66 protein-coding genes (2 of these 66 running past the window's edge) are annotated in these 54418 nt (G+C 56.6%); 22 read left to right on the forward strand and 44 right to left on the reverse strand.

Annotated features, from left to right (window positions below; genetic code table 11):
• From GNG26_RS21760 to GNG26_RS21790, 7 genes are all read right to left on the reverse strand, one after another.
• Positions 1–512, reverse strand: partial view of a phage tail sheath protein gene (locus GNG26_RS21760; protein WP_156240048.1) — the beginning only. 682 nt of this gene lie to the left of the window's left edge; 512 of the gene's 1194 nt are visible here — the first part of the coding sequence; it begins with the start codon at positions 510–512; the stop codon falls past the left edge of the window.
• Positions 513–741: 229 nt separating this feature from the next.
• Positions 742–1341, reverse strand: a complete 600-nt coding sequence (locus GNG26_RS21765; protein ID WP_156240227.1) for a tail fiber assembly protein — start codon at positions 1339–1341, stop codon at positions 742–744.
• Entirely contained in the window at positions 1341–2351 is a 1011-nt protein-coding gene (locus GNG26_RS21770; RefSeq protein ID WP_156240049.1) for a phage tail protein, read from the reverse strand. The genes GNG26_RS21765 and GNG26_RS21770 overlap by 1 nt, the downstream gene beginning before the upstream one ends.
• Positions 2348–2956, reverse strand: a complete 609-nt coding sequence (locus GNG26_RS21775; protein ID WP_156240050.1) for a phage tail protein I — start codon at positions 2954–2956, stop codon at positions 2348–2350. Before GNG26_RS21775 ends, GNG26_RS21770 begins: the two co-directional genes overlap by 4 nt.
• Complete coding sequence (locus GNG26_RS21780) at positions 2949–3857, reverse strand: baseplate assembly protein (RefSeq protein ID WP_156240051.1); 909 nt, start codon at positions 3855–3857, stop codon at positions 2949–2951. The genes GNG26_RS21775 and GNG26_RS21780 overlap by 8 nt, the downstream gene beginning before the upstream one ends.
• Before the next feature lie 6 nt (positions 3858–3863).
• A complete protein-coding gene (locus GNG26_RS21785; protein WP_156240052.1) occupies positions 3864–4214 on the reverse strand; it encodes a GPW/gp25 family protein in 351 nt (116 codons plus the stop codon).
• Positions 4211–4852 (reverse strand): phage baseplate assembly protein V, encoded by a 642-nt coding sequence (locus GNG26_RS21790; protein WP_156240053.1) that lies wholly within the window; start codon positions 4850–4852, stop codon positions 4211–4213. The genes GNG26_RS21785 and GNG26_RS21790 overlap by 4 nt, the downstream gene beginning before the upstream one ends.
• A gap of 175 nt (positions 4853–5027) precedes the next feature.
• Between GNG26_RS21790 and GNG26_RS21795 the strand changes: the two genes are divergently transcribed.
• Positions 5028–5588: a peptidase M14 gene (locus GNG26_RS21795; RefSeq protein WP_231604179.1), complete on the forward strand. Its 561-nt coding sequence runs from the start codon at positions 5028–5030 to the stop codon at positions 5586–5588.
• 47 nt (positions 5589–5635) lie between these two features.
• On the opposite strand, the gene GNG26_RS21800 is transcribed toward GNG26_RS21795, so the two are convergent.
• The 11 genes from GNG26_RS21800 to GNG26_RS21850 form a co-directional block, all read right to left on the reverse strand.
• Positions 5636–6082: a phage virion morphogenesis protein gene (locus GNG26_RS21800; RefSeq protein WP_156240054.1), complete on the reverse strand. Its 447-nt coding sequence runs from the start codon at positions 6080–6082 to the stop codon at positions 5636–5638.
• Complete coding sequence (locus GNG26_RS21805; RefSeq protein WP_156240055.1) at positions 6075–6542, reverse strand: phage tail protein; 468 nt, start codon at positions 6540–6542, stop codon at positions 6075–6077. Before GNG26_RS21805 ends, GNG26_RS21800 begins: the two co-directional genes overlap by 8 nt.
• Entirely contained in the window at positions 6505–6750 is a 246-nt protein-coding gene (lysC, locus tag GNG26_RS22730) for an Rz1-like lysis system protein LysC (RefSeq protein WP_156240228.1), read from the reverse strand. The genes GNG26_RS21805 and lysC overlap by 38 nt, the downstream gene beginning before the upstream one ends.
• Complete coding sequence (lysB, locus tag GNG26_RS21815; protein ID WP_156240056.1) at positions 6638–7063, reverse strand: Rz-like lysis system protein LysB; 426 nt, start codon at positions 7061–7063, stop codon at positions 6638–6640. The genes lysC and lysB overlap by 113 nt, the downstream gene beginning before the upstream one ends.
• Positions 7060–7569, reverse strand: coding sequence for a lysozyme (locus GNG26_RS21820; protein WP_156240057.1), 510 nt, complete (start codon positions 7567–7569; stop codon positions 7060–7062). Before GNG26_RS21820 ends, lysB begins: the two co-directional genes overlap by 4 nt.
• Entirely contained in the window at positions 7553–7774 is a 222-nt protein-coding gene (locus tag GNG26_RS21825; protein ID WP_156240058.1) for a primosomal protein, read from the reverse strand. The genes GNG26_RS21820 and GNG26_RS21825 overlap by 17 nt, the downstream gene beginning before the upstream one ends.
• On the reverse strand, positions 7765–7968 hold the full coding sequence (locus GNG26_RS21830; protein WP_156240059.1) for a tail protein X: 204 nt from the start codon (positions 7966–7968) through the stop codon (positions 7765–7767). Before GNG26_RS21830 ends, GNG26_RS21825 begins: the two co-directional genes overlap by 10 nt.
• Positions 7968–8474, reverse strand: coding sequence for a head completion/stabilization protein (locus tag GNG26_RS21835; RefSeq protein WP_156240060.1), 507 nt, complete (start codon positions 8472–8474; stop codon positions 7968–7970). Before GNG26_RS21835 ends, GNG26_RS21830 begins: the two co-directional genes overlap by 1 nt.
• A 100-nt stretch (positions 8475–8574) precedes the next feature.
• On the reverse strand, positions 8575–9324 hold the full coding sequence (locus tag GNG26_RS21840) for a terminase endonuclease subunit (RefSeq protein WP_156240061.1): 750 nt from the start codon (positions 9322–9324) through the stop codon (positions 8575–8577).
• Between the two features lie 3 nt (positions 9325–9327).
• Entirely contained in the window at positions 9328–10395 is a 1068-nt protein-coding gene (locus tag GNG26_RS21845; RefSeq protein ID WP_156240062.1) for a phage major capsid protein, P2 family, read from the reverse strand.
• 55 nt (positions 10396–10450) lie between these two features.
• Positions 10451–11305, reverse strand: a complete 855-nt coding sequence (locus tag GNG26_RS21850; protein WP_156240063.1) for a GPO family capsid scaffolding protein — start codon at positions 11303–11305, stop codon at positions 10451–10453.
• Between the two features lie 165 nt (positions 11306–11470).
• Here GNG26_RS21850 and GNG26_RS21855 point away from each other — a divergent pair, with 165 nt between their 5' ends.
• Positions 11471–13240: a terminase ATPase subunit family protein gene (locus tag GNG26_RS21855; RefSeq protein WP_156240064.1), complete on the forward strand. Its 1770-nt coding sequence runs from the start codon at positions 11471–11473 to the stop codon at positions 13238–13240.
• Between the two features lies 1 nt (position 13241).
• A complete protein-coding gene (locus GNG26_RS21860; RefSeq protein WP_156240065.1) occupies positions 13242–14270 on the forward strand; it encodes a phage portal protein in 1029 nt (342 codons plus the stop codon).
• Positions 14271–14664: 394 nt separating this feature from the next.
• Here GNG26_RS21860 and GNG26_RS22570 read toward each other — a convergent pair whose 3' ends face one another.
• From GNG26_RS22570 to GNG26_RS21900, 10 genes are all read right to left on the reverse strand, one after another.
• Positions 14665–15288, reverse strand: a complete 624-nt coding sequence (locus GNG26_RS22570) for a hypothetical protein (protein WP_231604182.1) — start codon at positions 15286–15288, stop codon at positions 14665–14667.
• Positions 15289–15357: 69 nt separating this feature from the next.
• Positions 15358–15843, reverse strand: coding sequence for an ImmA/IrrE family metallo-endopeptidase (locus tag GNG26_RS21870; RefSeq protein ID WP_156240066.1), 486 nt, complete (start codon positions 15841–15843; stop codon positions 15358–15360).
• A gap of 345 nt (positions 15844–16188) precedes the next feature.
• Complete coding sequence (locus GNG26_RS22735; RefSeq protein WP_231604356.1) at positions 16189–16395, reverse strand: hypothetical protein; 207 nt, start codon at positions 16393–16395, stop codon at positions 16189–16191.
• An 11-nt stretch (positions 16396–16406) separates the two neighbouring features.
• The gene (locus tag GNG26_RS21875; protein WP_156240067.1) at positions 16407–16592 is read right to left on the reverse strand and encodes a hypothetical protein; all 186 of its coding nucleotides are present in this window, start codon (positions 16590–16592) and stop codon (positions 16407–16409) included.
• 34 nt (positions 16593–16626) lie between these two features.
• Positions 16627–18921 (reverse strand): replication endonuclease, encoded by a 2295-nt coding sequence (locus GNG26_RS21880; protein ID WP_156240068.1) that lies wholly within the window; start codon positions 18919–18921, stop codon positions 16627–16629.
• Positions 18911–19186: a DUF5405 family protein gene (locus tag GNG26_RS21885; RefSeq protein WP_156240069.1), complete on the reverse strand. Its 276-nt coding sequence runs from the start codon at positions 19184–19186 to the stop codon at positions 18911–18913. Before GNG26_RS21885 ends, GNG26_RS21880 begins: the two co-directional genes overlap by 11 nt.
• 16 nt (positions 19187–19202) lie before the next feature.
• Positions 19203–19418: a DUF2732 family protein gene (locus GNG26_RS21890; RefSeq protein WP_156240070.1), complete on the reverse strand. Its 216-nt coding sequence runs from the start codon at positions 19416–19418 to the stop codon at positions 19203–19205.
• A gap of 65 nt (positions 19419–19483) precedes the next feature.
• Positions 19484–19984 (reverse strand): replication protein B, encoded by a 501-nt coding sequence (locus GNG26_RS21895; RefSeq protein ID WP_156240071.1) that lies wholly within the window; start codon positions 19982–19984, stop codon positions 19484–19486.
• The gene (locus tag GNG26_RS22575) at positions 19975–20151 is read right to left on the reverse strand and encodes a hypothetical protein (RefSeq protein ID WP_197080121.1); all 177 of its coding nucleotides are present in this window, start codon (positions 20149–20151) and stop codon (positions 19975–19977) included. Before GNG26_RS22575 ends, GNG26_RS21895 begins: the two co-directional genes overlap by 10 nt.
• Positions 20152–20153: 2 nt before the next feature.
• Positions 20154–20426 (reverse strand): Cox family DNA-binding protein, encoded by a 273-nt coding sequence (locus GNG26_RS21900; RefSeq protein ID WP_156240072.1) that lies wholly within the window; start codon positions 20424–20426, stop codon positions 20154–20156.
• 148 nt (positions 20427–20574) lie between these two features.
• Between GNG26_RS21900 and GNG26_RS21905 the strand changes: the two genes are divergently transcribed.
• The gene (locus tag GNG26_RS21905; protein ID WP_156240073.1) at positions 20575–20868 is read left to right on the forward strand and encodes a DNA-binding transcriptional regulator; all 294 of its coding nucleotides are present in this window, start codon (positions 20575–20577) and stop codon (positions 20866–20868) included.
• A gap of 112 nt (positions 20869–20980) precedes the next feature.
• On the forward strand, positions 20981–21961 hold the full coding sequence (locus GNG26_RS21910) for a tyrosine-type recombinase/integrase (protein WP_156240074.1): 981 nt from the start codon (positions 20981–20983) through the stop codon (positions 21959–21961).
• A gap of 182 nt (positions 21962–22143) precedes the next feature.
• Here the strand turns inward: GNG26_RS21910 and cpxP are convergent, their stop codons facing one another.
• Positions 22144–22644, reverse strand: coding sequence for a cell-envelope stress modulator CpxP (cpxP, locus tag GNG26_RS21915; RefSeq protein WP_156240075.1), 501 nt, complete (start codon positions 22642–22644; stop codon positions 22144–22146).
• A 150-nt stretch (positions 22645–22794) separates the two neighbouring features.
• On the opposite strand from cpxP, the gene cpxR reads away from it, so the two are divergent.
• Together cpxR and cpxA are read left to right on the forward strand one after the other, a co-directional pair.
• The gene (gene cpxR, locus GNG26_RS21920; protein ID WP_039032144.1) at positions 22795–23493 is read left to right on the forward strand and encodes an envelope stress response regulator transcription factor CpxR; all 699 of its coding nucleotides are present in this window, start codon (positions 22795–22797) and stop codon (positions 23491–23493) included.
• Entirely contained in the window at positions 23490–24863 is a 1374-nt protein-coding gene (gene cpxA / locus GNG26_RS21925; RefSeq protein ID WP_103177523.1) for an envelope stress sensor histidine kinase CpxA, read from the forward strand. The genes cpxR and cpxA overlap by 4 nt, the downstream gene beginning before the upstream one ends.
• Positions 24864–24889: 26 nt before the next feature.
• Here the strand turns inward: cpxA and yiiM are convergent, their stop codons facing one another.
• The 4 genes from yiiM to rhaS (GNG26_RS21945) all read right to left on the reverse strand — a co-directional run bounded on the left by yiiM (position 24890) and on the right by rhaS (GNG26_RS21945) (position 28204).
• Positions 24890–25573 carry a 6-hydroxyaminopurine reductase gene (yiiM, locus tag GNG26_RS21930; protein ID WP_156240076.1) on the reverse strand — a complete coding sequence of 228 codons (684 nt, stop codon included), beginning with the start codon at positions 25571–25573 and terminating at the stop codon, positions 24890–24892.
• A gap of 66 nt (positions 25574–25639) precedes the next feature.
• Positions 25640–26260, reverse strand: a complete 621-nt coding sequence (gene sodA / locus GNG26_RS21935) for a superoxide dismutase [Mn] (protein ID WP_103177525.1) — start codon at positions 26258–26260, stop codon at positions 25640–25642.
• Positions 26261–26445: 185 nt separating this feature from the next.
• Entirely contained in the window at positions 26446–27294 is an 849-nt protein-coding gene (gene rhaR, locus GNG26_RS21940; RefSeq protein WP_156240077.1) for an HTH-type transcriptional activator RhaR, read from the reverse strand.
• Positions 27295–27367: 73 nt separating this feature from the next.
• Entirely contained in the window at positions 27368–28204 is an 837-nt protein-coding gene (gene rhaS, locus GNG26_RS21945) for an HTH-type transcriptional activator RhaS (protein ID WP_156240078.1), read from the reverse strand.
• Between the two features lie 300 nt (positions 28205–28504).
• On the opposite strand from rhaS (GNG26_RS21945), the gene rhaB reads away from it, so the two are divergent.
• The 9 genes from rhaB (at position 28505) to rhaM (ending at position 38331) form a co-directional block, all read left to right on the forward strand.
• Entirely contained in the window at positions 28505–29974 is a 1470-nt protein-coding gene (gene rhaB / locus GNG26_RS21950; protein ID WP_156240079.1) for a rhamnulokinase, read from the forward strand.
• Positions 29971–31230: an L-rhamnose isomerase gene (gene rhaA / locus GNG26_RS21955; protein WP_156240080.1), complete on the forward strand. Its 1260-nt coding sequence runs from the start codon at positions 29971–29973 to the stop codon at positions 31228–31230. The genes rhaB and rhaA overlap by 4 nt, the downstream gene beginning before the upstream one ends.
• 96 nt (positions 31231–31326) lie before the next feature.
• Positions 31327–32157, forward strand: a complete 831-nt coding sequence (gene rhaD, locus GNG26_RS21960; RefSeq protein ID WP_103177530.1) for a rhamnulose-1-phosphate aldolase — start codon at positions 31327–31329, stop codon at positions 32155–32157.
• An 81-nt stretch (positions 32158–32238) separates the two neighbouring features.
• Positions 32239–33225 (forward strand): rhamnose ABC transporter substrate-binding protein, encoded by a 987-nt coding sequence (rhaS, locus tag GNG26_RS21965; protein ID WP_103177531.1) that lies wholly within the window; start codon positions 32239–32241, stop codon positions 33223–33225.
• Between the two features lie 68 nt (positions 33226–33293).
• Positions 33294–34796 carry a sugar ABC transporter ATP-binding protein gene (locus tag GNG26_RS21970; RefSeq protein ID WP_156240081.1) on the forward strand — a complete coding sequence of 501 codons (1503 nt, stop codon included), beginning with the start codon at positions 33294–33296 and terminating at the stop codon, positions 34794–34796.
• The gene (locus GNG26_RS21975; RefSeq protein WP_156240082.1) at positions 34796–35800 is read left to right on the forward strand and encodes an ABC transporter permease; all 1005 of its coding nucleotides are present in this window, start codon (positions 34796–34798) and stop codon (positions 35798–35800) included. The genes GNG26_RS21970 and GNG26_RS21975 overlap by 1 nt, the downstream gene beginning before the upstream one ends.
• The gene (locus GNG26_RS21980) at positions 35797–36801 is read left to right on the forward strand and encodes an ABC transporter permease (RefSeq protein ID WP_156240083.1); all 1005 of its coding nucleotides are present in this window, start codon (positions 35797–35799) and stop codon (positions 36799–36801) included. The genes GNG26_RS21975 and GNG26_RS21980 overlap by 4 nt, the downstream gene beginning before the upstream one ends.
• A gap of 70 nt (positions 36802–36871) precedes the next feature.
• Entirely contained in the window at positions 36872–38020 is a 1149-nt protein-coding gene (gene fucO / locus GNG26_RS21985; RefSeq protein ID WP_156240084.1) for a lactaldehyde reductase, read from the forward strand.
• A complete protein-coding gene (gene rhaM / locus GNG26_RS21990; RefSeq protein ID WP_156240085.1) occupies positions 38017–38331 on the forward strand; it encodes an L-rhamnose mutarotase in 315 nt (104 codons plus the stop codon). The genes fucO and rhaM overlap by 4 nt, the downstream gene beginning before the upstream one ends.
• Here the strand turns inward: rhaM and GNG26_RS21995 are convergent.
• The 4 genes from GNG26_RS21995 to GNG26_RS22010 all read right to left on the reverse strand — a co-directional run bounded on the left by GNG26_RS21995 (position 38319) and on the right by GNG26_RS22010 (position 43429).
• Positions 38319–39593 (reverse strand): MFS transporter, encoded by a 1275-nt coding sequence (locus GNG26_RS21995; RefSeq protein WP_156240086.1) that lies wholly within the window; start codon positions 39591–39593, stop codon positions 38319–38321. The two genes, rhaM and GNG26_RS21995, sit on opposite strands and share 13 nt — an antisense overlap.
• A gap of 44 nt (positions 39594–39637) precedes the next feature.
• Positions 39638–41761, reverse strand: coding sequence for an alpha-galactosidase (locus tag GNG26_RS22000; RefSeq protein ID WP_156240087.1), 2124 nt, complete (start codon positions 41759–41761; stop codon positions 39638–39640).
• A 104-nt stretch (positions 41762–41865) separates the two neighbouring features.
• Positions 41866–42861: a LacI family DNA-binding transcriptional regulator gene (locus GNG26_RS22005; RefSeq protein ID WP_156240088.1), complete on the reverse strand. Its 996-nt coding sequence runs from the start codon at positions 42859–42861 to the stop codon at positions 41866–41868.
• 19 nt (positions 42862–42880) lie between these two features.
• Positions 42881–43429 carry a helix-turn-helix domain-containing protein gene (locus GNG26_RS22010; RefSeq protein ID WP_114316362.1) on the reverse strand — a complete coding sequence of 183 codons (549 nt, stop codon included), beginning with the start codon at positions 43427–43429 and terminating at the stop codon, positions 42881–42883.
• Between the two features lie 103 nt (positions 43430–43532).
• On the opposite strand from GNG26_RS22010, the gene GNG26_RS22015 reads away from it, so the two are divergent.
• Positions 43533–44192, forward strand: coding sequence for an AzlC family ABC transporter permease (locus GNG26_RS22015; RefSeq protein ID WP_156240089.1), 660 nt, complete (start codon positions 43533–43535; stop codon positions 44190–44192).
• Positions 44192–44515 (forward strand): AzlD domain-containing protein, encoded by a 324-nt coding sequence (locus tag GNG26_RS22020; protein WP_156240090.1) that lies wholly within the window; start codon positions 44192–44194, stop codon positions 44513–44515. The genes GNG26_RS22015 and GNG26_RS22020 overlap by 1 nt, the downstream gene beginning before the upstream one ends.
• A 41-nt stretch (positions 44516–44556) precedes the next feature.
• On the opposite strand, the gene GNG26_RS22025 is transcribed toward GNG26_RS22020, so the two are convergent.
• Both GNG26_RS22025 and fdhD read right to left on the reverse strand, forming a co-directional pair.
• Positions 44557–44769: a DUF1471 domain-containing protein gene (locus GNG26_RS22025; RefSeq protein ID WP_103177552.1), complete on the reverse strand. Its 213-nt coding sequence runs from the start codon at positions 44767–44769 to the stop codon at positions 44557–44559.
• A gap of 114 nt (positions 44770–44883) precedes the next feature.
• Positions 44884–45714: a formate dehydrogenase accessory sulfurtransferase FdhD gene (gene fdhD / locus GNG26_RS22030; protein ID WP_156240091.1), complete on the reverse strand. Its 831-nt coding sequence runs from the start codon at positions 45712–45714 to the stop codon at positions 44884–44886.
• A gap of 441 nt (positions 45715–46155) precedes the next feature.
• Here fdhD and fdnG point away from each other — a divergent pair, with 441 nt between their 5' ends.
• From fdnG to fdhE, 4 genes are read left to right on the forward strand one after another with little or no spacing between them, the layout of a single operon-like run.
• Positions 46156–49206, forward strand: a complete 3051-nt coding sequence (gene fdnG / locus GNG26_RS22035) for a formate dehydrogenase-N subunit alpha (RefSeq protein WP_156240092.1) — start codon at positions 46156–46158, stop codon at positions 49204–49206.
• 12 nt (positions 49207–49218) lie between these two features.
• Positions 49219–50121 (forward strand): formate dehydrogenase subunit beta, encoded by a 903-nt coding sequence (gene fdxH / locus GNG26_RS22040; RefSeq protein WP_103825279.1) that lies wholly within the window; start codon positions 49219–49221, stop codon positions 50119–50121.
• Positions 50118–50753 carry a formate dehydrogenase cytochrome b556 subunit gene (fdoI, locus tag GNG26_RS22045; RefSeq protein ID WP_103825280.1) on the forward strand — a complete coding sequence of 212 codons (636 nt, stop codon included), beginning with the start codon at positions 50118–50120 and terminating at the stop codon, positions 50751–50753. Before fdxH ends, fdoI begins: the two co-directional genes overlap by 4 nt.
• Positions 50750–51679 (forward strand): formate dehydrogenase accessory protein FdhE, encoded by a 930-nt coding sequence (fdhE, locus tag GNG26_RS22050; protein WP_103825281.1) that lies wholly within the window; start codon positions 50750–50752, stop codon positions 51677–51679. The genes fdoI and fdhE overlap by 4 nt, the downstream gene beginning before the upstream one ends.
• Before the next feature lie 39 nt (positions 51680–51718).
• Here the strand turns inward: fdhE and GNG26_RS22055 are convergent, their stop codons facing one another.
• The 5 genes from GNG26_RS22055 to GNG26_RS22075 form a co-directional block, all read right to left on the reverse strand.
• Positions 51719–52090 (reverse strand): type II toxin-antitoxin system VapC family toxin, encoded by a 372-nt coding sequence (locus tag GNG26_RS22055; protein WP_103825282.1) that lies wholly within the window; start codon positions 52088–52090, stop codon positions 51719–51721.
• Between the two features lie 2 nt (positions 52091–52092).
• A complete protein-coding gene (locus GNG26_RS22060; RefSeq protein WP_023618112.1) occupies positions 52093–52335 on the reverse strand; it encodes a ribbon-helix-helix protein, CopG family in 243 nt (80 codons plus the stop codon).
• A 122-nt stretch (positions 52336–52457) separates the two neighbouring features.
• Positions 52458–53399 (reverse strand): fatty acid biosynthesis protein FabY, encoded by a 942-nt coding sequence (gene fabY / locus GNG26_RS22065; RefSeq protein ID WP_032615389.1) that lies wholly within the window; start codon positions 53397–53399, stop codon positions 52458–52460.
• 44 nt (positions 53400–53443) lie between these two features.
• Complete coding sequence (gene dtd, locus GNG26_RS22070; RefSeq protein ID WP_103177564.1) at positions 53444–53881, reverse strand: D-aminoacyl-tRNA deacylase; 438 nt, start codon at positions 53879–53881, stop codon at positions 53444–53446.
• On the reverse strand, positions 53878–54418 hold the 3' portion of the coding sequence (locus GNG26_RS22075) for a virulence factor BrkB family protein (protein WP_114316354.1). 341 nt of this gene lie beyond the right edge of the window; only the last 541 of its 882 coding nucleotides appear in the window; its start codon lies off the right edge, out of view — the gene reads right to left on this strand; it ends in the stop codon at positions 53878–53880. Before GNG26_RS22075 ends, dtd begins: the two co-directional genes overlap by 4 nt.

Raw genomic sequence — 54418 nt, forward strand, 5'->3', positions numbered from 1 at the left:
GTTTTGCACCCCCACGCGCTGACATAGCCAAACGCGCGCAGGCTCTGGCAGGTCGACGCCAGCGCGGTCGCCACTTCCTGAGAATCCAGCCCCGGCACGCCAAGGATACGCGGCTTGACGCCGGTGACAGTTTTCGCCGTCAGCAGCGCTTTCAGCCCGGTGTATTTGCCGTTTTCATCGGTCGTGCCGATGATGTTCGAGATAGTTTCGTTCTGCGCCGCCTCTTCGTCGTCAGGGTCTGCGACACCTTCGGCAACACGAACAACTACAATGACCGGTTTGCACTGGTCTGCGATGGCCTGCAGGGAAGCTGACAGCGTTCCAAGCTTACCGGCTTTACCGATAGCGCTCTGCACGCTGGTAATCAGCACCGGCTCATTTAGGGGGAATGTCTTTTCGTCAGCATCGCTGGCCGTGCAGACCATACCGATGATTGCCGTCGAGACGGTGGAAATGGTGCGCGTGCCATCGTTAATCTCGATGACCTCAACGCCGTGATGAAAGTCACTCATCCGTTTAACTCCGTAGTAAGGGGTGAGTGTCATTTTCCTGATAGTGTCAAAGACGGTCTAACCGTGAAGGCTCGGTGATAGCTGGCACAACGACGAGTCGGTATTTATGGCGAGGGATTTTCTTAAGACGGGGAAAAGCGCGTTTTGATGTGAGGGTCACGTTGATACGGGGATGTATCCGGGCGCGGTGAATGCATGGACACATCCGCCGTCCCGGAGAATGAACGACCTACACCGCCGGAGAAACCGGCCAGTTAATACCCGGTGCCGTATCGGTATCAACAGCCTGCAGCTCTTTGATATAAGCCATCCAGCTAATCAGGCTGGTTTTGTCATCATCAGAGATGCTGCCGAGCTGGAGCTCGGTTTGCCACAGGCTGATAGTGCTTTGGGCTTCGGCCAGCAATAAGCCTTTTTTCTGTTGAGCTGCCGCAACCTGACCCGTTTTTTGAGCATCCGTGTCGGTGACCCATTCGCTACCGTTCCAGCGGTCATAAGGCGTCAGCGGCTTAACAGTGGTCACACTGGCAGGATAATCACCCAGCGCAGTAATCTCGACAGGCTGGCCGGTTGCCGTGTCATAAACCGTCTCGCTCCGGTGATCGGTAACATACTCCCACCCATCACAGCTGGCCGTGCGGCAAATGGCAAAACCGGCTTTATTATCGGGCGGCGCATCAGTGCAGGAATTAGCAGGAATCCCCACGCCCACCGCCAGAAACTCGACGGATGACGCCAGAAATTCGCGGGTTTCACCATCGTAGTTATACACCGTCATATCACCGGCTTTCGTGGCAATGCCGTTTTTATTCAATGTTGCTTTCGCCATCATGCCGCCCTCACGATGTAGTTAAATGCAATGTTGCGCGGTCGGGTTTCGGTAGCCGAGCGAACAACACGGGAAGAATCAAAGTTGTGATCGGTTACTGCATTACCTTGTGGGTTTTCATCCAGAGAGACACTATTCCCCGTATCACCAGTATCAAACACGCCGGTACCCTGATTGTTAGAAAAATGCACTACCCCCTTGATTGCGCCAGTCATCTTCTGCACTGCATCAGTCTGGCTCGATAGAATGGCACGGCCAGAATCCACACCGCGCCCGTCATCCCACCCGCGCATAAACTCACCGCGCATATCAGGCAGGGTACCGGACGGATAAACGACGGCCAGCTTTGGATATTTCGTCTTGTCAAAAGTCGCGCCGTTGCATTTAAGCCAGCCAGCCGGCGGCGTTACCTGCGGCCACGGCAGCGGAAACCCGACCGGAATGTATTTATCAATATCCGCTGTTTTGAGGTACTGCGCGTGCGGGTCAGCAGCGGCAAGGTGTGCGGTCAGCAGACTATCGGCATAGGCTTTCACCTCGATAACCCCATCGTCGACATACTGGCGCGTTGCCAGCACGACCGACGGGTCAATTTTCAGGGTAATGGCCGACGTGCTCGACACAATCAGGATCATGCGAATGGTCTGCGTGCGACCGCTTCCCTCCTGCAGCTGCGGCTTATAGGTTTCCGGGCAGTTCGCCACGGCAATCAAAATGCCGTCTTCGTCATAGATACCAATCTCGCGTATCCAGAAGCCCCCCTCATTCTCGGGGATAATCTGCTCCGCGATAATCTGGCTTTCATTTGCCGGGTCAATGCTCAGCATGTTCAGCGGCGCAATACGCTTCTGATTGATGAGCTTCGTTTGCGCGGGGTCAGGGGTCGGCAGCGTACCGTTTGCATCACCGACGCCCATCTGCGTCAGGTTAAGTCTGGTACCGAGTGCCGCCGCGTTCGCCAGCCGCGCCGCGCCCTGATTGGTCAGAATGGCTAAATATTTTGCGGTCATACGTTCACTCTCAGGTTGTCAATCAAATGGATGGCCGAGGCCGGATAATATTCACCGCCGACGATAATTTCCTCGGGGGTGTAGGGGTAAACCGTCAGCGCGTCGCCGTGGTAGCATCCTGCGCCGACATACAGCTCGCCGGTCGCACTGAGGCTGATAGCCAGCCCGGTCAGGTGGCGGCTTGCCGGTCTGGCATCGTCAATCAGGCGCTCAAGCTCCTGATACATTTCATCCGTGATGCCACTGTCGAGCACGCCGACAACGAGGCGGAATGTGCCGGGCTCCTCGTCGAGCTGCCACCACTCGCGTACCTCAATCAGATAGCCGAGCGGTTCAACGACCCGACGTAATGCGCTGATAGTGCCTTTGTGCTGATGGACGAAAAACGAGGACGCACACACGCTGCGCTTTGTCGCCTCCGGCCACCCCTCATCCCACCTGTCAACCGACAGCGCCCACGCCAGATAGGGCAGCAGGTTTAACGGGCAGTCGCGCCAGTTCCACAGGGTGCGCAGCGGTACCGGCACGCACTTAATCTCAGCGAGCGCGGCAGCGGCGGCGACTTCAAGCTGTGATGAGCCAACGGGTAAAAGCCGGTCACTCATCCGAGCCCCCGATAGTTATCTGGTACTCGGTGCAGTTCGACGCCTGCGACTTAGTCAGCACAATATCGGCCTGCGGTGATGCCAGCTCAACACGCTGCACACCTTCAACATGCAGCGCCGCATAAATGGCCGACAGGCGGATATCACGCCCGAGACGGTGCTGCGCGCTGATGTAGCTCTGCAGCTTCTGCTCTGATGCCTGCCTGATGGGCTCAGATTCGGGGCCGGGGTAAACGTAGAGCGTTGCGTCAATCTGATACGGCACAATTTCGGCTGACTGGACGGTCACCCGGTCGGCTACCGGGCGCACATCTTCGGCATTGAGCGCCTTATCAACAATCGCCAGTAACTCAGGGCTGGCGGTGCCGTCATCCTCGCGGGATAACACGGTGATCGTCACGCAGGCTGGCGACGGGCTTTCGACCGAGACGTCAGCGACCCGCCCGTCTGCGCTGCGGCCGTGATACTCATACGCCCCGACCGGCCCCGCCACGCTCAACCCCTCAAACGCCTGTTGTGCGCGCAGGCGCAGGTCGGTGTCGGACTCCATAACCGCAGGCGTCGGCGGAATGGTTGTAGTGTCCTCCGGGGTGATGGTCAGGCGCTCGGTATTGTTGTTCCCGACCACGACGTCGAGGTCATTACCGGCGGAATACGCCAGCGTCACCGCCAGTGCTGCCTCGTTCACACGCTGACGCCAGATAACCTCACGGTAGGCGTTTTCCTGCAGCAGCTTAACAATCGGCTCTGACTCAAGCGCGAGCGTCCGGGTAATGGCCTCCTGCTGGTCTTCGGGATAAAGCGAAATCAGCGTCGCTTTGCGTTCTGCAAGGATGGTTTCATAGTCCAGTACCTCAACCACATCGGGAACGGGTAACTGACTCAGGTCAACAGTTGCCATAGTGATTTAACTCAGTGGAATGGTGATGGAAATTGGCTGGCCTGATGTCGAGCGCGTGCCGGTGATATCGACATACAGCCCGCCGTCAGTGTCTGACCGCTCAAAAGCAATTGATGTCAGGGTGACGCGCGGCTCCCACTTCTGGATCGCGGAATAGCACGCGGCCATAATCTGCAGGCGCAGCGCCGGTGTCTGCGGCTGGTCAATCAGTGCCGACAGGAGAGAGCCGTATTCACGGCGCATGACGCGCGAGCCAATCGGCGTGACCAGAATGTCGCGCACGCTTTGCCTGATATGCTCGACCTCAGAAATACTGAGCCCGGTCTGGCTGCTCATGCCCAGATAACGCACCGTCATTGGATGCCCTCCGTCCAGCTCCCGCCTTTTTCAACACCGCCGTGGTTGTGGTCATCCACCTGCACGCCGTTAGAGGTGAATTTCCCGCCGGTGTGCGTGATATTCCCTTTCATCGTTCCGCCTTTCTGCACTTCGAGGGAGCCGGTGATCAGCTTGTTGGTACACACCACCTCGGGAGTGTCGAGCGTGATGCGGGTCGAGGCTTTGACCAGCACTACCGGCACGGTGGCGGTAACGGAATCCGACGCGGTGACGTCGGCGGTTTTGATGCCGGATACGGTGAGCGACCCGCTTTCGGGTTCGTACTCGATAACCGCCCCGTCAGGAAAGGACACATGAAGCGCATCAGGCGAGGCTGACGGCGCGGGATTGTCATCCGAGAAAATGCCCGGCAGCACAAAGGCCGTATCGAGTTCCCCGCCGATAGCCAGCAAAAGCACCTGCTCACCGACCGAGGGAGCCCACCACACCCGCGAGCGACCGGCGCGACAGGTGAGCCAGTTCAGCCAGGTAGTTTGCATTCCGCCGGTCTGGACACGACACAGCCCCTCGACGAGGTCGATGTCGGTTACGATGCCAGTGCGGATGAGGTTGCGGATCGCGCGTGCGATCTCCTGCAGAGAATTTAAATTATTCATGGGGAAAGGATGCCGCCGAGCAAGGACCGCGGCAATGAAACGGGGTTCAATGGTGTCTCAAACAACAAGCCATTGTTAAACATGTTCTGAGTTGATGACTCAATCTTTTTTTATTTTTTTACAATAAGAGTTCGGCTTACAATCACGCTAATTCGGACATAAAAAGGATATGAACATGGCTTTGACTTGGATAGATGTCACTGATAATGCCGTTAAAATTGGCCTAGGGTCATTGATAGCACTGGCTAGCAGCTGGCTCACTCTAAAACTCTCTCAGAATCATGAAAATAAAAAGCTCGTTCTTGCTCAAATCAATAAAGACATTGAAGAAAAAACCAAAAAGTACGTTGACTTCTTAACAACCTCTCAATCGTTAATGCAGAAATATCTTTTTTCACAATGCGATGGTAGCAGCGATGACTATCTTAATTATTTAAGACTGCATAACGAAATCAGTATCACATCTGATGATTTAATACGTAATCATGCTTTCAAAGTACAACATGCCGTTTCATCCTTTATTACTTATAACAAAAATGGTGATATTGAATTAATCACTAAACTTCGAGACAACGGTCGAAATGAGGCTTCGAAGTTTCAATACCTTGCCTTTGTTGAATTAGAACAGCTAAAAACGAAAACTCGAGAAAAGAAAGTTATATCGCAAATTGTCTTTGGTTGGTTTAAACGACGCTTTACGCTCTGGAAAATCAAGAAAATTGGTGGGAATTCATAATTGGTTATAGCAATGGCGATGACGCAAAGGCCATCATCGCCAGTAATTCAATCTAGATGTGTTATTATTAGTGTCTCGACAAGCTGTTTATCTGCCTGGCTAAATCCGAGTAGCTGGCGCTCTGCATACTGCACGTCCTGTGCGTGCACGTTTGGCCGGTCTTTAAGTCCGTACTGATGAACGCGCGCGATACGCTGCACTTTCCCGGTAAATTCCACCACAGCACTGTTTTCACGCCCACCGGCTTTCATGTAACGGCTCGTGCGCAGCTTCTGAAACATCGCCCTTTTGATTCGCCCGGTCTTTGCCCTGAGCGGCTGACGCCTACGCGCCTGATAGGGTGAACCGTCCGGGGCTTTTTGCTGTTTAATCCGTTGCTGCTGTGCCGTTCTGAGCTGTTTCGCAATCTCACCGGAAAGCTGTCGACGGCCTGCAGGTGACAGGGCAGCAAGCAGCCCGGCGAGCTTATCGTTAAAGGGCTTTAAGTCACTCATCCCATTTACTCACCAGTTCGCCGTTGATATAGAGCGCTTTCGGACGGGTGACAGGCTCAGGCAGTGGCGGCTCGGGGGCATAGCTCACATGCAGTACGCCGTTTTCCTCCCTGATGATGGTGCGCTCGGTCAGCTGCAGGCTGATACTGATGTCGACATTATCCCCGTCGTTTAAATCCATCTGGAAACGGTAGCCCTTTTTGCGTCCCTCATCGAGCGTGCAGATATCCGGCTGGTTTTCCCTGAGCCACGCGGCCACCGGCACGAAAATCAAATCAGGGTCGCCCACAAAATCACACACGATCACATTGAGGGTGTATTTTTTTTCATGGGACAGTGAGGCCGCGAGACGCGCATCGATATTCCCCTCATCGGCAAAGATGCGCATCATTTCGGGATTGGTTTTAAGCTGCGGGACGGCGTCAGTTAACGCTTTGCGCAGGCTGATGGCTTTCTTCATCGAGTTTATCCTGACAGTCTTTGACGGTTTCAACCTGCAGCGCGCAGGCGGCGAGCGCGTGCTCAAGCCTGCGAATATCTGCACTCAGGTCGCCATTAGTGACCGGATTGCTTTCCGGCATCGGGCAATAGCTCACCTTCGGGCACGCGCTGTAAACAATGACCGGCGGAGGCACAACCGGCGCGGGTGTGCAGCCTGCGCACAACATCAGGCAGCTTGTCGCCATACCAGCGGCGTAATGTTTCATTCTCATTTAACAGCCTCGTAATGGTCTCTTCACGCCGCACTGCCATCGCACCGGCGGCAATCAGTTCACCGCGTAAACTGACCTGCGCGGTTTCGTTTGCCCTGGCAATTCCCTGCGAAACGGAAAGCTGATTTTTCAGCATGCCGATCACGTTTTTTTGTTCACCGGCGACCCTGTTCGCCCGTTCAAAAGAGCGCGTGAGGTTGCCGTTTTCGTGGCGCTGCCAGAGCACAACCGCAACCAGTGCAGCCAGTAAAAACAACATCATTTTCATGGCACCCCCTTGATGCAGTAAGCACGCTCACGCGCGCGGCGGTTTTCCAGCCCGGTGCTGACTTCGCCTTTCACAAAAACCCAGCGGGTGAGCTGGTCGCACGCCTGCCACCACTGCTGGCGTTTGATATACGAGACCAGCGTCGACCGGCAGGCCGCGCCGGTTCCCACGTTGAATGAGAAGCTGACCAGCGCGTCGTAAATGCGCTGCGGCATTTTCACCGGTACGCAGACCGCGAGACGCTTCTCGACGTTCAGCACATCCGCGACAAGGTTCGCCGCCGCCTGTCGCTCGGTGATATCCCTTTTCGGGACGACGCCTGCAGTGTGGCCGATGCCAGACGTCCACACTCCCGCGCTGCACTGGTAAGGCGTCAGGCGACATCCTTCGAGGTCGGCAATCAGCGCCAGCCCCCCGGGCGAGGTGTTAAGCAGACGAAAGTCAGGCATCAGCGCCGCCAGCGCCAGCACTGCGGCCACACTGCAACGTTTAATGATTGAGCTCACGGATCGCCCCCTTATCGAGTCCGAGTGACGTCAGGTAGCGGTACGTTTTGCGCTTAAACCAGTAGTTCGTCAGCGCGGTAAAAATGGCGCACCCGCCACCCACATAAAGCGCCACCTTTTCGGGCGACATCGCCCCGAGATAGGCCAGCGCGACGGCCAGCCAGTAGGCGATAAACGTGGTGATTTTTTCCATACTCAGTCCCATAGATTCACCGTTTCGGTTTTGGCCGCGCTGTCGGTATCGGGCAGCTCGATAGCCGTTCCGTGCGGCAGAATGACGCCGAGCTCAGACAGACCGGGATTAGCCTTTAACACGGTTTCGACGACTCCCCCGGTGCGCCCGTAATACCGCGCGCAAATCGCGTCGAGGGTGTCGCCCTGCAGCGCATACGCTTTCATCAGATTTGCCCCACAATGCAGCGCGCTTTGTCCTGAATACGCGCCACTGACCAGCGCATATCCCGCCACATTTCATCGATAGTGCTGTCGATGCTGTCGGCCTTTTTGTCCCCTTTGGCGGTCGCATCCACGCCGCGAAAACGCTCATAAAGCGTGGCCGTCGTCATCGAACACACGGCGTTGAAGTAGTGGAAAACCCGCACACTCTCGCCGTCGAGCTCGTCGGTCGGGACATCAGCCAGCGTGGCGTAACCGGCATCGAGCTGACGCTCGCGCCATTCGCCCAGCTCCGCGTTAGTCTCCGCGATGGCGGTCTTAATCGCCCGGCGCAGGCGCACCGGGGAAACGGTCTGTTCAAGGCGCATTTCTTCCCGCACGCGCTTCGGATCAACATCAGGGTAAAACGGGGTGTTTTTGATTACCGGCTCGCTCACGCCCGGCGGCGGTATCACCACGCCCGGCACGTCCTGCGGCTCTTTGTTTTGCTCAATAATCAGCGTCGTCATGACAACCTCGGGTAATAGGTTGGGCGGTGGACGCCGGTCGCAGTCAGGGCAATTGATACCCGCATTGACCGCCGTGCCGCCCGGCTCGGGGAGCGCTCGGTTAACCTGCGGCTTTTACCGCCTTTGGTGGACGTCCACGCCGTGCCGCCGGTTTTTCGGCGGGTTTGCGCACACGCGGTTTAATCGTTTTGGTTTTCGGCTCGGGTTTTGGCCTGAGCTGGCGCTCTAACTGCTCGATGTCTTTACGCACACCGATAGCGCCCTCTAACTGGATCGCACGCTGCAGGTGCGCCAGCGCCTCGGGCAATTGCTCCGCATCACGCAGCACGTAGCCGGTGATTTTGTGCAGTTTGGCGCGCACGATGTCCGGCATATCAGCACGCTCAGTCAGCGCGAGGGTGTCGAGCAGGTTCGCCAGTTCGACCGGCTGTTTAGCGCTGCGCAGGCGCTGCGCGGCAAGTGCCACCTCTTCGGCCAGCAGGTAAGGCGTCGGACGGCGCCCGGTCGGCATGGTCAGGCCATAGGTCATGGCATAACGGGCAATTTCCAGCGCCCCGGCGATATCGTCAGCATCGAGACGCCACAGCATGACCGTCATGACAACGTCATCCTGCGCACCCTTGCCGTTCGCGAGGACGCCAGCCACCCACGGCAGATAGAACGGCAGCAGCTCGCGCTTTTTATCTGCCTTGCGCTCATTGGATCGGATTTGTTTTAGCGTGCGGTTGTCTGCGGCCAGCTTAACCAGCATCTGCTCATAGGCAGTTGCATTGCGCAGCGGGACAGCAGCCCGCCGCGCTGTTTCAGAGGCCGAGACCCGCATCATGTGACGCGCTGCGGGACTCGTCATGGCTTACTCTCCGCTATCCGGTGTTTCAGGCGCAGTGAAGTCACCAAGCGTGATGTTTTCAACCAGGCAACCGGCGGCGTAAGCCTCGACCACATAGTCAATATTCATTGACTCGTAGTTTTCGATGCGGTCTTTTTTCGGCTCTTCGATGATGGCGCGACGGTGTGCATCATCCATGAAGTAAATCGACAGGTTATCGAGACGTGTCACCATCAGGGCATTAGCCGGGAAGTACGGGACGCGCACGGCTGGCAGGTTGCCGATGCGCTTCTGGCTGATGATGATGTCAGCGGCCAGCGACTCGCTGTTTTCCTGCGTCTTGTTGACGATAGGGAAATATTTATCCGCCATCAGCTTACGCCCGGTGATAACGACCAGCTCCGGGTCATCCTGATAAATCTCATCAATCAGGTTGCCGGTGGCATCCATGACCAGCGCATCGAGGTTCGCATAGTCGCCATTTTTACCCACGCGGATCACGTCGGAAATTACCGCGCCCTCATCGTCAGTGATTTTTGACATCACGCGCGCTGGCGCTTCGTTGCGGTACTTCTGCAGCCAGCCGGTCGCCACGTCCTGCAGCAGCGGATTTTGTTTGCGGTCTGACGTCGCCGCGCGCTCGATGCCGTTGAAACCGGCCATGATGAAATCAAGCGACTGACGTTTGATAATCGCGTCACGGATACGGGTCTGGAAGTCCTGGAATCGCGCCCACAGGTCGAGTTGTTTGTAACGAATATGGAAATCAAAGTTAATCTGATCGCACTCGTATTTGTTGGACTCCAGCGCGGTGAAATCCGCGGTCTTACGCTCATCATCCCCGGCGGTGTCGGCAGTGCTGGCAATCGTACCGTTAACACCGACGCCAACTTTTTCGCCTTTCAGCTCGTCGACCGGCACGATGTTAATTTTTGTCAGAAACGCGGATGACATCTGCAGGGTGGTCATCAGGGTTTGCGTGACCGACGGCTCGACGGTGAATTTCTTCGCCACGTCATCGGTGGAAACACCGTTCAGCTCCGCGACGCGGGACAGGTAGGCATTGAATTTGAAACGGGTATCTTTACGCATGGTTATTCCTGTTCAGGTAATAGGTATCAGGCCGGGCAGCACGCCCGGCGGATTATCAGCAGTTGGTCAGCAGCTCGTCGCCGGTACCGCCTTTTGAAAGTTCGCGGCGCGGCTGGCGCTGACTTTCGGTGTTATCGAGGGAGTGTTTCAGGGAGGTAAACGCCTGTGCGTTTTCTTCGGTCGTGCGGGTCACGTCCTGCTTAAGCTGTGCAAAAGCGGTCTCCAGCCCGGTGAGACGTTTGTCGGTCTCGGTCAGGTTGGTCTGTACCTGCTCGGTGACGGTGGTCACCGCCTCATGCACATCTGCGAGACGCGCGTCATCGCTGGCCTGCTTACGGCTGAAAATGGCTTTGACCTTGTCGGTCAGGCTGTTGAGCATGGTGTCGGGAACGTCTTCAAACTCCAGCTCAGCCAGTGAGGCCACAGAGAAAACGTCACCCGGCTGGTCTTTTTTACCGGCGAGCGGGTTCTGCGTGGCACGGCTGCAGAATTCGAGGTATTCGGTGCCGAGGCTTGCCGGGTCATCGGTCACGGCCAGCCCGATGAGATAGCACTTGCCGCTGTTGGCAAAGTTCGGGCGGATCTCCATAGAGGTGTAAACCTTCTGACCGGCCTTAACCATGCTGACCAGCTCGTCGAGCGGCTGAATTTTGCCAAACAGCGCTTTTTTGCCGTTAAGCGCTGAGTCATCGCTGATGGTTTCGGCTTTGACTTCGATAACGTCGCCGTAGCGTTTAAACGGACTGTCAGGCATCAGCCCCCGGATATGTTCGAGGTTGATACGACAGCCATAGACACGCGGGTCGAACGTGTCGGCCATATCCTGAATATCATCGCCACTGATTACGCGGCCATCGCAGGTGTCACCCTCGACGCCAATGCGAAACCATTTAGAAATTTTCTTTGCCATTGTTCAGGTGTCCTGATGTTGGGTTTTCGGGTCGGGGTTAGTTTCCCGACTCCGTCCCGCATCAGCCACCGGTTACAGAAGTGCAACCCCTGACACAACAGGGGTTTAGCGATAACGCCCTGCCATTTCCTTAGCCTTGCCTTGTGACATCAAAACGAGGCAAACATGACCATTTCAACTGACCTTTCACTGCTCAATGACCCGCGACGACAGGCGCGGCTGCTGTACTGGCAGGGGTTCGCCGTGCCGCAAATCTGCGACATGCTGCAGCTCAAGCGCCCGACCGTGCAGAGCTGGAAACAGCGTGATGGATGGGAGGAAACCGCGCCGATTAACCGCGTGGAGTCGACGCTTGAGGCGCGGCTCATCCAGCTTTACGCAAAGCAAGACCTCACCGCGCATGACTTCAAAGTCGCTGATTTTCTGTCGCGTCAGCTGGAGCGCCTCGCGCGCGTGAACCGCTACAGCCAGACCGGAAACGAGGTCGATTTAAACCCCAACATTGCGAGCCGCAACAAGGGGGATCGCAAAAAGCCGAAACGTAATTATTTCAGCGAGGAGGCAATTGAGAAGCTGGAAGAGATTTTCCTCGACCAGTCCTTTGCGTATCAGCTCCACTGGCATAAAGCGGGGCTGGAACATCGGATCCGCCACATCCTGAAATCGCGCCAGATTGGCGCAACGTTCTACTTTGCGCGCGAGGCACTTCTTCGCGCCCTTAAAACCGGCCAGAACCAGATATTTTTGTCAGCGAGTAAAACGCAGGCTTACGTTTTCCGTAAGTACATCATCGCCTTTGCACGTCTGGTCGACGTCGACCTGTCAGGCGACCCGATTGTCATCGGCAACAACGGCGCAGAGCTGATTTTCCTCGGTACCAACTCCAACACCGCGCAGAGCCATAACGGCGACCTGTATGTCGATGAAATTTTCTGGATCCCCAATTTCCAGCGCCTGCGCAAAGTGGCCTCGGGTATGGCTTCGCAGTCACACCTGCGCACGACCTATTTCTCGACCCCATCCACGCTGGCGCATGGTGCTTACCCGTTCTGGTCAGGCGAGCTGTTTAACCGGGGGCGCAGTAACCGCGACGAACGTGTCGACATCGATATCAGCCATCAGGCGCTTGCCGGTGGCGTGCTGTGCGGGGACGGCCAGTGGCGGCAGATTGTCACCATTGAGGACGCGCTTTCCGGTGGCTGCACCCTGTTTAACCTCGACCAGCTCAGACAGGAAAACAGCGCGGATGACTTCCGCAACCTCTTCATGTGCGAGTTTGTCGACGACAAAGCGTCAGTATTCCCGTTCGAGGAGCTGCAGCGCTGCATGGTTGATGTGATGGAAGAATGGGAGGACTTTGCACCGTTTGCCGACCGCCCGTTTAACTGGCGCCCGGTCTGGATTGGCTATGACCCGTCACACACCGGCGACAGCGCAGGCTGCGCGGTACTGGCTCCGCCACTGGTAGCCGGTGGCAAATTCCGCATCCTTGAGCGTCATCAGTGGAAAGGTATGGACTTTGCCGCGCAGGCCGAGGCCATCCGCTCACTCACCGAAAAATACACCGTCGACTATATCGGCATCGATGCGACCGGTATCGGCCAGGGTGTTTACCAGCTCGTGCGCTCGTTCTTCCCGGCGGCGCGCGCCATCCGCTACACGCCGGAAATGAAGACCGCCATGGTGCTGAAAGCGAAAGACACAATCCGACGCGGGTGTCTGGAATACGACACCGGTGCAACCGACATCACTCAGTCATTTATGGCTATCCGTAAAACCATGACCAGCAGTGGCCGCAGTTCCACCTATGAAGCCAGCCGCAGTGAAGAGGCCAGCCATGCAGATATCGCGTGGGCGACCATGCACGCCCTGTTAAACGAACCGCTTTCCGCCGGTAGCGGGATGCAATCAGCCTCAATTCTGGACATTAACTAATATGAAAAAACGTCAAAAGAAACAACCACAACAGACAGCCAGCATGACCGCCAGCGCGCCGCAGAAAATGGAGGCGTTCACCTTTGGTGAGCCCTCCCCCGTTCTGGATCGCCGCGATATCCTCGACTATGTCGAGTGTATCAATAACGGGAAATGGTACGAGCCGCCGGTCAACTTCTCGGGGCTGGCGAAAAGCCTGCGTGCCGCCGTACATCACAGCTCCCCGATTTACGTTAAGCGCAACATCCTGACGAGCACCTATATTCCGCATCCATTGCTGTCACGTCAGGATTTTAGCCGCCTTGTACTCGATTATCTGGTCTTTGCAAACGGCTATCTTGAGAAGCGCCTGAGCGTTACCGGCCAGCTCATGAAGCTGGAAACCTCCCCGGCCAAATACACCCGCAGGGGTGTCGAGGATGATGTTTACTGGTACGTGTCGAGCTTTACTCACCCGCACCAGTTCGCCCCCGGCTCGGTGTGCCATTTACTTGAGCCCGATATCAATCAGGAGCTCTACGGGATGCCGGAATACCTGAGCGCGCTGAATTCAGCCTGGCTGAATGAATCCGCCACGCTGTTTCGTCGCAAGTATTACCAGAATGGCGCGCACGCGGGTTACATCATGTACGTGACCGACGCGGCACAGAGCAGCACTGACGTCGAGTCGCTGCGCTCCGCGATGCGTGACTCGAAAGGGCTCGGGAATTTTAAAAACCTGTTTTTCTATGCGCCCAACGGGAAACCGGACGGCATTAAGATCGTGCCGCTGAGTGAAGTCGCCACGAAGGATGATTTTTTCAATATCAAAAAGGTGAGCGCCGCCGACCTGCTCGATGCGCACCGCGTTCCGTTCCAGCTGATGGGGGGCAAACCTGAGAATATCGGCTCAATGGGTGACATCGAGAAGGTGGCGCGGGTATTTGTGCGTAACGAGCTGACGCCGCTGCAGGAGCGTTTCAAGGAAATAAACGACTGGTTAGGAATGGAGGTGATCCGCTTTAAGGATTACAACATCGACACCGATTAACCCCGCCCAAAATGCCGCCTCCGGGCGGCATATCCTCAGAGCGCACCAGACGCCGCGTACGCTGCGCAATCCCTCGCACACCTCATCGCCCGACCTCACAGCACAGCACCCCGCCACGACGCGCACAGACGCGCAAAATAAATCCCGCCACCACGTCTGGCGCGCAGTGCTATCCCCGCCTCGCCTGCGCGCTTAGCGGGTCGCTTTCAATGCAGGTGCATCAGGAGCCCCGAGCCGCGCCAGCATTAGCGCAGGCTGGCAAAACCGGAAATAAAAAACGAATGCAAACTCATGCACCTACTGCATGCATGACTGAAAAAAAGAAAACTCACGAAAAAATGGCATAAAAAAACCGGCATTCAGGGTGCCGGCTTGATTGATTAGATAATCACCATTATTTGGAAAACTTGTTTTTGAGGTAGTTTATCATGCCCATAATTAACTCGCTCAAAGGCGTCGCCAACTCAATGTTATCCGTAGTTTTCTGTCCGTTAAGGTTTTTGTCAGTAGGATGATGGAACGCCGACTTAAGGAGAGTCAAAATTAGAGTCAACCCGACACCAAGTATGAAAGCTACGATTGCAATCAGTGAGCTAGCTGACAACCAATCGGTAGATAAAGGAGGGATAGTGCTTTCATTTTTGTCAGTTGATGGCGTGGATTGGCTGGATTTCTTAGGGTCTTCAGACTCAACACATTTAGTTGATGGCTGACAGATCTCTTTTTCACTTTTTTTAGTTAACACTTCAACGATGCTGCTCTTAGCTTGCAAGAGCCCATTCCCAACCTTAAGAGCGAAAAAAAGTCCTTGCCATAAAAACATAACGGCAAAAATCAGTACGGTTATAGATAGAATCAAGCGCATGCCACGCCTTTCCATACCATCCCTAACGTCCCTACGAATTAAAATGTCAGGATCATTATCGCTAGGTGGTGTAGTTGGGGGAGTTAAACCAGAGGGCGGGGGCGTTTGCTGTGGTTGAGCCGGAGATTGCCCAGACAAATCAATACTAGACATAAAAAAAATCACCATTATCAATAGGAATAATGGTGATTTTAAACTGGTTTAAGAAAAATTAAAGGGCTATCAGTAAGCCATACCTAAACCTTTGAGGCGCCAGTGCATAGCGGCTTCAGAAACGTTAAATATGTTCGCCAGACGTAAAGTGCTATCGACACCTTCACGGGACACTAACTGACGAATTGCATCTTCGGGCATTAGCAGTTCTGCTGCAAACTGGTTAGCTTCAATTTCACAAAATTCATGTGTACCAGTAGAGTAGTTACCGATGCTGTCGCGATGGTACTCTCCATCTTGTGTATGACCCAAAACGTGATGACCAAGCTCATGCGCTACAGTAAACCGCTGACGGTTATAGTGCTCAGTTGAGTCATAATAAATTCGTGGTACACCGTTTTTAATTACGGCCAAACCGCTTAACCCATCGTTGTTATACGCCGATTCCCTGAGTGCCTCCACTCTTGCTCCCCATGCCGTGGCGAGCTTAAACGGATCGACAGGTAGTCGGCGGTCCCAAAAATGATTAAGCAGATTTTTCGCTGCAAAGCTCATGGTTGCCTCCTACGTTTGAAGTTAAGGGATTACAGCCTTACCATAAGTGTAATTTTATGTCAAGCTGGATTTTTCAGCCATTAATATAACACTAATCCCGGTTTTCCCATAACACTTTTCATGCAAATTGCGCTACATGAGCCTATTCAAATCTCCAACTGTAAAAGTTACAGGATGTATAACTGTTTGCTAATCTTAGACCGATCTATAACAAGCGATTAGATGTTTTTCCCAACAAATCACCTCAAATATGACTTAAAAATCATCATTACAATCTAACGCCTCGCCTGGCTCGTTGTTCAACGCCACCGGCAGTGAAAGCGAGTTTCACCGCCGGTGGCGTTCTTATGGTCGCCGTGGTGCTGGCTGGATCACATTTGATTTCGGAGTGCTGATATCGTTATATTTGCGATAATTATTCCGGACAACATCGGCACACACGACCAGCTCGTCAGGGGTCAGGTTTTCGTTAATCATTATTTGCTGTAGGCGGTGCACGACGGCCATCAGCTTAACATTTTTAGTGGTATGCACAGGCGGCGCTGGCATCATTCGCGGATAGCTCATTTTGCTACGTTCTCCTCTGCCACTTTTGCACACGTGAAATAAACATGGCGGGAGAATTTATCCACCTGATTCGACCATTTTTGGCCTGCCTCCTGACAAGCTTGTTTATCGCTCAGCTCTGCCGTTGCTACTGATACCCCATTGGTTGAGATGAGAGTCATTATCAAAATAAAATTAATCATTTTTATTTAACCCCAAGAATCAGATAATCTTTCATTAAGCCCACTCCGTTTGAGTTGAATCGCCCGGCCACTCATCAGCAGCCGGATATTTGAATTTTTTATCGCCATACATAACCGTTGCTCCACGCGCCAACACATCGAGCTCCCACCGTTCCGGCGTAATACCTTCCTGAGCCAAATCGAAACGAATTTTCGCCACGCGATCCCTTTCGGGTTTTGTCATCCTGGCTGATGGCGCTTGCTCGCTGGTTTTGAGCGGCAAATTGCTTCTTTGCTGCCGATGTTTGCGCGGTGCGCAAGCTTTTAACGCCCCGTTAAGCACCTTCACGACGTCCGGCTCATTCCAGCCGAGGACCCCGCGCTCAATCAGATTTAACACCGCTGCGGCTTGCTCAGACGGTGTGGGTGTCAAAACTGGATCGCCACCTCCGGTGAGCTTTCCACAGTTATTGACAGGACTCCGAGGCGCGGCAGAGCCGCTTTTTAAGGTCAAAGGCTCAACGGCCAACACCTTTGGAACGATTCGCCATTCGGCTGTACGGGTTACATGAACGCGGTGCGCCCCGAGATGAGGGGCATAAATACCGACAACCCTCTCAATATCTTCCTCGTACTCGTTAACCTCATCCGTCACCTTACGGGCGACCCTGACGGCCTGCGCATCACGCGGCATGTTTGCGCCGCCCTGCGCGATGATGTACCGCTCAAAGTCACCCTCATCAGCAGCAGCTCGCGCGGCCTCGACCCGGTCGTCAAACTCGCTGGCAATACTCACCCCGCACGGCAGTTTGCGCAGTTCGCGATAAGCACCCATCGTCGGGAGGCCAATCGGTTTAAACTGAGGGATGCGCCATGTAGACGCCCATGCGGTGACGGCTGCAGCCGTATCTTTCAGGGGCTTGCCGGTATCGTGATCGAGCTGGCCGTCGAGCGCGTAGCCGTCGATATTTTTGGCAATGTATTTAGCGATATAACCCGCCGCGCCGCCCTGATTAAGGTGACGGGACTCAAAGCGCTGTTTAGCTGCACCCTTCTCGTGTCCGTCCTCTTTAAGGGCATAACGACGCATAATGTCGTTGATGGCTTTACGCTGACCGGGTTTGCAAAACAGCATCATGTGCCAATGCGGCGTGCCGTCGTGATGAGGCTCGACAACGCGCATCCCGTAAACCTCTAACTCGTTATCTTTGAAAGCGGTACGCATCAGGCTCCAGATTCGGCACAGATAGCGCTGGCCGTCTTTAGGGGTGTATGCGGTTTCGTTCCAGCCATGATTGAACTGCACCGTTTTACTCTCGCCTTTTCCGACCTGACGAGTCGGGTGATACTTTGACGGGGTGGTCAGCGTGATAAACATCCCCACGTCACCAACGCTGACCGCGTAGCGCTCAATCCCGGCGATTGTATTCATCAGCTCCATGCGACGGATTTCAGGGTTTGAAATACTCCCCATAACCTTGCTGATGAGGTCGATACGTTCGCCGGTAACTTTGTTTTCGAGCTCGCAGGATTTCAGGTATTCGAGATTAGCCAGGCGGCGCGCGTGAACATCGCGGATCGCCATTTTGCTGGCGTAAGGCGAACGGTCTTTATTGACCTCACCGGCAGCGATGAGCAGCGCCTCGCGCCAGCGCATACGCTGCGCCTTGAGCTGGTTAACCCACCACTCATCCTTAATCAGACGTGAGATAGCGGAAAATGCCATGCGGATCGTCATCAGACCCTTACGGTATTTTTTCCAGTAAATCGGGGTAAGGTTGAAAGCGCGCGCAATACCGGCTACCTGACCGTATAAATGCGCCTGCGCCTCATCGGTGAATAGTGATTCTTTCCCGCCGTGCGCCTCCGCCCAGGCGTCGCTTAAATCCTCGTATTTGTTCCAGAGCTGCGAGGCAATTCTGGCCGCAAATTTCCTGAGCTCTTTGTCATTCATATCAGGCAGGCGCGCATACTGGTCACGCTCGGACAAAAAGCCAATCGTGGCGGATTCATTCATACCGCACAGCTCATTGACACGCTCAAGACGTGGCAGCAGTTTGCGCTCAAATGTATTTTTGAGGAAATACAGCCCACCCAGAGGGCTCTTTGTGCGGCGGATGAAGTTATAACGCGAGGTAAATAGCGTTTGCAGGAAAAACGGCAGGCGGTCAATCCGGTTTAAAACACCTTGCACCTGACGGAGTTCGGCAAGTGTAAGGGGTCTGTCGCGGCCTATGGCCTCTTTGCTGGCTTTATTCCACGGATAAGCACCGACGAAAGTCTCACCGGTGCTTTTTTGTAGCGGGGGTGGTGGCGAGGGGGCAACGCGCCCCCGGGTCTCAACGGCCATTAGCGGTGAATGCCTCCAGGCATTTTTCGCCTAACTGCTCAATCTGCTTTTCAAGGTCTGAGAACTGACGAGCCTCACCGTTTAAAATGTTATGCAGCGCCAGTGCGGTAACGAGCTTAGAAATAGTTGGGTAAAAGCCCACGATAGCAAGCCACTCTTTACCGGCATTTTTGCCAGATTTAGCGATTTTCTTTTCCTGCAAAACAAATTGAAGCGGATCGCTTGTAATCACGTATTTATTATCGATAACAATGTTAACGCTCATATATCCCCTTATTACTTTATTGTTGATTCAAAATAGAGTTGTGCAGCTTTTCGGATTCCTGCCCTAACAGCTCAATGATTTCCGTTCGGTTCATTTCAGACTTACAAATGTGAGCTATCAGAGAGTCAAGCGCCGACGCGAAACGGGTCGCGGTGACTAGCTGCGCCTCAATCGTGGCCTGCGCTAACAGGGCTTTCATATTGCTGCGAGGTACTGATAATTCTTTATTCATTCATCCGGCTCCAGACAAAAGAATGTCCCACGCATTCAAGCGCGTAAAAAAGTTCGGCTATTTAATTAATGCAAATATTGCTCAGGCTTTACCGAGGTTAAAATAGTTGGGGCATATTCAAACAAGCTAAATAATTCACGTAGCGCCCTGAATAATTGTTCACGCCAATAACAGGAATCTTCATTAATTCGCCAGTAAGGCTGATTAAATTCAAGCTCAGTTAATCCCGCATGAAGGAATAAAGTGCGACGCTGACTGACCGTCAGGAAACTGATATATGCCTGCTCACTCGCGCCTACCTGGCGACGTTTAGAAAATGCCCCGCGCAGCTCATCTATCGCGCAGGCCAGACGCTCCCGATCAACATCGTTCATTTCTTCAAAACGCATGGTCGCGTGACGCTGTTTAAGCTGTGCATGGAAACAGACCGTCAGGCGGTCGCGCTCCATCATCTGATTGTAAAAATCGCATGAGTCCTGCCAGCGAGGCTGCGCAAGATGCTTACCGATTATCACGCGCAGGCCTGCAGGTTGTTGCTGGACTAACTCAAGGGTCATTACAGCCATTTTGACACCCCTTTCACTTTGATGATGCGTTTAACGGCGGTCAGAATGCCTGGCTTACGGGTGCGGATAATGATGCCTTTGCGCCCCCGACCGTGGGTGATAGTGAAGTTAATCGGGTTCGGGCTTTCATAGCGGAGTAACTGAGCGATGCACCGAGGTTCATTCATAGTTAGAGCCCCATCCATAAAAGCCAGGCGTCACGCTGCTCAGTCGGTCGGTTGTAAAATGCCTCGCGTACGCCGCGATTGAACTCAGGAATGAAAACCAGTTTGTCGCCTGCACGTGCATTCGGCTTAGTCGGATCGCGAAACTCAACAACCGGCAGTTTATTAGCTTTGAGCATTTCAACGACTGCAGTACGCGGCTTTCCTAGCAATTCTGCGAACTTATCAGGGTGTACCGCATCAATCGGGTACTGAATTACATAGTTATTTGCGTCCATAAATCACACCTCCCATGCTAACCTTGTTAGATCCAGCCCTTTCAAAACCGTTCAGGAACGTTTCTGACAGGCTGGCCTCACGCCTCGAAAGGTTTCCCAATGGGTACCTTTCGAGGCAAATATAGTCTCCATAAGGAAACCTTGTCAAATGAAAACATCGGAGAAGCTCAGGGCAATACGGAAGGCCGAAGGACTAACGCAGGTAAAATTCTGTGAAATCAGTGGAGTAGCTTTAAGCTCACTTAAGAATTACGAAGGAGGCCATAAAGAACCGGGCTTTCAGATTGTGAAGCAGATCGTAAACGTCCCGCTTTTCAAGAAGTACACGCTCTGGATTATGACCGATGAGGTTGCGCCAGAAGCCGGACAAATTAGTCCGGTCGTCGCACACTCTGGGCAAGACGAAACAACCTCGTCACACTCAGGCCGCAAAACTGGCTAACGATTCACCGGAATTACATGCATTTTAAGTGCATGTTACTGGCCGAAAAATACGCGTCACATAAGCACAAAAAGCTAAACAGCACGAAAACAAGTATTCATCGGAGGGCTTTATGAGTATCAAAAAGCTCGATGATGGACGCTACGAAGTGGACATTAGACCTCGCGGTCGCGATGGAAAACGCATCCGCAGGAAGTTTGAAAGAAAAGCTGAGGCCGTAGCATTTGAGCGATACACAATCGCCAACGCAAGCCAGAAAGAATGGGCAGGCCAGCGAGCCGACCGCCGCACTTTATCGGAGTTGCTGGATGTTTGGTGGAGGTATCACGGACAAAACCACGAGCACGGCACAAAAGAGTTTAACCACTTGCTCAAGACTATCAGCGGTATAGGGGATATGCCGGTGAGCCGGATGAGCAAAAGGGCACTGATGGATTATCGTTCAGCACGCCTGCGTGATGGTATCAGCGCCGCAACGATAAATCGTGATATGTATCGATTTTCAGGCATGTTCACCAAGTTAATTCAGTTGGATGAATTTTCCGGGCAGCACCCGATTCACGGACTGCCGCCGTTGGCAGAGGTCAACCCGGAAATGACGTTCTTAGAGAAATCAGAAATCGAAAAATTGTTAAGTGTTTTGGTTGATGATGACTTACTGGTCGCGCTTTTGTGCCTGAGCACCGGCGGAAGATGGACGGAAGTTGCGACACTGAAACCAGCGCAGATAACAAGCGGCAGGGTCACCTTTTTGAAAACCAAAAACGGTAAAAAAAGAACCGTGCCAATTTCTGAGGAACTGGAGAAGAAGGTAAAAGGGGAGGCCAGCGCTAAATTGTTCAAGGTCGATTATGAGAAGTTTTGCGGGATTTTACGCAGAGTGAAACCTGATATACCAACCAATCAGGCAACCCACATTCTACGCCATACTTTCGCAAGTCATTTCATGATGAACGGGGGCAATATAATTGCGTTACAGCAGATTCTCGGGCACGCGAATATTCAGCAGACGATGGCCTACGCGCACCTTGCCCCTGACTATCTTCAGAACGCTGTCGCTCTGAATCCTCTTAACGGTGGAGTAGCGTTATAAATTACCTCTTTGGGTGTCCACATTGCGTCCACACTCAGGGAATTTTAAAACCGCTCAACACCTTTAGGGCTTTTTCTAAGTGGCTGTATTTACTTAGAATTACATGTAAGTGATTGATAAAAAAAACCCCCTCATCATGAGGGGGAAGACAGGGATGGTGTCTATGGCAAGGAAAACAGGGTTTACTGGTTACTACGGGTGTTGCTACTAAAAAGCGTCGATTCAGCGTTCTTCTGCATCCGTGCAACCTCGCGCAACTGGTCCATACGTTGCTGGTGTTTCTGGTTTAAAACCGCTTGCTGCTCTGGCGTTAGCAGGTGAAACATCTGGTTGCGGACCCGGGCCATTTCGACCTGGCGGGCAACCTGTTCCTGCGCCATTTTGTTTGCCTGAGCGCGCACAGCGTTTTCGTCAAAATTTTCTGCGGTGACAAGGCGGTGCATTGTCTCTATTTCGCTAACATTAACAGGGGGCTGGTCATGACGAGCCCGCTGCATCAGATCTCGCATCTGTTGACGCTGATGTTCGGTTAAACTTATGCCGTCGAACATATGGCCCTGGCCACTCTGCTGCGCGATGCCCTCCGATGAAGGACGGTTATCGCCGGTGATGACTCCAGCCGCCTGGCTAAATGCACTAAACGCCAGCGTTGAGGCCATGACGGCAGCGGTAACTATGCGCATCACTTACTCCCAAAATCTTTCGTGTCGCGATTCAACGAGAACCAGTCTACGATTCAGGCTGCAAACATGCGTCAGGGGGTGTAAAACAACGTAAAGTCATGGATTAGATAGCCTTGATGACGTAATTTCTGCCTCGGAGGTATTTAAACAATGAATAAAATCCTGTTAGTTGATGATGACCGAGAGCTGACATCCCTTTTAAAGGAGTTGCTCGACATGGAAGGCTTTGACGTGTCGGTTGCCCATGATGGGGAGCAGGCGCTGAGCCTACTCGACGATAGCATCGACTTGCTTTTGCTCGACGTCATGATGCCGAAGAAAAATGGTATCGACACCCTTAAAGAGCTGCGCCAGACACACCAGACCCCCGTTATTATGCTGACCGCGCGCGGCAGCGAACTTGACCGCGTACTCGGCCTTGAGCTGGGCGCTGATGACTATCTGCCAAAACCGTTTAACGACCGTGAACTGGTAGCGCGTATTCGGGCGATCCTGCGCCGTTCCCACTGGAGCGAGCAGCAGCAGAACACCGACAACGGTTCCCCTACCCTGGAAGTGGACTCCCTGAGCCTCAATCCAGGCCGCCAGGAAGCGAGCTTTGACGGCCAGGCGCTGGAGCTGACCGGCACCGAATTCACCCTGCTTTACCTGCTGGCGCAGCATCTGGGCCAGGTGGTATCGCGTGAACATCTGAGCCAGGAAGTGCTGGGTAAACGGCTGACGCCGTTCGACCGCGCCATTGATATGCACATCTCGAACCTGCGCCGTAAGCTGCCGGAGCGCAAAGATGGTCACCCGTGGTTTAAAACCCTGCGTGGACGCGGCTATCTGATGGTTTCCGCTTCATGATAGGTAGCTTAACCGCCCGCATCTTCGCCATTTTCTGGCTGACGCTGGCACTTGTTTTAATGCTGGTTTTGATGTTGCCAAAACTCGACTCACGCCAGATGACGGAGCTCCTCGACAGCGAGCAACGTCAGGGTGTGATGATCGAGCAACACGTAGAAGCAGAGCTGGCCACCGATCCACCCAATGATTTGATGTGGTGGCGCAGGCTGTTTCGCGCTATCGAAAAATGGGCGCCTCCCGGACAACGCCTGCTGCTGGTGACCAGCGAAGGTCGCGTGATTGGTGCGGACCGCAATGAAATGCAGATCATCCGTAACTTCATTGGCCAGGCAGATAACGCCGATCACCCGCAAAAGAAAAAATATGGTCGGGTAGAGATGGTGGGGCCGTTCTCCGTCAATGACGGGGAGGATAATTACCAGCTCTACCTGATCCGCCCGGCGAGCAGCTCCCAGTCCGACTTTATCAACCTGCTGTTTGACCGCCCGCTGCTGCTGCTGATTGTCACCATGCTGGTGAGTTCACCGCTGTTGTTGTGGCTCGCATGGAGCCTGGCGAAGCCGGCGCGCAAACTGAAAAACGCCGCGGATGAAGTGGCGCAGGGCAACCTGCGCCAGCACCCGGAACTGGAAGCCGGGCCGCAGGAGTTCCTGGCGGCAGGGGCCAGCTTCAACCAGATGGTGACGGCGCTGGAGCGGATGATGACGACCCAACAACGTCTGCTCTCTGATATCTCCCACGAGCTGCGCACCCCGCTGACGCGTCTGCAACTGGGCACCGCCCTGCTGCGCCGCCGCAGTGGTGAGAGCAAGGAGCTGGAGCGTATCGAAACGGAAGCCCACCGTCTGGACAGCATGATCAACGACCTGCTGGTGATGTCGCGCAATCAGCAGAAAAACGCGCTGGTCAGCGAAACGATGAAGGCTAACCACCTCTGGGGCGAAGTGCTGGATAACGCCGCCTTCGAAGCGGAGCAGATGGGTAAATCGTTCACCGTTAATTTCCCGCCGGGCCCGTGGCCGCTGTACGGTAACCCGAATGCGCTGGAAAGCGCGCTGGAGAATATCGTCCGTAACGCCCTGCGCTACTCGCATACCAAAATCGAGGTGGCGTTCTCGGTGGATAAAGACGGCATCACCATTAACGTGGATGACGATGGTCCTGGCGTCAGCCCGGAAGATCGCGAGCAGATTTTCCGTCCGTTCTACCGTACTGACGAAGCCCGCGACCGTGAATCTGGCGGCACCGGGCTGGGTCTGGCGATTGTCGAAACCGCCATTCAGCAACATCGCGGCTGGGTGAAAGCGGACGACAGCCCGCTGGGTGGGTTGCGTTTAACCCTCTGGCTGCCGTTGTATAAGCGTTCGTAGTTATTATGCCGGGTAGTGGCTTCGCCTTACCCGGCCTGGTTTCCCCACAATCTGCGGGAATTATTCTCGATCTTCCCGCTTAAACGCCGTTTCTGCATGGTTCTGGTCCAGCTTGTCGACAGGCCCGCCGCCGCCAGCAGACGCTGATACTGTTCGTCGTCAAACGGCATATGCCAGGCGATAGCGCAGGCATCCTGTACCGATACATCGCTCAGGCGTGACGCCAGCTCCAGGGGCGCATCCGCCGATACCTCTCCTGCCAGCACCACCCGATAGAGCCAGCCGGTTTTCGCCGCGTTCTGCATCTGCGTAGCCATATCGCTGATGCCGAAATGGAAGTTGAGTTTGAAGCACGGCGAGCGTGGCTGGGTCACCTGGATCAGGGCATCCCCCCAGCGAAAGATGTCGCCGATAAAGACGTTCTCCTCCGTCAGCCCCTCGGTTGAGAGGTTTTCACCAAACGCCGGGGCGACAAAGAGATCGGCCTGAGCGGGAAATTCCCTTGCCCAGTGCTGATAGTGCTCTCGCGGATAGTGGCACAGCGCGCGATCGGGCCCGCCGTGGATCTTCTTTTCCGCCTGCTCGTCACCTGCCAGTCCAAGGTCGGTTAAGGTCAGCTCACCGTCGACCTGCACTTTAGCAATTGCGCTCGGGCGGCTGCCGTCGTAGTCCCTTACCTTGCCTGTAAACACGTTCACCGGGTAATGCATCTCTACTCCTTCAGATACAAAAAAAGCGAGTCATCAGACTCGCTTCTCACAGAAGGCTTTGCAACCTTATTTTTTAGCAGCGAAACGTGCCGCAGCTTCGTCCCAGTTGACGACGTCCCAGAAGGCTTTGATGTAGTCCGGGCGACGGTTCTGGAATTTCAGGTAGTAAGCGTGTTCCCACACGTCCAGGCCCAGGATTGGGAAACCGGATGCGCCAGAGATCGCTTCGCCCATCAGCGGGGAGTCCTGGTTAGCCGTAGAGACTACCGCCAGTTTGTCGCCTTTCAGAACCAGCCACGCCCAGCCGGAGCCGAAACGGGTAGCAGCCGCTTTTTCAAACTCAGCTTTGAAGTTCTCAACGGAGCCGAAGTCGCGCTCGATAGCGGATTTCAGGTCGCCCTGCAGGGTAGTACCGGTTTTCAGGCCTTTCCAGAACAAGCTGTGGTTAGCATGGCCGCCCGCGTTGTTGCGCAGTACGGTTTTCTTGTCGGCTGGCAGTTGATCCAGTTTGGTGATCAGCTCTTCAACCGGCAGGCTCGCGAATTCTGGCAGGCTTTCCAGCGCCGCGTTGGCGTTGTTAACGTAAGTCTGGTGGTGTTTGGTGTGATGGATTTCCATCGTCTGCTTGTCGAAATGCGGCTCCAGGGCGTCGTAAGCGTACGGCAGGGATGGCAGGGTATAGCTCATAATCATCTCCATTATTGTCGGGCGGCAAACGTGTTAATGCCGCGTAAGCAGTTGGTTCATTATAGTTAATTAAATGATATTGAAAATGTTTATCAATGCCGTAGTTTTAATATGGTTATAACTTTTCGTTATGTCACTGATCTGGCGGGGGCTGCGGAGAAGTCAGGGGGAGAGCCGGGATTCTATTACGCGGCGTTATGGCTGCGGTGGCGCCACTGAACCGGGGTCATCCCCACTTCGCGGTTAAACACCACCGAGAAGTAGTTGCTGTCCTCAAAGCCGCACTGCATCGCCACTTCGCTGACCATCAGCTCGGTATGTTGCAGCAGATACTGGGCGTGGCAGATCCGCAGCTGACGCAGATAGTGGTTCACCGTCATGCCGGTCTGGGTGCGGAACTGCTGGCGCAGGGCGCGCTCGCTGCACTGCTCCTGCTCGCAAAACTTCTCCAGCACAAAGCTGCGGTTCAGGCTGCCAGACAGCGCGGTGATGAGCTTATCCAGCAGCGCTTCCGGCTCGCTGGCGGTCGGGTTGTCCGGGGCGTAGCGGTAGCGTTTGAGCATGATCGTCAGCTGGGCAAACAGCAGCTCGGCCATGTCGAACGCGTGGGGATCGTTTTTCAGGCTCTCCTGCTCCAGCTGGGCGATCACCGGGCGCACCTGGGCCATACCGTTGCTGCCCAGCCGCCAGTGCGGTGCCCCGCGGGCGTTCATAAAGCCGGGGATGTTAGCTCCCCAGTCCACGTTGAGCTTCAGCCGGTCGGGACAGTAGATGATGTTCTGCAGCACCAGATCGTTCACCGAGGCGTAGGAGTGTTTGTCTTCCGCGCGGATGTAAAACAGGTCACCGCGGGTAATACGGTAGGGGCGATCGTTGAGGATATGCAGGCCGTTGCCGCGCCACACCAGCACCAGCTCGCAGAAGTCGTGGGTATGTTCGGCAAAGACATTCTGCGGATAGCGATCCGCCACCGCGACGGCCTGAGCAGCGGATGCGAAAAAATCGGCTCTGCGAAGAATCAACTGTCCTGCCACGTCACAACCTCACCGGGGAATAACCTGACATTATTACCCGCTTTGCGGCAATAAAACGGTGATTTTCCTCGCGTTACTGAAGTGAAGCATCCCGGCCCTGACGAATATCGCGCGGCGACCAGCTAAACTCCCGGCGAAACAGGGTCGAAAAGTGGTTACTGTCGCCGAAACCGCAGCGATAGGCGATATCGGTGACGCTATCATCGGTATGGCGCAGCAGATGCCGCGCTTTAATCAGCCGCAGCCGGTTCAGGTAGCGCTGCGGCGTCTGCCCGGTGTGCTGTTTAAGCTGGCGATGCAGGGTGCGCAGCGAAAGAGAGAAGTTATCCGCCAGCGTCTCCCAGCAGACATCCTCCGCGTAGTGATCTTCCAGCCAGGCCATCAGCTGGTTGAGACGGGCGTCGTTATCCGCCGCCCCTTCGACCAGGCTGCCGCGGCGCAGCAGCACCAGCAGCTGCATAAAGAGGATTTCACGGCTGGCGAGGGCGTGGGTCTCCTGCCCCTCTTCAGCCTGCTCCATCTGGCTTACCAGCTGGCGCACCTGTTGCAGCGTGGCCTGGTTCACCCGCCAGTGCGACGGATAGTGCCCGTCCTGCTCCTGGGGCAGCAGCTGATTCAGTCCCGACAAAAACTGGAACGCCTCCGGGGAGCGATAGAGCACGTTGGTCAGGCACAGGTTATCGGTATGTTCATACATGTGCCGGTCATGATCGCGCACGAAACACACCGTTCCGCCGCTGATGGTGTACGGCTGGCCGTTGAAGACATGGATACCCGTACCGTGCTCCACGATCACAATCTCATGAAAATCATGATGATGTTCCGGAAAGGCAGCCTGGGGCAGCCGCGGCTCAATCGCCACAGGCGAGTGGCCTGAAGGAAAAAAATCCACGCTGTGCAGTACGGTCATAACGGGTCACCAGATGATAAGAGTTCTCAAAATAGTAATTTAGGGCTCCCTGCCTCACCTTAAATTTTCGACAGCAAATGGCGCAAACCCTGTCGCTTTTTCAAGAAGCGGCGGGAAAGATCTGGAAATGCGGTCACCGTCACATCGCCTGCAAGAGCCGTTAAAAACAGAAAATGTGAACTCTCTCACGTTCATCTTTGATTTCTTGCCAGCGCCGGAAATGCGCTGTCAGTGGCAAGAAGGTCGCCTTCCCTTCCCTTTTTTACACTGTCTGGCAATGACTTCAGGAAGGACCGGACCATGACTTTTCGCCATTGTGTGGCTGTCGATTTAGGCGCATCCAGCGGCCGGGTGATGCTGGCAAGCTACCACCGCGAGGCGCGCACGCTTTCGCTTCGCGAAATCCACCGTTTCGTTAACTGTCTGCAAAAGCGGGACGGCTTTGACTGCTGGGATATCGACACCCTGGAAGCGGAGATCCGCACCGGGCTGAATAAGGTTTGTGAAGAAGGCATTCGCATCGACAGCATCGGGATTGATACCTGGGGCGTGGATTATGTGCTGCTGGACAGCCACGGCCAGCGCGTCGGCCTGCCGGTCTCCTACCGCGACAGCCGCACCGACGGGGTGATGACGCACGCGCTGGCGCAGCTGGGCAAAGCGGAGATCTATGGCCGCAGCGGCATCCAGTTCCTGCCCTTTAATACCCTCTATCAGCTGCGTGCCCTGGTGGAACAGCAGCCGGAGCTGGTGGCGAAGGTCGCCCATGCCCTGCTGATCCCGGACTACTTCAGCTACCGCCTTACCGGCCAGATGAACTGGGAATATACCAACGCCACCACCACCCAGCTGGTGAACATCAATTCCGATACCTGGGACGAGAACCTGCTCAACTGGACCGGCGCGCCACGCGACTGGTTTGGCAAGCCGACCCATCCGGGTAATGTGATCGGTCACTGGATTTGCCCCCAGGAGAATGCCATCCCGGTGGTGGCTGTCGCCAGCCATGACACCGCCAGCGCGGTGATCGCCGCCCCGCTGGCCTCAAAGGATGCAGCGTATCTCTCCTCCGGCACCTGGTCGCTGATGGGCTTTGAGAGCAAAACCCCCTACACCAGCGATAGCGCGCTGGCGGCCAACATCACCAACGAGGGCGGCGCAGAGGGCCGCTACCGGGTGCTGAAAAACATTATGGGGCTGTGGCTGCTGCAGCGGGTACTGAAGGAAAAAGGTATCAGCGACCTGGCTGCCCTGATCGCTGAGACGGAAACCCTGCCGTCGTGCCGCTTCCTGATCAACCCCAATGACGACCGCTTTATCAATCCGACCAATATGAGCGCCGAGATCCAGGCCGCCTGCCGCGAAAGTGCGCAGCCGGTGCCGGAGAGCGCCGCCGAGCTGGCGCGCTGCATCTTCGACAGCCTCGCCCTGCTCTATGCCGAGGTGCTGCACGAGCTGGCCACCCTGCGCGGGAAGCCGTTCAGCGAGCTGCACATTGTGGGCGGCGGCTGCCAGAACCAGCTGCTCAACCAGCTGTGCGCCAACGCCTGCGGCATCACGGTATTAGCCGGGCCGGTCGAGGCCTCCACCCTCGGCAATATTGGCATTCAGCTGATGACCCTCGACGAATTGAACAACGTCGACCAGTTCCGCCAGGTGGTGACCGGCAACTATGGCCTAACCACCTTTACCCCTCATCCCGATCATGAGATTGCCCGCTACCGGGCGCAGTTTCAGCAACAACGACCGACAAAGGAGCTTTGCGCATGACCACTCAACTTGAACAAGCCTGGGAACTGGCTAAACAGCGTTTCGCCGCCGTGGGCGTGGATGTCGAGGAGGCTCTGCGTCAGCTCGACCGTCTGCCGGTCTCTATGCATTGCTGGCAGGGTGATGACGTCGCCGGTTTTGAGAACCCGGGCGGCGCGCTGACCGGCGGTATTCAGGCCACCGGTAACTATCCGGGCAAGGCGCGCAACGCCGCCGAACTGCGGGCCGATCTGGAGCTGGCCCTGAGCCTGATCCCGGGCCCTAAGCGCCTGAACCTGCACGCTATCTATCTGGAGTCTGACGAGCCCGTCGAGCGTAACGCCATCAAACCAGAACATTTTAAAAACTGGGTCGAGTGGGCAAAAGCCAACAAGCTGGGGCTGGATTTTAACCCCTCCTGCTTCTCGCATCCGCTGAGCGCCGACGGCTTTACCCTCGCCCACGCCGACGACGAGATCCGCCAGTTCTGGATCGACCACGTGAAGGCCAGCCGCCGCGTGTCGGCCTGGTTTGGCGAGCAGCTTGGCACCCCATCGGTGATGAACATCTGGATCCCGGACGGGATGAAAGACATCACCGTTGACCGCCTCGCCCCGCGTCAGCGCCTGCTGGCGGCGCTGGATGAAGTGATTAGCGAAAAGCTGAACCCAGCGCACCACATCGATGCCGTGGAGAGCAAGCTGTTTGGCATTGGCGCCGAGAGCTACACGGTTGGCTCCAACGAGTTCTACATGGGTTACGCCACCAGCCGCCAGACCGCGCTGTGTCTGGATGCGGGCCATTTCCATCCGACTGAAGTCATCTCCGACAAGATCTCCGCCGCGATGCTCTATGTGCCGCACCTGCTGCTGCACGTCAGCCGTCCGGTGCGCTGGGACAGCGACCACGTGGTGCTGCTGGATGACGAAACCCAGGCCATCGCCAGCGAAATTATCCGCCATGACCTGTTCGACCGGGTGCATATCGGCCTCGACTTCTTTGATGCCTCCATCAACCGCATCGCGGCGTGGGTGATCGGCACTCGCAACATGAAAAAAGCCCTGCTGCGCGCCCTGCTGGAGCCCACCGCCGAGCTGCGCGCGCTGGAAGCCGCGGGGGATTACACCGCGCGTCTGGCCCTGCTGGAAGAGCAAAAATCACTGCCGTGGCAGGCGGTATGGGAAATGTATTGCCAGCGCAACGACGCCCCGGCGGGCAGCCAGTGGCTGGATAACGTCCGGGCGTATGAGCAGGACGTATTAGCCAGTCGCACGTAAATAACATTGCCGGGTGGCGCTTCGCTTACCCGGCCTACGTTTAGTTGTAGGCCCGGCAAGCGAAGCGCCGCCGGGCATTTTCAAAGGAATCAAAAAATGCAGACCATCACTCAATCCTGGTTCGTCCAGGGCATGATCAAAGCCACCTCCGACGCCTGGCTGAAAGGCTGGGACGAGCGCAACGGCGGCAACCTGACGCTGCGCCTGGATGACGCGGATATCGCCCCGTTTGAAGCGGATTTCCACGCCAAACCGCGCTATATCGCCCTGAGCCAGCCGATGCCGCTGCTCGCCAACACGCCGTTTATCGTCACCGGTTCCGGCAAATTCTTCCGCAACGTGCAGCTCGATCCCACCGCCAATTTAGGGGTGGTAAAAGTGGACAGCGACGGCGCGGGCTACCACATTCTTTGGGGGCTGACTGACGAAGCGGTGCCAACTTCTGAACTGCCGGCCCACTTCCTCTCCCACTGCGAGCGCATCAAAGCCACGGGGGGGAAAGATCGGGTGATCATGCACTGCCACGCCACCAACCTGATCGCCCTGACTTTTGTGCTGGAGAACAACTCAGACGTTATCACCCGCCAGCTGTGGGAAGGCAGCACCGAGTGTCTGGTGGTGTTCCCGGATGGCGTGGGCATTCTGCCGTGGATGGTGCCGGGTACCGACGAAATCGGCAGCGCCACGGCGGTGGAGATGCAAAAACATTCGCTGGTGCTGTGGCCATTCCACGGCGTGTTCGGCAGCGGCCCGACGCTGGACGAAACCTTTGGCCTGATCGATACCGCCGAAAAGTCTGCGGAAGTGCTGGTAAAAGTTTATTCAATGGGTGGCATGAAGCAGACCATCACCCGGGAAGAACTGATTGCGCTGGGTAAACGCTTTGGCGTCAACCCGGTGCAGTCAGCGTTAGATCTCTACAAATAAGAACATCGCGCCCCGCTCATTGAGACGGGGCGAACCTGCACCTGCAAACCCTACAAAACTCAATTAAGTGGAGTAAAAGCAATGAAAATAAAGACAAGCTTGATCCTCACCGTTGCCGCCCTGGCGTTGTCCGGTTCTGCTTTAGCTGAAGTGAAAATCGCCCTGGTGGCGAAATCCTTAGGTAATGGCTTCTTTGAAGCGGCAAACGTGGGTGCCCAGGAGGCAGCTAAAGAGTTGGGGGATGTAAAAGTCATCTATACCGGCCCGACCACCACCACCGCAGAAGCCCAGATCGAAGTGCTGAACGGGTTGATCGCTCAGGGTGTCGATGCGATCGCCATCTCCGCCAACGATCCTGACGCCGTGGTGCCGGTGCTGAAAAAAGCGATGCAGCGCGGGATCAAAGTGGTCTCCTGGGATTCCGGCGTGGCGAAAGCCGGGCGCCAGATCCACCTTAACCCTTCTAATAACGCGCTGATTGGCGAGACCAACGTCAAGCTGGCGGCCGACGCGCTGAAAGCGCTGAATGTGGAGAAAGGCGACGTGGCGGTGCTGAGCGCTACCCCTACCTCCACTAACCAGAATACCTGGATTGCCGAGATGAAAAAGGTGCTGCCGCAGTACCCGTCCGTCAATCTGGTGACCGTGGCCTATGGCGACGATCTTTCTGACAAGAGCTACCGCGAAGCGGTTGGCCTGCTGAAAACCTACCCGGATCTGAAAGTGATCGTCTCCCCGTCGTCAGTCGGCATCGTGGCAGCGGCGCAGGCGGTAAAAGATCAGGGCAAGATCGGCAAAGTGTACGTCACCGGCTTAGGGTTGCCGTCTGAAATGGCGGGCGCGGTGAAATCCGGCGCCAGCAAGAGCTTCGCCATCTGGAACCCTATCGACCTCGGGTATGCCGCGACTTACTTAGCGGACGATCTGGTAAAAGGCACGGCGACCAAAGACGAAGCCAGCATGGGTAAACTGGGCAAAGTGAAGCTGGATGCCGACGGCAACGGCGCGATGGCTGAGCCGTTCGTTTACGATGCCAGCAACATTGATAAGTTCTCGAAAATCTTCTGATGCGTTTTGTAGGCCGGATAAGCGTAGCGCCATCCGGCCTACAAAATCCCCTATGGTGGAGAACTATCATGACCCCATTACTGGCACTCAACGGCATCACCAAGGTTTTCCCTGGCGTGCGTGCCCTTGAGAATGTGCAGCTTGAACTCTGGCCCGGCAAAGTCACCGCGTTGATTGGTGAAAACGGCGCGGGCAAATCGACGCTGGTGAAAGTGATGACCGGCATCTACCAGCCCGACGCGGGCGAAATCCTCTATAAAGCGATCCCCATTCAGCTGCCGACCCCTGACGCGGCGCACAAGGTGGGGATTACCGCCATCCACCAGGAGACCGTGCTGTTCGATGAGCTGTCGGTCACCGAAAATATTTTTGTCGGCCAGTACCTCTATAAAGGCTTTTTCAAAAAGCTCGACTGGCCGGAGATGCACCGCCGGGCGCAGGCGATCCTCACCCGTCTGGAGGTGCAGATTGACCCGCGCGCCACGCTGAAAACCCTGAGCATCGCCCAGCGGCATATGGTGGCCATTGCCCGGGCGCTCTCCTTTGACGCCCAGGTGGTGATCCTCGATGAGCCCACCGCTGCCCTGTCACAGCATGAAATTCTCGAGTTCTATCAGATTGTCGAACGCTTAAAGCAGGAGGGAAAAGCCATCCTCTTTATCTCCCACAAATTCGACGAGATTTTTGAGCTGGCGGATCACTACACCATCCTGCGCGATGGCGTATTTGTCGGCGCCGGGGCCATCAACGACATCACCGAAGAGCGGATGGTGGCGATGATGGTGGGTCGCGCCATTACCCAGACCTTCCCAAAAGTGGAATGTGAGAAGGGCGACATCGTCCTGGAGGTGCGGGATCTCTGCCACCCCACCGAGTTCGCCAATATTTCTTTTACCCTGCGCAAAGGCGAAATCCTCGGCTTCTATGGCCTGGTAGGTGCCGGGCGTACCGAGCTAATGCAGGCGCTCTCCGGCGTCTCGCGCCCCTCCTCCGGCAGCATTGTGCTGAACGGCAAAGCGCAGCATTTCCGCCAGCCGGCGGACGCCATCAGAGCCGGGATCGTCTGCGTGCCGGAAGAGCGCCAGAAGCAGGGGGCGATTATTGAGCTGTCGATTGCGCAGAACATCAGCCTGCCGCAGCTCAGCAAGCTCAACGCCAGCGGCGTGCTGAACGACGATCGCGAGTGGCAGCTGGCGGATGAATATGCGAAGCGGCTACAGGTGAAAGCCTTTAGCTGGAAGCAGGCGGTGGAAACCCTCTCCGGCGGCAACCAGCAGAAAGTGGTGATCGGCAAATGGCTGGCGACCCACCCGGACGTCATCATCCTCGATGAACCGACCAAAGGGATCGATATCGGCTCCAAAGCGGCGGTGCATCAGTTTATGTCCGAGCTGGTCGGTCAGGGGCTGGCGGTGATCATGGTCTCCTCCGAACTACCGGAAGTGATGGGCATGGCCGACAGGATCATCGTCATGCATGAAGGGTTAATGGTGGCGGAGTATCAGGCGGGGGGCGCGACGGCGGAAACCATCGTCAGCGCCGCCAGCGGTGCCAGACAGGAGGCCGCATAATGGTGCAACAACTGCTTAAACACCGCGAGGCGCTGCTGGCGGCGGTGATTGTGCTGATGGTGCTTGCCATCGGCACCCGCGTCCCGTCGTTTATCGCGCCGGGTAACCTGGTGGAGATGTTTAACGATACCTCGATTCTGATCATCCTCGCTCTCGGCCAGATGATGGTGCTGCTCACCAAAGGCATCGACCTGTCGATGGCGGCCAACCTGGCGCTGACCGGGATGATTGTCGCCCTGATCAACTTTAACTACCCTGAGGTGCCTGTCTGGGTGCTGCTCATCCTGGCGACGGCCCTGGGCCTGCTGATGGGCGTTATCAACGGTCTGCTGGTGTGGAAGATGGGCATCCCGGCGATAGTGGTGACGCTCGGCACCATGAGCATCTACCGCGGGATTATCTTTCTGCTCTCCGGCGGCGGCTGGGTCAACTCCAACCAGATGGGTGCCGATTTCCTCGGCCTGCCGCGTGCGTCGGTGCTGGGCTTGCCGGTACTGAGCTGGTGCGCCATTGCCGCGCTGCTGCTGGTGGGTTACTTCCTGCGCTACAGCCGCACCGGGCGCGCGCTCTACACCGCAGGCGGTAACGCCACGGCGGCGTACTACACCGGCATCAACGCCGGCAAAATGCAGTTTGTCAGCTTCTGCCTCTCCGGGGCGTTGGCTGGCTTCTGCGGCTATCTGTGGATCTCGCGCTTCGCGGTGGCCTATGTCGATGTGGCGAACGGCTTTGAGCTTCAGGTGGTGGCGGCCTGCGTGATCGGCGGCATCAGCACCATGGGCGGTACGGGCCGGGTATTAGGTTGCCTGTGCGGAGCGCTGTTCCTCGGGGTTATCAACAATGCCCTGCCGGTGATCGGCGTGTCGCCGTTCTGGCAGATGGCGATTTCCGGGACGGTGATTGTGATTGCGGTGCTGCTCAATGAACGCGGCAACAAGCGCAAAGGACGGCTGATCCTGCGCGATGCGGCGCTGGCACGTCAGAAACAGGCGGTGAGATCATGAGTAAAGTGATGACCTCTGAAGAGATGAAAAATACCCCGGCTCGGGCAGGCATTTTCCGGCGCCTGCTGTGCTGGGAGAGTTTTCTGCTGGCGGTCACCCTGGCGGTGTTCGTGGGCAATGCCCTGGCTTCCCCGTACTTCCTGAATATCTGGAACCTGTCGGATGCGACGTTCAACTTCACTGAAAAGGCGATCATCGTGCTGCCGATGGCGATGCTGATTATCGCCCGCGAGATTGACCTGTCGGTGGCCTCCACTATCGCCCTGAGCTCCACGGTGATGGGCTTCTGCGCGGCGGCGGGGCTGGATACACCGTGGCTGGTCTGCGTGGGGTTAGGGGTTGGCCTGCTGTGCGGGCTGTTCAACGGCCTGCTGGTGACCCGCTTTAACCTGTCGTCGATTGTGATCACCATCGGCACTATGAGCCTTTACCGCGGCATCACCTACATTCTGCTGGGTGACCAGGCGCTTAATACCTGGCCGGAGAGCTTCGCCTGGTTCGGCCAGGGATACGTCTGGGGCGCGCTGTCGTTTGAGTTCGCGCTGTTTATGGTGCTGGCGGTGGTGTTTGCCTTCGTGCTGCACAAAACCAACTTCGGGCGTCGCACCTACGCCATCGGCAATAACCCCACCGGGGCATGGTATTCCGGCATCAACGTCAAGCGTCACAACCTGATCCTCTTTGCCCTGGTGGGGCTGATGGCCGGGCTGGCCTCGGTGCTGCTCACCTCGCGTCTGGGCAGTACCCGCCCGACCATCGCGATGGGCTGGGAGCTGGCGGTGGTAACCATGGCGGTGCTTGGCGGGGTCAATATTCTTGGCGGGTCCGGCAGCATGGTGGGCGTGATTATCGCCGCCTTCCTGATGGGGCTGGTCACCTTCGGCCTGAGCCTGCTCAACGTGCCTGGCATCGTGATGTCGGTAATTATCGGCGCGATGCTGATTGTGGTGATCTCCCTGCCGATCATCACCCGCCGCCTGATGCAGCGAAGACGGATCTAGTGCCGGGTGGCGCTTCGTGCAAGCGCAGCGCTGCCGGGCATAAAAATCACCATAATTAAGGAGAATTATCATGAGCTTTATGTTGGCGCTGCCGAAAATCAGCCTGCACGGCGCAGGCGCAATCGGCGATATGGTTAAGCTGGTGGCGAACAAACAGTGGGGCACCGCACTGATTGTCACCGACGGTCAACTGGTGAAAATGGGGCTGCTCGACAGCCTGTTTTCCGCCCTCGACGCAGAGCAGATGTCGTATCAGCTGTTTGACGCGGTCTTCCCGAATCCGACGGAAGAACTGGTGCAGCAGGGCTTTGCCGCTTTCCAGGATGCGCAGTGCGATTACATCATTGCCTTTGGCGGCGGCAGCCCGATCGACACCGCCAAAGCAATTAAAATTCTCACCGCCAATCCTGGCCCGTCTACCGCTTATTCCGGCGTCGGCAAAGTGCTCAACCCCGGCGTGCCGCTGGTGGCCATCAACACCACCGCAGGTACGGCGGCAGAGATGACCAGCAATGCGGTGATCATCGACTCGGCGCGTCAGGTCAAAGAGGTGATTATCGACCCGAACATCATCCCGGACATTGCCGTGGATGACGCCAGCGTGATGCTCAATATTCCGGCCTCCGTCACCGCCGCCACCGGGATGGATGCCCTGACCCACGCCATCGAAGCCTATGTCTCTGTCGGCGCTCACCCCCTCACCGATGCCAACGCGCTGGAGGCGATTCGCCTGATTACCCACTGGCTACCGGAGGCGGTCGACAATGGACATAACCTGGAGGCGCGCGAGCAGATGGCCTACGGCCAGTATCTGGCAGGTATGGCCTTTAACAGCGCCGGGCTGGGGCTGGTGCATGCCCTGGCCCACCAGCCGGGGGCCACACACAACCTGCCGCACGGCGTGTGCAACGCCATCCTGCTGCCGATCATCGAAAACTTTAACCGCCCGAACGCCGTGGAACGCTTTGCCCGCGTGGCCCAGGCGATGGGTGTGGACACCCGCGAGATGAGCGACGAAGCGGCCAGCATGGCGGCGATTAACGCCATCCGCGCCCTGAGCACCCGCGTCGGCATTCCGTCCGGCTTCAGCAAGCTGGGCGTCACCAAAGCCGATATCGAAGGCTGGCTCGACAAAGCCCTCGCCGACCCGTGCGCCCCCTGCAACCCGCGCAGCGCCAGCCGCGACGAGGTGCGCGAACTCTATCTGGAGGCATTATGATCCGCAAAGCCTTTGTGATGCAGGTGAACCCTGACGCACACGAGGAGTATGAACGTCGCCACAACCCCATCTGGCCCGAGCTGGAAGCGGTGCTGAAAGACCACGGCGCCCACCATTACGCCATTTATCTGGATAAGACCCGCAACCTGCTGTTTGCCACGGTAGAGATCGAGTCGGAAGAGCGCTGGAACGCCGTAGCTAACACCGACGTCTGCCAGCGCTGGTGGAAATATATGGGAGAAGTGATGCCCGCTAACCCGGACAACAGCCCGGTGAGCTCCGGGCTGAAAGAGGTGTTTTACCTGGCCTGATGTGTTAACGCTGCCGCGTTCGCGGCAGCGATCTCCCGCTTACTGCTCAACGTAAAGGCCGACAGCACCGTCACCGCCAGCACAAAACAGCCCAGCATCAGGTAGGTATCCTGGAAGCCGATCCGGTCATACATATTCCCGGCGAAGGCGGAGAGAAAAATCGCCGCCAGCTGTTTGGCGAAGTTGAAGCCAATCAGGTAGATGGTCGCGGAGAGTCGGGTATCGAACACCCCCGTAATGTACTTGAACGCCCCCACCAGCAGGAACGGCACTTCCAGCGCGTGGAGCATCTTCAGGGCCACCACTTCGACGGCGGTGGTGGCAAATGACGAACCGATAATACGCGTCGCCATAATCACCCCGGCAATCAGCAGCGTATTTTTCGCGCCAATGCGGTTAATGATCCACGGTGAGCAGAACATGATGATGGCGTTGCAGATCTCTCCGGCGGTGGTCGCAAAACCGAACGCCCGCGTGCCCGCCTCCGGCGTGGCGAAGAAGGTTTTAAAGAAGGTGGCGAACTGCTGATCGAAGACGTCATAGACGCAGGCCACGCCAATCACGTACAGAATAAACATCCACATTTTGCGCTGGCGGAACAGGTTGATGACGGTTTTGACGGTGATCTGCGGCTGGTTCGCGCCGAGGGCATTCATCACCTGCGCGGTCTGGTTGGGCTTCGGTTTGGCTACTACCAACAGCACCATCAGCACCAGCGCCGCGGCGGAGCCCATCCAGAAGACATACGACGGATCGATGCCAAACAGGATGCCGCCCGTCAAGGCGCACAGGCCCCAGCCGAGGCAGCCAAACATGCGCGCCTTGCCATACTCAAAGAAGCTGTTGCGGCTCACGCGCTCAATATAGGCCTCAATGGCGCCCGATCCCGCCGAGAAGACAAAGCCAATGTAGACCCCACCGCTCAGCGCCCCGAGCCAGATGTTGGTCTTCAGCAACGGAGCGAAGACGTAGAGGAAAAAGGGCGCGAAGAGAAACAGCAGGACCGCGATGATCCACAGCAGGTGTTTCTTCAGCCCCAGCTTGTCCGACACCACCCCCAGCACCGGCTGGAACGAGATGGCAAACAGCGAGATGCAGGAGAAGACGATCCCGGTATGGGTTTTATTCAGACCGATGATATCCGACAGCCAGATCGGCAGGAACGGAAAGCAGGTGGCCATGATGAAGAAGTAGAGAAAGAAGAACGACCCGAAGATCCAGAAGTTCGGGTTGTCTTTATGGGTACAGGCAGTCGTGTTCATTATTTTTATCCTCAACTCAGGGCCGGTTGCCCGGCCCGTTGGCCTTATACGCGTTCAACGCCAATCAGAATGGCGGTTTCCGGATCCAGAACCGGCAGGGCCAGCCCCGCCTGCATCAACCATTCGCCGCTCACCGTTTGCGGCGTCTCCATCCAGGCCGGCAGTTTGCGCATGGTGTGCCCACCCTCTCCGGTCAGGCGGATATTGGGGTGATCGAGCAGCGTGATGCGGTACCGGGCGTTGGCCGCCAGCCCCGGCATACGCAGCGGCATCATCAGGGTGTAGTCCGGCATCGCCATCTGGCTGACAATAAACAGCCCCTGACGCTGATCCGCGCTCACAATTCCCTGCGCCAGGGTGGTGCTGTCCGGCATATCCACCCGCCACTGGGTGCCGTGGTGGATCACCTCGCGCCACTGCTTATGCAGGGCCGCATAGTGCCGGTAGCCTTCGCGCTCCTGCTCATCCACGGCGAGGGGATCCAGCTCCAGCCCCATATGGCCGAACAGCGCCGTCAGGCCCCGGAAGGCAATACTGTGCTGGCGGAAGGTGGCATGGCATTTATGATGACCGATATGCGCGCCCATCACCTCCGGCGGGAAGAAGTAGCTCATGCCACGCTGGATAGTATTACGTTCCAGCGCGTCGTTGTTATCCGAGGCCCAGAAGCGATGGCAGCGGGTCAATACCTCATAGTCGATACGCCCGCCGCCGGAGGAGCAGGATTCAAACTCCACGTGCGGGAAGCGTTCGCCCAGGGTATCCAGCAGGCGGTAGAACTGGCGGGTCTGGGCATCGGCCGCGGCCTTACCGTTATGGCCCGGCTGCACCAGCTCGCGGTTCATATCCCACTTCACATAGTCAACCTGATGCTCACCCAGCAGCCAGCTCATGCGCTCCAGCAGGTAGTCGAAAGCGGCAGGAATGTTGAGGTTCAGCACCCACTGGTGGCGACCGGTGGCCTGTTCATAACCCGGCAGGGCCAGCACCCAGTCCGGGTGGGCGCGACAGAGATCGGAGTTCGGGTTAATCATCTCCGGCTCAACCCAGATGCCAAACTCCATGCCGAGACGTTTGACGTGGTTGATCACCGGCGTTAAGCCGTTGGGGTATTTCTGCTCGTCGAGATACCAGTCCCCCAGCGCGGCATGGTCGTCGTTGCGGCCTTTGAACCAGCCGTCGTCAATGATAAAGCGCTCCACCCCCAGCGAGGCCGCTTCATCCGCCATCCGCATGATGTATTCCGGGTCGTGGTTAAAGTAGATCCCCTCCCAGGTGTTGAGATGCACCGGGCGCGGTTTGTTCTCCGGGAAGCGGATGATGTTGGCGCGCAGATAGCGGTGGAACTGCTGGCTCATGCCGTTCAGCCCGTGCGCGGAGTAGCTGGCGTAGAGGCGTGGCGTCCACAGGGTTTCCCCCTCCTCCACCGCCATTTCCCCCGGCAGGTAGAGCGCTTCGGCCTGCAAATAACGGCGGCCATCGGTTTTGGCCTCCGCGCGCAAGCGATGGTTGCCGCTCCAGCCCAGATGCACGCCCCAGACGTCACCCTGCATTTCGCTAAAGCCCGGCGTGCCGCCGATCAGCGCCGGGAAGTGCTCGTGGGAGCTGCGGCCCCGGCGGTTCTCAATCACAAAGCTGTCGTGCTCCAGCAGCAGGCGATGCGGCTGAAATTCGCGGATCCAGCGGCCATGAAAGGCCATCACTTCGCGGGCACGTTCCGCCAGCGGCAGAGTGACGGCCAGGCGCTCCACCTGCCACGGCTGGCTTTTGAGGTTGGTCAGGCCGTGGCGAACCGCCAGCACGCCGCTGTCATCAAGGGCGATCTCGCTGGTCAGACGCAGGCCAGCGATCTCATCTTCGGCGGTGAGAGTCAGGGCTTGTCCCTGCTGCGCGACTGCCACGGTACGGAACCGCGGTGAACCATCCAGCCCCTGACGGTGGCCCTCAATACCCGGCGCGCCAAACAGGCCGTGGGCCAGCTCCGCCATCAGCGTCACCGGCGAGTCAACGTCCAGTCTGCCGTTAGCAATCGGGCGGGAAAGCGTGGCCGCATCCTGCGGCGAAAAGTGGCGAAGGTGTGGCCCCCAGTAAAGAATTTCGGCGAACGGGCGAGTTTTGATCACCACATCCACCGTTTCGCTCGCGAGTCGTAAAATAGCCTCTTGCATCGGACATCTCCTGTCATCGGGATATCCTGAGTGTTGATCCGAAACGTTTCGGATATAAACCAAAACGTTTCGGATTTGTGATCGGGTTTAGAAATTAGGGAGAATTATGCCGTCTGGCCCGGAGAGAATTCCGGTTGCCATAACACCTGAAGCTGGCTTATTTCGCTGCCATTGATCAGCTGCAGCACCATATCGGCGATCTGCTTACCCACGCCCTGACGGGTGGACTGGATCACCGCCGCCACGTCGATATCGACAATGCTGTCCTGCGGCAGGCCGTCATACACCACCAGCGACACGGCATGCTCGCCGGTTAAGCGTCCCATCTGCGCCAGCGCCATCGCCGCACCGTCGCCGTGAGTGTTGCAGTCGGTGACGATCGCCGTCGGGGGCGCATCCAGCGCCAGCAGTTGTTGGGTAGTGGTAAAGCCCGCGCGGCGTGAAGGGGGCATGGTGCGCAGCCATTCGCTGGAGAGTCCGGCCTTTTTCAGGGCATCGAGATAGCCCTGACGGCGCTGGGTGATAAAAGCCTGATTATGGCTTTCGCCCAGATACGCGATGCGTTGATGCCCGCGCGCAATCAGGTGCTGGGTGGCGGTATGTGTGCCCGCATAGTTATCAAAGTCGAACCAGGCATAGGGCTTTGGCAGATGGCTGCGCCCGAGCGCCAGGAAGGGGAACCCGGCGGCCTGCAACTGCTCCAGACGCGGATCGTTATCCAGCGTATGGGCCACAATCAGCGCATCCACACGGCGGCTCTGCACCATCCGCATATAGCTGTGTTTATCAGCCAGATCGTCGTCGGCAATGAGCAGTAAGTCGATCTCATGTCGCGCTAATTGGTGGCTAATTTCGCCGACCATGTCCATAAAGACGCTGTTATTGAGCGGAACGGGATGAACCGGAAAGACCAGCCCCACGGCGTCGATCTTGCCCATCTTCAGACGCCGGGCGAAGGTGTTCGGGCGATAGCCGCGCCGCTGCGCTTCAGCCTCCACGCGGGCCCGCGTCTCGCTGGAAACGTCATAATAGCCGTTGAGGGCGCGGCTTACCGTCGTTACCGACAGTCCCAGTTCTTTAGCAATGGCTTTAAGCGACATGATTATCCGTGTCTTTGGGTTAGTTTTGTTCCGCCACCATGAGCGCATACGTATCGGGCTCAAGGGCTTTGAAGAGATGCGGCTGGTCGGCAGGATAGCAAATATAGTCCCCTGGCCCCAGCTCCTCGGGCGATTCGGTCAGGCCAATCAGCGCCCGCCCCTTCATCACAATAATATGCTCAACCGAACCCGGCGGGTGCGGATGGGAGATACGGTCCGCGCCGGGCTGGGCCATCAAAATATAGATATCGCGTCGGGCGCCCGGCGGGCATGCCGCCAGTAAAATGGCCTCATAGTTTGCCTGTTCCGCAATCACTTTTGTGCCTTCACCCAGGCGGATCACCTGGGTGGCAGGCTGCTGCGGTTCAAGCAGACGGGCAAACGGAATATCCAGCGCTACGCAGAGCGACCATAACGTTTCGAGGCTGGGGTTGCCGTTACCGGACTCCAGCTGGGAGAGCGTGGATTTGGCGATCCCGGCACGGCGGGCGATCTCTGCCAGTGAAAGCCCGGTCCGCGTGCGCTCTCGCACCAGACTTTTGGCGATCACGCTAATTGGCTGCGTCATAAAACGATCTCATACACTGTTAAAACGAACGATTCGTTCATCTTGATAAACGATATTATTGCGTTCATTATAATGGATACTCGTTCGATATGGCTAAATTTGTATGAAGCACACTTTCTCTTGTCTGCAAGGCGACACGGTCAAAGCCATCATCCTGGTCTGTCTGGCGGTGGGCGTCGTGGGGATGTCCTACGGCTCGCTGGCGATGGCGTACGGTTTTCCGCTGTGGGTGCCGTTTGTTCTCTCCATTTCGGTGCTGGCGGGCGCCTCGGAATTTATGTTTATCGGCATTGTCGCCAGCGGCGGTAACCCGCTTGCCGCGGCGGCGGCCGGGCTGCTGGTCAATGCCCGCCACGTGCCGTTTGGCGTAACGGTGCGTGAACTGGTGGGCAAACGCGGCGCCAGCTTGCTGGGCTGCCACATTATGAATGACGAAAGTGTGGTCTTTGGCCTGTCGCAAAAAACGCCGGAACAGCGCAAAGCCGCCTACTGGCTCTGCGGCCTGGGGGTGGCTATCATCTGGCCGCTGGGTACTCTGCTGGGGGCGATGGTCGGCAAACTGCTGCCGGAGCCGGAGACCATCGGGCTGGATGCGGTCTTCCCGGCCATTTTGCTGGCCTTAGTCGTGCCCGCCTTTAAGAACCGCACCACGCTGATTCGCGCCTGTAGCGGGGCGGCGTTGTCCTTGGCCGCGGTGCCGTTTGCGCCGGTGGGCCTGCCGGTGCTGCTCTCCCTGCTTGGCCTCGCAACGAGGAAGAAATAATGGAAAACATGACCGTCTTTATTCTCGGCATCGCCCTGCTTTCCGCAGGCACCTATCTGATGCGTCTCGGCGGGGCGAAGCTGGGCAGCCGGTTAGCGCTGTCTGAACGTTCGCAGGCGCTGCTGTCGGATGCGGCAACGGTGTTGCTCTTTTCGGTGGCGCTGGCGACAACCTTCTATGAAGGAGAACATTTCGCCGGGATGGCGCGGGTGCTGGGTGTGGCCTTTGCGGTGTTCCTCGCCTGGCGCAAGGTGCCGTTGATTTTCGTGATCGTCGCAGCGGCGGTGGTTACGGCGCTATTACGTCTGGCGAGCATAAACTAAAAAAGCGCCCCGGGGGCGCTCTTTCGACAGATGCTGTGTGCTTATTTGTTCAGTTCAGCGGTCATGTGTACACGGTTACCGGAGAAGGCCTGGGTAATGGTGTAAGAGGAGGCGCCGGCCTGCTCAGCCTGAGCGGCAATTTTCGCTTCCGCGCCATCAATGGTGCTGGCGGATGCGGTAACGGACTGGGCAGCGAAAGAACCGAAAGAAGTAGCCAGAGCGATAACAGCGACAAAAGTTTTGATGCTTTTCATGATAGTGACCCTTTCAATAAGTTGTTGGTGTAAGGCGCCGTGCCTTGATGTGATAAATAATAGGCCTCATCACCGACAACTGATAGCGGAAGGATTTGCTTACTTTTTTCAAAATTACTGATCAACAATCAACCGCTGCGGATGGGTATAGACCGTGGCTCTTCCCGGCTTGCAGAACCCCACCAGCGTCAGGTTGCAACGCTCGGCCACCTCAACCGCCAGGGTGGTAGCGGCGGATACCGCAAAGAGGATCTCCACCCCACACATTGCCGCCTTTTGCACCATCTCGTAGCTGGCCCGGCTGGAGACCAGCGCGGCCCCCTGCTGCCAGGCGACGCTTTCTCCCACCCGGCGGCCCAGCAGTTTATCCAGCGCCACATGGCGGCCCACATCTTCATGCCCGCCAGCAATCTCACCCGACGGCAGGACCCAGGCGGCGGCGTGCGTACATCCACTCAGATTGCCCACCGGCTGTACCGAGTTGAGATTTTGCAGCGCGATATCAAGGTTCGCCAGGGTGAAGGTCTGGCTGAAGGGCAGCGGCGTGATGGGCTTACCGATGTCGTTCAGCTGCTCCACGCCGCATACGCCGCAGCCGGTGCGCCCGGCCAGCGCACGGCGGCGTTCCTTAAGAGCCATAAAGCGTCGGCTGGAGAGTTCAATCTGCACTTCCATCCCGTTGCAGACCGACACCACATCCATCCCGTAGATCTCCTGCGGGTGGTCGATAATCCCTTCCGAGAGCGAAAAACCGAGGGCAAACAGAGGCAGATCTTTAGGCGAAGCCATCATCACCACGTGCGAAATACCGTTATAAACCAGCGCCACAGGCACTTCCTGTGCCAGCCAGTCGGGAATGGGCTGGTTAAGCTGCGGAGGTCTGCGCACCTCACAGGCTACTACACCAACGGGCTGGGAAGGGTTATCACGGTTTTCTTTTGACACGACATCATTCCTGGGCAACTTCGCAAATAAGGGCGCTATTGCAGCATAAATAGCAGCGTTTAGCGCCGGAGATGGATCAATTTTTCAGTGAAGGAGCGGTTAGCTGGCTTTACTCCCTGCGGGGGAGCCCGGCGAACAGGTTGCTACACCCCTGTAACACGCAGGATCAATAAGGTGATCTGGTTCACAATTTTAAATTAGCACGCTTAGATTCCGTTCACTTTGTTTTAACTACATTCAAACAAGCCTACCGACAATGTGGTATTCTGCCCCCTTATCCCTCACGGAACCGAGGGAATCCAAAATCCCATCCCTTTACGGTTATTTTGTAACCGTAAAGTAAAACTATATGTACCTGAATAAGGCGCGTTGCAGAAAGCGGCAGAACGCCCCTGCGACACGCCCTATAAAAGGTAGCAATGTCGAAACAAGGAGTGACCCATGCAGGTCAGCAGAAGGCAGTTCTTTAAGATCTGCGCTGGCGGTATGGCAGGCACCACGGCAGCAGCACTGGGCTTTGCGCCCGGCGTCGCGCTGGCGGAAACACGGCAGTACAAACTGCTGCGCACCCGCGAAACCCGTAACACCTGTACGTACTGCTCCGTCGGCTGTGGGCTGTTGATGTATAGCCTCGGCGACGGCGCGAAAAACGCCAAAGCATCTATTTTCCATATCGAAGGTGACCCGGATCATCCGGTCAACCGCGGCGCGCTCTGCCCGAAAGGGGCCGGTCTGGTGGATTTCATCCACTCAGAAAGCCGCCTGAAATTCCCGGAATATCGCGCGCCAGGCTCCGACAAATGGCAGCAGATTAGCTGGGAAGAGGCGTTCGATCGCATCGCTAAGCTGATGAAAGAAGACCGCGATGCCAACTTCATCGCGCAGAACACTGAAGGTACCACCGTTAACCGCTGGCTCTCCACCGGGATGCTGTGTGCCTCTGCTTCCAGCAACGAAACCGGCTATTTAACCCAGAAATTTACGCGCGCACTCGGTATGCTCGCGGTCGACAACCAGGCGCGTGTCTGACACGGACCAACGGTAGCAAGTCTTGCTCCAACATTTGGTCGCGGTGCGATGACCAACCACTGGGTCGACATCAAGAACGCCAACCTCATTGTGGTGATGGGCGGTAACGCCGCTGAAGCGCACCCTGTTGGGTTCCGCTGGGCGATGGAAGCCAAAATCCACAACGGTGCGAAACTGATTGTGATCGATCCCCGCTTTACGCGTACTGCGTCAGTGGCGGATTTCTACACCCCTATTCGTTCAGGTACTGACATCACTTTCCTGTCAGGCGTACTGCTGTACCTGATGACTAACGAAAAATATAACCGCGAATACACCGAAGCCTATACCAACGCCAGCCTGATCGTGCGTGAGGATTACCACTTCGAAGATGGTCTGTTCAGCGGTTATGACGCCGAAAAACGCAAGTACGACAAAACCAGCTGGAACTACGAGCTGGACGAGAACGGCTTTGCGAAACGCGACACCACGCTGCAACACCCGCGCTGCGTGTGGAACCTGCTGAAAGAGCACGTTTCCCGCTATACGCCGGAGGTGGTCGAAAACATCTGCGGGACGCCGAAAGCGGACTTCCTGAAGGTGTGCGAGATGATCGCTGAAACCAGCGTTCATGATAAAACCGCGTCGTTCCTCTATGCCCTCGGCTGGACGCAACACTCCATCGGCGCGCAGAACATCCGTACCATGGCGATGGTGCAGCTGCTGCTCGGCAACATGGGGATGGCAGGCGGCGGCGTGAACGCCCTGCGCGGCCACTCCAACATTCAGGGTCTGACCGACCTCGGCCTGCTGTCACAAAGCCTGACAGGTTATATGAACCTGCCAAGCGAGAAACAGACCGACCTGCAAACCTACCTGACGGCCAGCACGCCAAAACCGCTGCTCGAAGGCCAGGTGAACTACTGGGGCAACTATCCGAAGTTCTTCGTCTCGATGATGAAAGCCTTCTTCGGCGACAAAGCGACGGCGGAAAACAGCTGGGGCTTTGACTGGCTGCCGAAGTGGGACAAAGGCTACGACGTTCTGCAGTACTTCGAGATGATGCACCAGGGCCAGGTTAACGGCTATATCTGCCAGGGCTTTAACCCGGTTGCCTCGTTCCCGAACAAGAATAAGGTTGTGGCATCCCTGTCAAAACTGAAGTTCCTGGTCACCATTGACCCGCTCAATACCGAGACCTCGACCTTCTGGCAGAACCACGGCGAATCGAACGACGTCGATCCGTCGACGATTCAGACCGAAGTGTTCCGTCTGCCATCCACCTGCTTCGCGGAAGAGAACGGCTCTATCGTTAACTCCGGTCGCTGGCTGCAGTGGCACTGGAAGGGTGCGGATGCCCCGGGCATCGCCATGAACGACGGTGAGATCCTGGCCGGTATCTTCTTACGCCTGCGTAAGATGTACGCGGCTGAAGGCGGCGCGAACCCGGAACCGGTGCTGAACATGACCTGGAACTACTCGACGCCGGAGAATCCATCCCCGGAAGAAGTGGCGATGGAGAGCAACGGTAAGGCGCTGGCGGACATTATCGACCCGGCTACCGGTGCGGTTCTGGCGAAGAAAGGCGATCAGCTGAGTACCTTTGCCCATCTGCGCGACGACGGCACCACCTCCAGCGGCTGCTGGATCTTTGCCGGTAGCTGGACGCCGAAAGGCAACCAGATGGCTAACCGCGATAATGCCGACCCATCGGGCCTTGGCAATACGCTGGGCTGGGCATGGTCGTGGCCGCTGAACCGCCGCATTCTCTATAACCGTGCCTCTGCTGACCCGCAGGGCAACCCGTGGGATCCGAAGCGTCAGCTGCTGAAGTGGGACGGCGCGAAGTGGGGCGGCGTGGATATTCCGGACTACAGCACCGCGCCTCCGGGCAGCGATGTCGGGCCGTTTATCATGCAGCCTGAAGGGATGGGACGCCTGTTTGCTATCGATAAGATGGCGGAAGGGCCGTTCCCGGAACACTACGAGCCGTTTGAGACGCCGCTGGGCACTAACCCGCTGCACCCGAACGTGGTCTCTAACCCGGCCGCCCGTATCTTTAAGAGCGATTTCGAGGCGTTGGGCAAAAAAGACAAGTTCCCGTATGTCGGCACCACTTACCGTCTGACCGAGCACTTCCACTACTGGACCAAGCACGCGCTGCTGAACGCCATCGCGCAGCCGGAGCAGTTTGTGGAGATCGGCGAGAAGCTGGCGAACAAGCTCGGCATCGCCCATGGCGACACCGTGAAGGTCTCCTCTAACCGCGGCTACATCAAGGCCAAGGCGGTGGTGACCAAGCGTATTCGTACGCTGAACGTTCACGGCCAGCAGGTGGATACCATCGGTATTCCGATTCACTGGGGTTATGAAGGCGTAGCGAAGAAAGGGTTTATTGCCAACACCCTGACGCCGTTCGTCGGCGATGCGAACACGCAGACGCCGGAGTTTAAGGCCTTCCTCGTGAACGTGGAAAAGGTGTAACGGAGACGACTTATGGCTTATCAATCGCAAGACATCATTCGTCGTTCCGCGACTAACGGGTTCACCCCCGCGCCCCAGGCGCGGGACCACCAGCAGGAAGTGGCGAAGCTTATCGACGTAACCACCTGTATCGGCTGTAAAGCTTGTCAAGTGGCCTGTTCAGAGTGGAACGACATCCGTGACGAAGTGGGTCACAACGTCGGGGTGTACGATAACCCCGCCGACCTGACCGCCAAGTCCTGGACGGTAATGCGCTTCTCGGAAGTGGAGCAGAACGACAAACTGGAATGGCTGATCCGCAAAGATGGCTGTATGCACTGCGCGGATCCGGGCTGCCTGAAGGCGTGTCCGTCGGAAGGGGCGATCATTCAGTATGCTAACGGCATCGTCGACTTCCAGTCTGAGCAGTGCATCGGCTGCGGCTACTGCATCGCGGGCTGCCCGTTCGACGTGCCGCGCATGAACCCGGAAGACAACCGCGTCTACAAATGCACGCTGTGCGTCGACCGCGTTAACGTCGGCCAGGAGCCGGCATGCGTGAAGACCTGCCCGACCGGCGCGATCCACTTTGGCTCCAAAGAGGATATGAAAACCCTGGCGGGTGAGCGCGTAGCCGAGCTGAAAACCCGCGGCTACGACAACGCGGGTCTGTACGATCCGGCCGGTGTTGGCGGTACGCACGTGATGTACGTGCTGCACCACGCCGACAAGCCGAATCTGTACCACGGCCTGCCGGAGAACCCGGAAATCAGCGCGACCGTGAAGTTCTGGAAAGGTATCTGGAAGCCGCTGGCCGCGGTGGGCTTTGCTGCCACCTTCGCCGCGAGCATCTTCCACTACGTGGGTGTCGGTCCGAACCGTGCGGAAGAGGAAGAGGACAACCTGCATGAAGAGAAAGACGAGGTGCGCAAATGAAAAGACGTGACACCATCGTGCGCTACACGGCGCCGGAACGTATCAACCACTGGGTCACCGCCTTCTGCTTCATGCTGGCGGCGATAAGCGGGCTGGGGTTCTTCTTCCCCTCCTTCAACTGGCTGATGCAGATCCTGGGTACGCCGCAGCTGGCGCGCATCCTGCACCCGTTCGTGGGTGTGGTGATGTTTGCCTCGTTCATCATCATGTTTTTCCGTTACTGGCACCATAACCTAATCAATCGGGATGATATCTTTTGGGCGAAGAATATTCGTAAGATCGTCGTCAACGAGGAAGTGGGTGATACCGGGCGTTATAACTTCGGCCAGAAATGCGTATTCTGGGCGGCGATTATCTTCCTGGTCCTGTTGCTGGTCAGCGGCGTGATCATCTGGCGTCCGTACTTTGCGCCTGCTTTCTCAATCCCGGTGATCCGATTTGCGTTAATGCTGCATTCATTTGCCGCAGTAGCGTTAATTGTGGTTATCATGGTGCATATTTACGCCGCCCTCTGGGTGAAAGGCACCATTACCGCGATGGTGGAGGGCTGGGTTACCAAAACGTGGGCGAAGAAACATCACCCGCGCTGGTACCGCGAAGTCCGAAAGACAACGGAAAATAAAACTGAATGAGTATTCGCATAATCCCGCAAGATGAGCTGGGTTCGAGCGAGAAACGCACGGCGGAAGTGATTCCGCCGTTACTGTTCCCCAGACTAAAAAACCTCTACAACCGCCGCGCGGAACGCCTGCGTGAGCTGGCTGAGAGCAACCCGCTTGGCGACTATCTGCGCTTTGCGGCGCTGATCGCCCACGCCCAGGAAGTGGTGCTGTATGACCATCCGTTGCAGATGGACCTGACCGCGCGCATCAAAGAGGCGAGCGAGCAGGGCAAACCGCCGCTGGATATCCACGTTCTGCCGCGCGATAAGCACTGGCACAAACTGCTGCATTCGCTTATTGCCGAACTGAAGCCTGAGATGAGCGGCCCGGCGCTGGCGGTAATCGAGAATCTTGAGAAAGCCTCCGAGCAGGAGCTGGAGCAGATGGCGAGCGCGCTGTTTGCCTCTGATTTTGCCTCGGTCAGCAGCGATAAAGCCCCGTTCATCTGGGCTGCCCTGTCGCTCTACTGGGCGCAAATGGCGAGCCTCATCCCGGGTAAAGCCCGCGCTGAATATGGTGAAGCCCGCCAGTTCTGCCCGGTGTGCGGTTCAATGCCGGTCTCCAGCATGGTGCAAATCGGTACCACTCAGGGGCTGCGCTACCTGCACTGCAACCTGTGTGAAACCGAGTGGCACGTGGTGCGCGTGAAGTGCAGCAACTGTGAACAGACCCGCGATCTGCACTACTGGTCGCTGGAAAATGAACAGTCCGCGGTGAAAGCCGAGAGCTGCGGCGACTGCGGCACCTACCTGAAGATTTTGTATCAGGAAAAAGACCCGAAAGTGGAGGCCGTCGCCGACGATCTTGCCACGCTGATACTGGACGCCAAAATGGAGCAGGAGGGCTTTGCCCGCAGCTCTATTAACCCGTTCCTGTTCCCGGGTGAAGGGGAGTAATCTCCTGTGAGAGTGCCGGGCGGCGCAAGCTTGCCCGGCCTACAGTTGATAGGGCGAAACCACCCCTGCTATACCTGCAAAATCTTTGGTATTGCGTGAAATTAACGGGCAGTTTCTGCTCTGAGCTGTGGCCAGAATAATGGCATCAGGAAGTTTCATCCCATGCTTCTCGCGGAGCAATACACTTCTTTCAGCAATCTCACGTGTAATATCGATAATCTCGAAAGCGCCCATAACTGCCGCCGTTTTCGCCTCATGACCGTGCCTACGAGCCCCAACCATGACTTCCATCCAGGTAATTAAGCTGATAGCACGATGCGCTGCGGTACGATCGATCGTATCCGCCGCTTCAACACGATTGTTAAAGAGATCGATGAGAATATTGGTATCAAACACTGCCATGTGTTCCACAATTACCACTCCTCGCGCAGCTTACGCTCATACTCCAGCCCATCCTCTTTGCGATCTCCCCACAGGCCAAGCGCATCGCGGATAATCGAAGAACTCTGTTGGTCGAGGTACAGCTCTATGGCTTCCCGCAGCAGTTCAGCACGCGGCTGATTTTTTAGCTGCTTGAGGTTATCCAACCGTTGAATCACGTCATCAGACAAATCGATAAGTATTCTGCCCATATCAAGTTCCGCCAAAACGCTCATATATCACCTTAGTATATCACCCGCGATTAATTTTCAGGCAAAGTACGCTTAGCGAATCCAGGGTTAAAGAACAATTTGGAAATGGCGAGCGCTTTTGCGAGTCGTCTTCCAGAACCCGGACACTACTCCTCCTCGTTCCCCCCCTCCTCGTACGCGCCATACGGCTTCGCAGGAAGAACGATATAGGTTCCTTCAAACACCGCGCCCGGTGTTTCATCGCCGAACAGTTCGACCTGCATCTGCACACGTGCCTTGCGGCCTCGTGCCAGGCGGTCGAGATCGCCACCCAGGGCACCCAGGTCGGCGACTGCGCTCGGCTTGCCGCTGATCGGCGCGCTGTAGCGAATATGGGCGTCGGCCAGAATAATGGTGCCGCCCAGATGGCGCTCGCGCAGCATGAGCCAGATAAGCCCCCAGCCGGTGAGCGTCGCCAGCGAGAAGAGGCTGCCGGCAAACAGGGTGTGGTGCGGGTTCTGGTTGCCGATCTCCGGCATGGTGGTGATAAATTTTTGCCCGGTGTACTGCTGAATGCGCACCCCCATCTTTTCGCTCAGGGGGATGTGCTGATACCAGGCCTGCTGTAGCTGACCGCACCAGTCGGCGCGGTGCAGAATATCATCCAGCGAGGCGATGGGTTTGATCATCAAAAAATGACGAATCGGAGTGGTTTGCGGGGTGGTGATTTCGCCCTGGTTTATAAAACCCAGCTTGGCAAAAAACTCTACCGCGTCTTCGCGCGCGCTACAGGTGACGCGCTTAACACCCTCCTGGCGGGCTACGGACTCCAGAGTCATCGCCATTAATGTGCCCAGACCTTTATCCTGCACGGAAGGATGCACCGCCATAAAGCGGATAGAGGCTTCATTATCGGCATTGATATAGAGTCGCCCCACCGCGACAAGATTGCCCTCTTCATCCATCACCATCTGGTGATGCGCCATCGCGTCCCAGGCGTCGCGTTCCGACCCTTTCGGCTGATGTAATGGCTTACGTAACATCTCCCAGCGGAACTGGTAGTAAAGCGCTAACTCTTCTTCTGTCTGCGGTACTCGAAGGTGATACATAGCTGTACTCTCTCTGGTTACCCGCGGCCATACCGTCAGCTCACTCATATCTGGAGCCAGAAAGTGACAGGGCCATCATTTACCAGCGAAACCTGCATATCCGCAGCGAATCGTCCGGTCTGTGTATGCATCTCTTGCTGGCGGCAACGCTCAACAAAGTATTCATAGAGCGCTTCTGCCCGATCCGGCGCCGCCCCTTTAGAAAAGCTGGGGCGCATGCCGCGCTCAGTATCAGCTGCCAGCGTAAACTGTGACACCACCAGCACGCTGCCACCCGCCTGCTGGACGTTAAGGTTCATCTTGCCATCCGCATCGCTGAAGATGCGGTAACCCAACACGCGCTCGCATAAGCGGTTGGCTTTTTGCTCGTCGTCATCCCTTTCGACACCTAACAGGACTAAAAGTCCCGGACCAATTTCACCCGTCACTTCCCCCTCCACGGTGACGCTGGCACGGGTTACGCGCTGAATCAATGCAATCATGGTTGGTCTGCTTCTCGTTGTTTTTCGGCTTCTGCTGCTTTTTTTAGCTCGCGGTATACCCCGAGAGTGACAGTAATTTCTGCGCCAAGCAAGACGATACACCACGTCCAGTAAACCCAGAGAAACAAAATGGGGATCACCGCCAGCACGCCATAAATCAGTTGATAGGAGGGGAACATGGTGATGTAAAGCGCGAATCCTTTCTTGCCCAGTTCAAACAGCAGAGCGGCAACCAGCGCGCCCACCATCGCATCCCGGTTAGGCACGCGCGTCGTCGGCACAATACTGTATAGCAGCCAGAAAGCGAGCCATGAGAGGAACAGCGGAAAGATCCGCAGCACATCGTCAATCACGCTGTTGAGATCGCTGGCCCAACGCAAAGAGAGCAGATAGGAACTGATCGCCAGACTGGCCCCAGCCAGCAATGGCCCCAGGGTCAGGATCATCCAGTAGACCGCAAACGAGTAAACTTTAGGCCGTGCGCGGGTACTGCGCCAGATAGTATTCAGGGCACTATCAATGGCATACATCAGCAAC

It is taken from the genome of Leclercia sp. J807, assembly GCF_009734465.1.
Taxonomy (GTDB): Bacteria; Pseudomonadota; Gammaproteobacteria; order Enterobacterales; family Enterobacteriaceae; genus Enterobacter.

Coding starts and splice junctions, on each gene's coding strand:
- GNG26_RS21765 (WP_156240227.1), bottom strand. CDS start 1,341: ATGGCGAAAGCAACATTGAATAAAAACGGCATTGCCACGAAAGCCGGT.
- GNG26_RS21770 (WP_156240049.1), bottom strand. CDS start 2,351: ATGACCGCAAAATATTTAGCCATTCTGACCAATCAGGGCGCGGCGCGG.
- GNG26_RS21775 (WP_156240050.1), bottom strand. CDS start 2,956: ATGAGTGACCGGCTTTTACCCGTTGGCTCATCACAGCTTGAAGTCGCC.
- GNG26_RS21780 (WP_156240051.1), bottom strand. CDS start 3,857: ATGGCAACTGTTGACCTGAGTCAGTTACCCGTTCCCGATGTGGTTGAG.
- GNG26_RS21785 (WP_156240052.1), bottom strand. CDS start 4,214: ATGACGGTGCGTTATCTGGGCATGAGCAGCCAGACCGGGCTCAGTATT.
- GNG26_RS21790 (WP_156240053.1), bottom strand. CDS start 4,852: ATGAATAATTTAAATTCTCTGCAGGAGATCGCACGCGCGATCCGCAAC.
- GNG26_RS21795 (WP_231604179.1), top strand. CDS start 5,028: ATGGCTTTGACTTGGATAGATGTCACTGATAATGCCGTTAAAATTGGC.
- GNG26_RS21800 (WP_156240054.1), bottom strand. CDS start 6,082: ATGAGTGACTTAAAGCCCTTTAACGATAAGCTCGCCGGGCTGCTTGCT.
- GNG26_RS21805 (WP_156240055.1), bottom strand. CDS start 6,542: ATGAAGAAAGCCATCAGCCTGCGCAAAGCGTTAACTGACGCCGTCCCG.
- lysC (WP_156240228.1), bottom strand. CDS start 6,750: ATGTTGTGCGCAGGCTGCACACCCGCGCCGGTTGTGCCTCCGCCGGTC.
- lysB (WP_156240056.1), bottom strand. CDS start 7,063: ATGAAAATGATGTTGTTTTTACTGGCTGCACTGGTTGCGGTTGTGCTC.
- GNG26_RS21825 (WP_156240058.1), bottom strand. CDS start 7,774: ATGGGACTGAGTATGGAAAAAATCACCACGTTTATCGCCTACTGGCTG.
- GNG26_RS21830 (WP_156240059.1), bottom strand. CDS start 7,968: ATGAAAGCGTATGCGCTGCAGGGCGACACCCTCGACGCGATTTGCGCG.
- GNG26_RS21835 (WP_156240060.1), bottom strand. CDS start 8,474: ATGACGACGCTGATTATTGAGCAAAACAAAGAGCCGCAGGACGTGCCG.
- GNG26_RS21840 (WP_156240061.1), bottom strand. CDS start 9,324: ATGACGAGTCCCGCAGCGCGTCACATGATGCGGGTCTCGGCCTCTGAA.
- GNG26_RS21845 (WP_156240062.1), bottom strand. CDS start 10,395: ATGCGTAAAGATACCCGTTTCAAATTCAATGCCTACCTGTCCCGCGTC.
- GNG26_RS21850 (WP_156240063.1), bottom strand. CDS start 11,305: ATGGCAAAGAAAATTTCTAAATGGTTTCGCATTGGCGTCGAGGGTGAC.
- GNG26_RS21855 (WP_156240064.1), top strand. CDS start 11,471: ATGACCATTTCAACTGACCTTTCACTGCTCAATGACCCGCGACGACAG.
- GNG26_RS21860 (WP_156240065.1), top strand. CDS start 13,242: ATGAAAAAACGTCAAAAGAAACAACCACAACAGACAGCCAGCATGACC.
- GNG26_RS22570 (WP_231604182.1), bottom strand. CDS start 15,288: ATGTCTAGTATTGATTTGTCTGGGCAATCTCCGGCTCAACCACAGCAA.
- GNG26_RS21870 (WP_156240066.1), bottom strand. CDS start 15,843: ATGAGCTTTGCAGCGAAAAATCTGCTTAATCATTTTTGGGACCGCCGA.
- GNG26_RS22735 (WP_231604356.1), bottom strand. CDS start 16,395: ATGATGCCAGCGCCGCCTGTGCATACCACTAAAAATGTTAAGCTGATG.
- GNG26_RS21875 (WP_156240067.1), bottom strand. CDS start 16,592: ATGATTAATTTTATTTTGATAATGACTCTCATCTCAACCAATGGGGTA.
- GNG26_RS21880 (WP_156240068.1), bottom strand. CDS start 18,921: ATGGCCGTTGAGACCCGGGGGCGCGTTGCCCCCTCGCCACCACCCCCG.
- GNG26_RS21885 (WP_156240069.1), bottom strand. CDS start 19,186: ATGAGCGTTAACATTGTTATCGATAATAAATACGTGATTACAAGCGAT.
- GNG26_RS21890 (WP_156240070.1), bottom strand. CDS start 19,418: ATGAATAAAGAATTATCAGTACCTCGCAGCAATATGAAAGCCCTGTTA.
- GNG26_RS21895 (WP_156240071.1), bottom strand. CDS start 19,984: ATGGCTGTAATGACCCTTGAGTTAGTCCAGCAACAACCTGCAGGCCTG.
- GNG26_RS22575 (WP_197080121.1), bottom strand. CDS start 20,151: ATGAATGAACCTCGGTGCATCGCTCAGTTACTCCGCTATGAAAGCCCG.
- GNG26_RS21900 (WP_156240072.1), bottom strand. CDS start 20,426: ATGGACGCAAATAACTATGTAATTCAGTACCCGATTGATGCGGTACAC.
- GNG26_RS21905 (WP_156240073.1), top strand. CDS start 20,575: ATGAAAACATCGGAGAAGCTCAGGGCAATACGGAAGGCCGAAGGACTA.
- GNG26_RS21910 (WP_156240074.1), top strand. CDS start 20,981: ATGAGTATCAAAAAGCTCGATGATGGACGCTACGAAGTGGACATTAGA.
- cpxP (WP_156240075.1), bottom strand. CDS start 22,644: ATGCGCATAGTTACCGCTGCCGTCATGGCCTCAACGCTGGCGTTTAGT.
- cpxR (WP_039032144.1), top strand. CDS start 22,795: ATGAATAAAATCCTGTTAGTTGATGATGACCGAGAGCTGACATCCCTT.
- cpxA (WP_103177523.1), top strand. CDS start 23,490: ATGATAGGTAGCTTAACCGCCCGCATCTTCGCCATTTTCTGGCTGACG.
- yiiM (WP_156240076.1), bottom strand. CDS start 25,573: ATGCATTACCCGGTGAACGTGTTTACAGGCAAGGTAAGGGACTACGAC.
- sodA (WP_103177525.1), bottom strand. CDS start 26,260: ATGAGCTATACCCTGCCATCCCTGCCGTACGCTTACGACGCCCTGGAG.
- rhaS (WP_156240078.1), bottom strand. CDS start 28,204: ATGACCGTACTGCACAGCGTGGATTTTTTTCCTTCAGGCCACTCGCCT.
- rhaB (WP_156240079.1), top strand. CDS start 28,505: ATGACTTTTCGCCATTGTGTGGCTGTCGATTTAGGCGCATCCAGCGGC.
- rhaA (WP_156240080.1), top strand. CDS start 29,971: ATGACCACTCAACTTGAACAAGCCTGGGAACTGGCTAAACAGCGTTTC.
- rhaD (WP_103177530.1), top strand. CDS start 31,327: ATGCAGACCATCACTCAATCCTGGTTCGTCCAGGGCATGATCAAAGCC.
- rhaS (WP_103177531.1), top strand. CDS start 32,239: ATGAAAATAAAGACAAGCTTGATCCTCACCGTTGCCGCCCTGGCGTTG.
- GNG26_RS21970 (WP_156240081.1), top strand. CDS start 33,294: ATGACCCCATTACTGGCACTCAACGGCATCACCAAGGTTTTCCCTGGC.
- GNG26_RS21975 (WP_156240082.1), top strand. CDS start 34,796: ATGGTGCAACAACTGCTTAAACACCGCGAGGCGCTGCTGGCGGCGGTG.
- GNG26_RS21980 (WP_156240083.1), top strand. CDS start 35,797: ATGAGTAAAGTGATGACCTCTGAAGAGATGAAAAATACCCCGGCTCGG.
- fucO (WP_156240084.1), top strand. CDS start 36,872: ATGAGCTTTATGTTGGCGCTGCCGAAAATCAGCCTGCACGGCGCAGGC.
- rhaM (WP_156240085.1), top strand. CDS start 38,017: ATGATCCGCAAAGCCTTTGTGATGCAGGTGAACCCTGACGCACACGAG.
- GNG26_RS21995 (WP_156240086.1), bottom strand. CDS start 39,593: ATGAACACGACTGCCTGTACCCATAAAGACAACCCGAACTTCTGGATC.
- GNG26_RS22000 (WP_156240087.1), bottom strand. CDS start 41,761: ATGCAAGAGGCTATTTTACGACTCGCGAGCGAAACGGTGGATGTGGTG.
- GNG26_RS22005 (WP_156240088.1), bottom strand. CDS start 42,861: ATGTCGCTTAAAGCCATTGCTAAAGAACTGGGACTGTCGGTAACGACG.
- GNG26_RS22010 (WP_114316362.1), bottom strand. CDS start 43,429: ATGACGCAGCCAATTAGCGTGATCGCCAAAAGTCTGGTGCGAGAGCGC.
- GNG26_RS22015 (WP_156240089.1), top strand. CDS start 43,533: ATGAAGCACACTTTCTCTTGTCTGCAAGGCGACACGGTCAAAGCCATC.
- GNG26_RS22020 (WP_156240090.1), top strand. CDS start 44,192: ATGGAAAACATGACCGTCTTTATTCTCGGCATCGCCCTGCTTTCCGCA.
- GNG26_RS22025 (WP_103177552.1), bottom strand. CDS start 44,769: ATGAAAAGCATCAAAACTTTTGTCGCTGTTATCGCTCTGGCTACTTCT.
- fdxH (WP_103825279.1), top strand. CDS start 49,219: ATGGCTTATCAATCGCAAGACATCATTCGTCGTTCCGCGACTAACGGG.
- fdoI (WP_103825280.1), top strand. CDS start 50,118: ATGAAAAGACGTGACACCATCGTGCGCTACACGGCGCCGGAACGTATC.
- fdhE (WP_103825281.1), top strand. CDS start 50,750: ATGAGTATTCGCATAATCCCGCAAGATGAGCTGGGTTCGAGCGAGAAA.
- GNG26_RS22060 (WP_023618112.1), bottom strand. CDS start 52,335: ATGAGCGTTTTGGCGGAACTTGATATGGGCAGAATACTTATCGATTTG.
- fabY (WP_032615389.1), bottom strand. CDS start 53,399: ATGTATCACCTTCGAGTACCGCAGACAGAAGAAGAGTTAGCGCTTTAC.
- dtd (WP_103177564.1), bottom strand. CDS start 53,881: ATGATTGCATTGATTCAGCGCGTAACCCGTGCCAGCGTCACCGTGGAG.